Source organism: Bacillus sp. P4_E1 (genome assembly GCF_056401715.1).
In genome coordinates this window covers 57,672-110,349 of the sequence record NZ_JBFUIV010000016.1, presented here as the reverse complement: position 1 = coordinate 110,349, position 52,678 = coordinate 57,672, and the positions used below count along the sequence as shown (strand labels likewise).

Sequence of the window (52,678 nt, the reverse complement as noted above, 5' to 3'; positions counted from 1 at the left end):
GATTCAAGCAATTGAAACATACATCTATCATTATAACTACAAACGATTCCAAAAACGACTCAATCATCGAGCTCCGATTGAATATCGAATCTCAATGGCTGCTTAGTCTTTTTTTAAAGCTGTCTACTTGACGGGGATAAGACCACATTTCAATGTCTTTTCTACATAACATTTAGAAAATAAATGTTGTAATCTCATCAACTTCTTTTCGAGAAAGTTTCTTCGGCTTATCTTTCGGAAACCCGAGTGAAATTACCATATTAATTTGTTTTTGAGGCTCAATTTGTAAATATTGTCGCAGTTCATCTTGAGCTAATAATACAGGTCCKGTCATTGGACAAGTACCCAGTCCTCTCGCATGTGCAGCCAACATTAAGTTTTGTGCTGCTAAACAGCTACTCTTAATTCCTTCCTCTTCCCATACTGAATCAGGAACGAAGGCAATTGGATCAAATATCTTTTCACGAAACTTTGATTCATATGGTGTTGCCAAACATACGATTAATACTGGCGCCTCAGAGAAAGCTGTCGCATATGGACCGAAAGAACGTGTAAGTAATTTCCCTGCTTTCTCTTCTCCATTTTCTGCTGCTTTTGCCGCAAGTTTATGTAATGCATCCCATGTCATTTGTTCAATTTCTTTAATTTTCTCTCGGTTCATAATGACCAAGAACTCCCACGTTTGTGAGTTCGTATCACTCGGTGCATAACGAGCACAATCAATAATTTCTTTTATATCACTAGTGGATACTTCTTGTTCTGTAAACTTTCTAACACTTCGTCTACCGTGAATTACTTCTTTAAAATCTTCATAATTCATATATTAAATCCCCTTTTTACAGCGTTTTCAAAACTTGTCCTATGGTTGAATTATATCATGAAAAAAAGCTGGGGGAATACCAGCTTTTTCCCTCATTATTAATTTGTCACTTTAAACAAACTAATACTTTCTTCATATGCAGCTTGTAGTTTTTTCGTAATTGGTCCTCTTTCGCCGCTTCCAAACTTCTCATCACCAATTTGAACAACAGGGAACATTTCAAGTGGTGTCGCTGTAAAGAAACATTCGTCAGCCTCGTATACTTCTTGCAATGAGAATTCACGCTCTTCTACTTCAATATGTAAAGCTTTCGCTAATGTAATAACGTAGTGACGAGTAATGCCGTGTAGAATGAAATTATCGGCCGGATGTGTAATTAATTTATTATTTTTCACCATAAAGAAATTCGAATGACACCCTTCTGTTACAACTCCATCTCGTACTAATATCGCTTCTTGATACCCTTGCTCGTTTATTTTATTTTTAATCATGATATTAGGTAGAAGGTTTAAAGATTTTATATGACAGAACTTCCAGCGTATATCCTCTTCTACAGTAACCTTTATTCCTTGTTCCATAGTAGCGGTAGGTCTTGGAAACAAAACAATATTCGCAAAATATGTTGGTTGTAAATCTTTTTCATACACATGATTTCGAGCTTGAGCACCACGTGATATTTGAAGATACACATTCCCATCTTCTTGAAATTGATTTTTTTCAATCATTTGATGTAACTCTTCCACTAACTCTTCTTTAGTAAACGATGGAATTAGTTTTATTTCTTCCATAGAATTAAAAAATCGTTCCAAATGTAAATCCAATAAATGTGGCTTCCCATCATATAACCTAAACACCTCATATATACCATCACCAAATTGAAAGCCCCTCTCCTCTAATGGGACCATCGGCTGTTCTTCCTTCGTATTCACAATTCTTCCGTTAAATAAAATCCAATCTTTATGAGTAGCTTTCATTCCTTCCCACTCCTTTATTCCATAATTGATTTTATTGTACAACTTATCCACACTTAAAAGAAGGAATTTTCTGTATTTAACTAAACAAAAAAAGTACATCACCTATTTAAAGTGATGCACTCAACCATTCATTTATTTCAAAAAATATTTTTCAATATCATCTAGCATTAAGTTTGCAGCTTTAATACCGCCTGCTGTATTCCAAATTACTTCATCCACTTGGAATACTTTATTGTCTTTAGAAGCCTGCAGCTGCTTAAAGAGTGGGTCTTCTGTCCATTCTTTTGCTAACGTGGTTCCTTCGTTATTCTTATCTGCATCTTTATCAGATGTGAAGTAGAATATGTAGTCCCCATCCATATTCGGAATTTGCTCTTTTGTAATTCCTTTTATCGCAAACTCATCTTTATCTTGTAGTGGTGGTCGCTTAAATCCAATATCATTTAAAACAGCACCTGAGAATGAGTTTTTCTGATAAATACGAACGTCACCTGGTACGAAGCGAATAATAGAAACTTTAGAATTCAATTTATCTCCTAACTTCTCTTTCATTCCTTCAATACGTTTTTTATAATCTTCAAGAGCCTTTTGCCCTTCTTTTTCTTTATTTACAGCTTTTGTATAGAGTGTAAAGTTTTCTTTCCAATCCCCGCGCAATGTTTCAGCGTACACAGTTGGCGCTATTTCGTTCAATTGCTCATATATTTTTTCATGACGCATTTTATTCCCGATAATTAAATCTGGCTTAAGCTTCATAACTGCCTCTAAATTAATATCACGCTCAGTACCTACAACTTTCGTATCTTTTAAATCTTTCGCTAAATGAGGATACCATTCATCACCAGCACGTGGTTTTGTAGTTCCAACTGGTGTTACTCCGACAGCTAAAAGCGCCTCCGCACCCTCATTTGTTAAAACAACTACTTTTTTAGGTGTACCATTTACTGTTGTTTCACCCATTGCATGCTTTACAGTATACGAATCTTTTGCTTTAGCCGATGTATCATTTTCTTTTTTCTCTTCTTTGCTACACCCTGCGATTATTACCATAAGTATCATAATGCAGAACATAAATATTTTTTTACTATGTACCATATGTCCTCCCTAGATGAAATCGATTATCATTAACAATTAAAGATTAATGTATATTACATACATTGTCAATGTATATCAGAAAACTTTTTCAATATATACATTTTAGATTCTATCCGCTATTCAAATGTTTATTTTTAAAATAAAGTGTATAAGTATGAAAATAATAAACGTTCTTAAAATGCGTATCTACGTTATACATAAATACGCATTCATATTACATTATAAACTCATTTCCTAATATTGATTATATTTAATATATGATGGATCATTATACACCCATTGATTTCCACCAAGGTTCAACCAACCGTTTTGATTAATATATACTAAATAAGATTCTGGATTATTTAATTTACGAATAACTGAAGCAGATGTTGATGGACCACTTCTTAAGTTCACATTCGTTCCTTTTATATAAGCGACACCAATTGGACTTCCATCACTATTGCTCGTCTTTACAAAATTAATGTACGAAGGGTCATTATACACCCATTGTCCATTTCCTAAGTCTAACCATCCGTTACTTTCCTGATATACGACATACGATTCTGGGGCGTTTAGTTGACGAATAACTGAAGAAGACGTTGATGGGCCACTTCTTAAATTCACATTTTTCCCAAGGATATAAGCAATCCCCTTCGTTAGTGGTGTTGGCTGAGGATTTGGAGGTTGTGGATTTGGAGGATTCGGATTTGGAGCTACTCCAAAAATAGCTGCTATTCCGTTTGCATATGCTTGACTTAGATCTTCGATAAATTGTGGATTTTTCAATAAATTAGCATCAAATGTTGTATCAATAAAAGCAGTCTCAGTTAAAATTGCATCCATTGCAGTCTCCCTTAGTACCGCATAATTTGCTTTTTTTGCCCCTCGATCACGAAGACCATATTTTGTTAATACAGGATTGACTGCTGCATGCATTTTTTGTTGCTTTTCATATGCGGAACTACTATTAGATAGCGCATTGTAAATATAACTTTCAAATCCAGTGCCACCGCCACTATTAATGTGAAATGAGATAAAATAATCTGCACCAAATGAATTAGCAATATTAGCACGTTCTGATAAAGAGATAAACACATCACTATCACGTGTCATTTTAATATTGATTGGATAATTTGCAGATAAAATATCTCGTACACGTCTAGCAATTTGAAGTGTTAACTCTTTTTCCACTAACCCATTACCAACAGCACCAGAATCATATCCACCATGCCCTGCGTCTATAACAAGTTTCATATATCTTTTTCGTTCCTTTCTTTATTGTAATAAGCTTTCATTTCTACTCGTCCTATTTTATGTTAATTGTACAAGTTCCGTTACAAGTACAAATAAAAAAACCCCCTTATGTAAGGCGGTTTCTATCGCTTTGCTTTAGCCAATTTAAAATGAATATATACGATTGATAATGGATGTAACGTATGCAAAATAAAAGAAATAAAAGAAATATCCCACCGCCGCTATATAGCAACCCAAACTTCAAAAAGATGTTCAAAAGAGGTGGGAAATACGTTATGTTTTGCAATACAAATAGCATACAAAACAAAATTAAAAATACGGGAATATATTGTAATTCATATGGTCTTCTCTTCTTATACATTCTTTTCCGAATAAAAGTCTGGCATAGTTCTGCTACTATAAAACAACCTCCAACTAATACAAGACCAGAAGTTATCGTCATACGTCCACCTACCTTATATTCATATCATCACCTAATCAATATTCACTATATTTTCTTTACATATATCCCATTTTCCTCAATAAAACCAGATCCCTCTATGAAAGACTTAGCTTGTTCCGTAAACATTTCTTGCAATACTTTTATTTCTTTCACATTTCTCTGTTTCATCATTTCTTCAAATGTAAAATACGTATTTGTCCCGTATCCATAACCTTGATAATCAAAATGAATAATTAACTGTGACAAAATAGCACTCTCTTCTTGAACGCTATAATCTATTACACCAATATATGTATCATCAACTTTTACACAATGCTGAACCTTTTTCTCATCTAAGCTGTGTGAGTGAAACATTTCTTTTACAGCGCTTTTATTTTCTGTATTTACTTTCTCAAACGTAATCATATGTTGTCCATCCTTTTACTATTATTGTATCAATAATAAATGCAATTTATGAAAAAAACCTTAAGATCGAATGCGACCTTAAGGTTTTTTATTAAACTAAGCTATACGCACGCTTTGTTTCTTCGTGGAACTTATTCGTATCGTATTTATGCTCAACATAAATTTGATGCCATACCATAAACGCAAGTACAGTCCAAATTTTACGGCTATAATCGCCTTTATCTGCACAATGTGCTTCCAGTAAGTTTAATACATACTGTTTTTCGATTAAATGCTCAGTTTTGCTTTCTTTAATAATATTTACAGCCCAATCGTGCATTTCATCTTTTAACCAGTGACGAATTGGTACTGGGAATCCAAGCTTTTTACGATCTAACACGTGATCCGGAACAATTCCACGAGCAGCTTCACGTAATATAGCTTTCGTTGTTCCGTTTGCAATTTTTAATTCTGTCGGAATTTTAGATGCAACGTCAAATACTTCTTTATCTAAGAACGGTACACGAAGTTCTAATGAATTTGCCATCGTCATTTTATCAGCTTTTAATAAAATATCGCCGCGTAACCATGTGAACATATCAATGTACTGCATTTTACTTACATCATCATAATCTTTAATTTCGTTATACAATGGTTTCGTGATATCCATATAGTTAACACTTTCATCGTAATACTTCATTAATTCAGCTTTCTCTTCTTCACGGAAGATTTTCGCATTTCCATAGTAACGCTCTTCGATTGGCGTACATCCACGCTCTAAGAAGCTTTTTCCTTTAAACCCTTCTTTAAGAGCACCACTTAATGCCTTTAGAACACTCTTTCCTGGGCTAGGAATGTAAGAGAACATTTTTAACGAGTTTGGCTCACGATAAATGTTATATCCACCAAATAGCTCGTCTGCACCTTCACCAGAAAGAACAACCGTTACATGTTTACGCGCTTCTTTCGCAACGAAATACAATGGTACAGCTGCTGGATCCGCTAAAGGATCATCCATATGCCAAATGATTTTTGGGAACTCATCCATAAATTCTTGCGCTGTAATGAATACGTTATGGTTTTTAACTCCTAATTTCTCAGCAGTTTCTTTCGCAACATCAACTTCACTGAAACCGCGTTGTTCGAAACCAATAGAGAATGTTAATAGATTTGGATTCATTTCTCTTGCGATAGAAGCAATAATAGATGAATCGATACCACCAGATAAGAAAGAACCTACTGGTACATCACTACGCATATGTACTTTTACAGAATCGTATAATACATCACGAATTGCTTGGATATGCTCCTCTTTCGTTGCGCTTGAAGCGTTGAAATAAGGATTCCAGTAGCGATGGATTTCCATCTCTTTACCGATTTCTTTTACGAAGTAATGACCAGGCTCAATTTTGTTAACATCAATTGTTAATGTTTCTGGCTCTGGACCATATTGGTACGTAAAGTAGTGTTGTAGTGACTTTGGGTTTACCCCTTTGTCTTCCATTACATGCATAATACTTTTCTTCTCAGATGCGAAGAATGTAGTATCACCTTGTTGTGCGATGTATAAAGGCTTAATACCGAAGTGGTCACGTGCACCGAAAAGTGTCTTTTCTTCACGATCCCAAATCATAAATGCGAACATACCACGAAGGTAGTCTACACATTTTTCTTTCATATGTGCATACAATGCAATGATAACTTCTGTATCAGATTGTGTAGCAAAAGTTGCACCTTTTTCAAGTAACATTTCACGTAGTTCTACATAATTGTAAATTTCACCATTAAAAATAATTACATATCGATCATTTTCATAAGTTAACGGCTGATGTCCTGCCTCTAAGTCAATGATACTTAAACGGCGGAAGCCAAATTGTACATGTTCATCACGAAAATATCCTTCGTCATCTGGACCGCGGTGGAAAATCATCGTGTTCATATTTTCAAATTGATGTTTTTCTGTTTCTGAAAACTCTCTAGGGTTTTCACATAAACATCCTACAAAACCACACATACTTCTTACCCTCTTTCAGTTTTCATTCTGTCTCAATACTACTATATCAACCCTATTTATACTAGCATAATCAACTGAATATGGCGACCAAAAACTATAAAAAACTCACTCCATTTCACATTTTTAACATTTTTTTATGAAAACATGAAAACTAGGCACTCACCTTTCTCCGCTTTTGTCATATGATATTGCAAATTGATTTCTAGGAGGTAATACCATGAGTGAAGAAAAAAAAGATTCTTCTCGCCCACCAGTTCGTAATTATTTAAAACAAATTGATGATTTTTTCGAACAAACGCCTCTTCGTGGCGTAATTGCTGATTTAAATCATTTTTTCCAAAAAGGAAACCGTTTATTAACATTCCCAGTAGATTTATACGAAGTTGGTGACGAACTCGTCGTTACAGCCGAACTACCAGGTATACAAAAAGAACAAATTCAAATTGAAATACAAAGCGAATACTTAAAAGTCTCTGTAAAAGAAGATATACTTGAAGAGACGGAAGAAGAACAAACATCTCATAACTATTATCGCCGAGAACGTTCCATTTCAGAAGCGTCAAGAATTATTAAGTTACCATATTTAATTAATAAAAAAGCAACGAAAGCTTCTTATCAAAACGGTGTATTAGAAATTCGCGCACCGAAATTACCACAACAGCATGACATATTATCCATAGACTGAATACTAATAAAAGAAGGGTGCTTAGCACCCTTCTTTTTAATCAGCTAATCGCTTCATATCACGTATAATATCTTCGTATGGCGTATTGCTAATGCCACTATATTTTTTCATTACTTTTCCATTTTGATCGACTAAGAAAAATGATGTACCGTGTATTACTTGCCCATTCTCTGGTTTATCTACAAGCGACTGGAAGTTATCTTTTGAAAACTTTGTAATATCCTCCAGTGAATAACCAGTTAACAAGTTCCAGTTACTTGTATCCTCTGTAAACTTTTGAATGAATGCTTTCAAATTTTCTGGTTTATCAAGTTCAGGGTCTACACTAAACGAAACAAACTGAACGTCTAATTTCTCTTCCTTAGCCATTTTCTGTAATTTCGCCATATTAGCAGTCATTGGCGGACAAACTGTTTGACAGTTTGTAAACATGAAATCAGCTACCCAAACTTTCCCTTTTAAATCTTTTGTACCAAACGGCTTTCCTTCTTGATTTGTAAATTGGAAAGTTTCCAAATCCCAGTTTAACGGTTTACGGAGTTTTGCCCCTGAACTGCTACAACCTGCAAGTACAAAGAGACAAAATACAACCATAAGACCAATTAACTTTTGATAACGCTTCATTATTAAACCTCTTTTCTCTATCCTTAATTTATGTAAGTTATGTATATCATAACAAAAGTAAACACTATGAGAAAATTGTTTACATCATTTGTTCACGAAATCGTACGAATTTACGTATGTTACTTCTTTATTTCAAGCGAATTACTAGACAAAATATATTTTACTACTATTATTTCTCTAACCATTATTTGCGAAACGAAGTTCATTGTTAAATTTGTAAATAAATCCCCCTATTTTTTTACAATTACTTAAACATTAATCCATGTTAAACACTGTATTCCTTAACAACATTTCGGTACAATACAACTACAACGATTTTAAATGAGGTGATGTTCATGGCAAAGCGCTATGAAAATATGGATAATGCAAGTACAAAAAAATCAATTCGCTCCTTCTTACGTTGGCGTAAAGAGAGAAAGCAAAACAAAAAAGACTTTTCTTTTCTAGTAGAACAATCACCTGTTAAACAAAGTAAATTTCTACTAAATAACTTTGAAAAAACGACTGTCACATGGATTGGTCATTCAACTTTTCTCATTCAAACGAACGGCTTAAATATTTTAACAGATCCAGTATGGGCAAATAAATTAAAGTTAGTTCCACGACTTACTGAGCCAGGGCTCACTATAAAAGAACTACCTAAAATCGATATCGTTCTTATTTCACACGGTCATTACGATCATTTAGACTTTTCATCTCTTCGTCAACTAAATGATGATACCTTATACCTTGTTCCTATTGGGCTAAAAAAATTATTTACTCGTAAAAAATTCACCAATGTAGAAGAATACAACTGGTGGGAAAGTACAACAATTGATGACGTCTCTTTTCACTTCGTACCTGCCCAGCACTGGACGAGAAGAACATTATTTGATATGAACACCTCTCACTGGGGAGGATGGATCATTGATAATATGACTTCTTCAGAAACCATTTATTTTTGTGGTGATAGTGGTTATTTCCAAGGATTTAAAGAGATCGGCAAACGTTTTTCAATCGATATTGCACTTATGCCAATTGGTGCCTATGAACCAGAATGGTTTATGAAAGTGTCTCACGTTTCACCAGAAGAAGCTGTGCAAGCGTATCTAGATATAAAAGCTACACATTTCATTCCCATGCACTACGGTACTTTTGCTTTAGCAGATGAAACACCAAGGGAAGCAGTAACACGACTACGAAATAACTGGAATTTACGAATGCTACCGTGGGAACAACTACATGTTCTCTTTTTAGGTCAAACTTTCACGTATAGCCCTATTGTCCCAGATAAAAAACCAGTAAAAATCACAGAAACTTCTCATGTATAATAGTACTAATTTTTGCGAGTAATTTATCATATACTTTAAAAAATTGAAAAGGGTGTTTTTCATGAAAGATTATTTACAGACTCGCTATATAATTAGCGGTAGCGCCTGTATTGCCCTTCTCATTTCTTATTTTCTGTCCTGAAATAATAAAAAAGCTACTTGAAAATTCATTTCAAGTAGCTTTTTTATTACTCTGCTAAATACATAAAACCAATTGCTCCTGGTCCTGTATGAGTACTGATAACTGGTGTTGTATAGAAAATCTCTGATTGAGTGAATCCATTCACTTTTTCAACAGCAGCTTTTACACTTTCTGCTAAAGGAATTGCTTTAGCATGTGGAATCGCAACAGCTTTCACCACTTTTCCAGCAGTATCTTCCTCGAATAGTTTAGCCAACGTTTTTACAATCTGCCCTTGGCTACGTACTTTCGTTACCGGATTATATACGCCGCCTTCTAAACTTGCAATAGGTTTAATATTAAGTAATGAACCGATAAAAGCCTTCCCTTTACCGATACGTCCACCCTTCACTAAGTTCTCTAATGTATCTACGACAACATATAAACGAGTATTCTTTCTTACTTCATCAATACGTTTTAAAATATCTTCTAGTGAGCATTCTTCTTTTGCCATTTTTGCAGCTTCAATTACTTGATATGCTAAAGCATGTGTAATAAATTGAGAATCAACAACTGTTACTTTTGTATCTGTCATTGATGCAGCACTATTCGCTGTTGCGACAGTACCGCTCATTCCACCTGTCATATGAATAGAAAGCACTTGGCTTCCGTCTTCGCCTAGCTTGTCATACATTTCTACAAATGTACCCATAGCCGGTTGTGATGTTTTTGGTAATTCTTCTGATTTAATCATTTCTTCAATAAATTCATCCGGTTGCAAATCTACACGATCTAAGTATGTTTGTCCATTTACAGAAATAGATAATGGTAAAACATGAATATCATACTTCTCAAGTATATCTTTTGATAAATCTGCCGTTGAATCTGTTACAATTTTAATTTTTTGCATATTATATTCTTCCCTTTCCAATACGCTCTCCCTGTTATTATACTAGCATTCCCGAGGCTTTCAACAATTTCGAATGAATTTCACCAAATTAATTATATTTTTATACCTAAAATGAAAAAGACAGAGCCTATCTAACTCTGTCCCTGCTGTGTATTATGCATTCTTTTCAAGAGTATTTGTCTTATATACATTTGAATAATCATTCCACTTCAAACAACTTTGTAAATATTCACGGAAAGAGTACGAGAATCTTGGGTTTTTATGTTTTTGAATTTTTGCAATAAACAATTGAAGACGAGACTGAATTAGAAACGCTAATGGATGCTGTGTTTGTAGGACAGGGATTTCAAATATTTTAATACAATTCCCTGTTGCATGAGTGAAATAAAAACTTTTCGTAATCACAATATCAATCCTCTTTTTCGTTGGATTTTTGAACTTCCTCCACTTTATTCTTTAACACGTTTTTTAGTGTAGGTTTCCTATGAATACTAAAATATCCTTAAGCTGCCCCATTTAGAAGTTAATACTTCATTTATATCCACCTAATTCGAACCCTGTCCTATATATCCTTTGAGACGGGAGTCTTATTACCCATATATAGCTTGATAACTTCAGTATAAACTTATAAAAATGAAAAGTTTGTCTAAATTTTGGAGATTCTATAATTTTTTCCTTCTATATATTGTATACAATTATAGCTAGAGTATAACAAATAAATTAAAAAGTGCCTTTATAACGAGGCACTTTTCGACTGTATTTCTTCTTCTCTTTTCTGTTTTCGTTTACTAACTATCTTTGATAAAGCGATACTAATTTCATAAATACAAATAAGCGGTACCGCTACTAAACTATGTGATAAAAAATCTGGCGGCGATATACATGATGCAATTATAATCAACACGACATAAGCATATCTTCTTATTTTCTGAAGAAATTCTGCCGTTAGAAGACCTATACTCGTTAAAAACATAACAACTACAGGTAATTCAAATATAACAGCAAACGGAACTGTTAAATTTAATACGAAATGAAAATATTTTTCCGTTGTAAACATCGTATTAAACATCTCATTACCAATTGTAGTTAGGAAATGAAATAAAAATGGCATGACGATAAAATAACCGAAAGATAGGCCTGCTATAAATAATATAGACAATACCGGTATATACATTAATGTCATTTTTTGTTCATTGGGATGTAAACCTGGTTTTACAAATAACCAAATTTGTATCGCAGCAAAAGGAATTGTACAAACGATAGCAAATACTGTAGCAATCGAGAAAAAAATCCACAACACATCACTTGGACCGAGAACAGTTAATTTCATTGGTAAATCTTTTACAAGCCAAAAATAAATATCCTTCGTAAAAGTAAATCCAATAATTAAAAATAATACAAAGGATAATACTGTATATATTACTCGTTTGCGAAGCTCAACAATATGTTCTACTACGCTCATTTCCCGATCTTCCATCTCGTTCACCACACTTTATTTATCCATTCCGAGAAAAACTTCAGCATATTCTTTTATTTATTTTTTTTCTTTCTCTTGAAATGCCTCATCAGTCAATTCTTTTGTTGATTTTTTAAATTCTTTTAACGTTTCCCCTAAAGCTTTCCCAATTTCCGGTAACTTTTTTGGGCCAAATAAAATTAACACTGCTACTAAAATTAAAATTAACCCCGGAAAGCCGATATTTGAAAACATTTCCCCATCCCCTTCATAAGTAGATTCCTTGTCCTACTATTCCATAAGTTCATTTTGTCAAAAAATTTCGTAAACGTCAATGTATCCGTTGTCTTTTGTCAAAAAAATTCAAAAATATAATCAATTAAATATCATTTTCTATTCCTTTTGTATATGATATGGTTAAGGAAAATATAACTTATCTCAATACAGTGAAAGGGATTAACATTATGACGCAAAAAATTAAAAGAATGACCCAATTTGTAAAAGAAGAAATTGCGAATGCAATTACCCATGGTATCGGTGCCATTTTAAGCATCCCTGCCTTAATCATATTAATTATTCATGCTTCCAAACATGGCACAGCATCTGCTGTTGTTGGCTTTACCGTTTATGGCGTAAGCATGTTCTTACTATACTTATTTTCTACACTGCTACATAGCATCCATCATCCAAAAGTAGAAAAGTTATTTACCATTTTAGATCACTCCGCCATATATTTATTAATTGCCGGCACATATACACCATTTCTACTCATTACACTGCGTGGCCCGCTCGGTTGGACTTTACTCGCAATTATTTGGACCCTTGCGATTGGTGGCATTATTTTCAAAATCTTCTTTGTTCGTCGCTTTATTAAAACATCAACATTATGTTATATCATTATGGGTTGGCTCATCATCGTTGCCATTAAACCCCTTTATGAAAATTTAACCGGTCACGGCTTCTCACTACTATTAATAGGCGGCATTTTGTATTCTGTCGGAGCTATATTCTTCCTTTGGGAAAAGCTTCCGTTCAATCATGCCATTTGGCATCTCTTCGTACTAGGCGGTAGTACAATGATGTTTTTCTGCGTACTGTTTTATGTCTTACCCGCAGCATAAAAAAAGTTTCAGCTTGTTTAAGCTGAAACTTTTTTTATTACTTATGTAATTGAGATGCAATAATATCTTTTGTATGCTGGGTTAACTCTTTAGCATCCATACTTGCATATTCTTCAGGTGTAATTGGCTTAGAAATTGTTAATGTTGCATGAGCTGGTTTCATACGATTTCCATTAGCCTCAAACATCTTATATGTACCATCTAAAGTTACTGGTAATATAGATACGCCAGATTTTACAGCAAGGTGAAAACTCCCTGCTTTAAACTCACCGATTTCGCCACCCTTACTTCTCGTTCCCTCTGGAAAAATCACGATAGAATGCCCGCTCTTTAACAGTTCAATTCCATCTTTAATTGCCTTAAGAGATTGACGACGATCACTGCGGTCCATAAACACACAATTCATTAGTTCCATCCATGTTGGCACAACCGGAAACTTTTTAATTTCCGCTTTTGAAACGAATCCAATTGGCTTATTTAAGTAACCTAGTAACACAGGAATATCCATATTACTTTGATGATTACTTACAACTAGCACTGGCTTGTCTTTCGGAACATTTTCAAGTCCCTTTACTTCTACAGTCGATCCAGTTACACGCACCATTTTCTTACCAAACCAGTTTGTTGTTTTATACACAACACTATCTTTTTCTTGCGGTGACATCGCATTTGCTTTTCTTTTTATACGCCACAACCTTGGTGTAATCGCAATTACGATTAAAATTAAATAAAAGATTTTAAAAAACGTTTGAATCATACAGAACCCCCACCTATTATCATTCCGACCTTCATTATACTAGACAAACGAAGGAAAAAGAAGAAAAAATGTCCAAACAACAAGTGTTTGGACATTTTGAAGTTTTCTATATTAGAAACGTTTTGCTAATTCGCGTGCACTTGCAATTGCTGCTTCTTTAATGTCTTGTGCTTTTTCAGGATTTGCATTCATTCCTTCAACTGCAATATATTCAGTGTCTGATACACCCATGAATCCTAATACCGCATTTAAGTGATTGCGACCGAAGTCCATAGATGCGTATGCTCCTTCTGAGTAAACGCCGCCTGTAGCTTGAATATGAAGTGCTTTTTTGCCTTCTAGTAAGCCAACTGGACCATTTTCAGTATATTTGAATGTTTTACCTGCGATTGATAAGTTATCTAAGTATGCTTTCACTACTGCTGGGTAGCTGAAATTCCACATTGGAGTCACGAATACATAACGATCTGCATGCATAAATGTTTCTAAGTTATTGTTCATTGCTGCAACTTTTTGTTGCTGATTTTCACTTAAAGTTTCGAATCCTTCGCCTGCTGCAAATTTACCCCAAGCAGCGAATACGTCTGCATCGATTGCTGGTACAGTTGTATTGAATAAATCAATTGTTACAACTTCGTCTTGTGGATGTTCGTTTTTATATGCTTCGATGAAAGCTTCTCCTACTGCCATACCGAAAGAACCTTCTGCTGAATTTGGATTTGCTGTAATAAATAGTACTTTTGTCATTGTATTATCTCCCTTTTTCTAATTTATCTTTAATTCGAGATTTATTATTTTATAGTAAACAACTTACCTTATGTAAGTATAATACAAAAAGTTTTAATGGATGTCAATAAAAATAGCTACTTTTTTTTCGTAAGTTAATAAGTTATATTATTTCAGTTAGTTTTTGTATATAAATATTAAGGTTTTAATCAAATAAAAAACTATCTCCATATTTCATGGAGATAGTCTTCTTCAATTACTACTTTTGAAAAACATGTTTCACTTTTTCAGCTGGAATATTACTTCCACCTCTACCTTTTACATCTTCAATCATCATTGTAATAACCATATCAGGTGAATTTAAATCAAACGCAGCGAACCAACCTAGTTCTTTTCCTTCTGCCTCTTTTGATACTTTTAATTCTGCTGTTCCTGTTTTACCAGCAAGGGTCATACCATCAATTTTCGCAATTTTCCCCGTACCATCTGGATCGTTAATTACTTTCGTTAAAGCCGTTTTCAATATATCTTGATTTTCTTTAGAAATCACGTTCTCTTTCCAAGCTTTTGGTTGTTTATCTGTTTTAATAAGATATGGCGATGGAATCGTTCCATCATTTACAATCGGTGCATACGTTAAAGCTAAATGAAGAGGAGTCATTAAGACTTCTCCTTGTCCATATCCTGTATCTGCCATTTGAATATCATTTTTTATGCCATCATTTGCGATTTTAGAAGCTGGGAATCCGTATTCAATTGGTAATTTCTCATCAAATCCGAATTTTTTCGCCCCAGCCATAAATTTATCTTTTCCAATTTTCAAAGCTTCTTGTGCGAAATAAATATTATCCGAGTATTTCATTGCCTTATCAAAATCAATCGGATTTGCATCTTTTACACGTGTTACGTAATAATTGCCCCAAGAAGAATCTTTCGTCCATTTCAGTCCTTCAATTTTCAATTCTTCTTTTGGATCGATTGTTTTTGTTTCAAGACCAATTGCACCTGTAATTGGCTTAAATACAGAACCTGGTACCGATAATTGTGTAAATCGATTCGTCATCGGTTTTTTCGGGTCATTATTCCAAGCCTCGCGCTGTGCTTTTGATGTTCCTCGTGCAATTAAATTAGGATTATAAGCTGGACTACTTACAAGAGCAATTGTTTCTCCACTTTTCGGATTAATTGCCGCACTTGAACCAGCTTCTCCTTTCATTTCATTATACGTTTTTTCTTGAACAACACTATCGATAGTTAAAGTTACATTTTCTCCATCAACAGCATCTGTTTTCGCTAAATTTTTAATTTCTTTTCCTTGTGCATCCTCCATGAAGACACGGCCACCTTTTTTCCCGCGTAGCTGTTCTTCCAATACTTGCTCTAATCCAGCTTTACCAACTGGATCATCGGCTTGATAGCCTTTCTTTTGAAGCGTTTTTAAATCTTCTGCATTTACTTTTCCGATATAACCAGTAAGATGCGCTGCTGCTTCCCCTAACGGATATGTACGAACATTTACAGGTTTTGCTGCAACACCAGGTAAATCGATGTACGTATTTTGCGTTGCTCCCTCAGGCAAAATTCCAATTGGTACGAGATACCCTGGTTTTACCCATTTCGCAGCTAGTTTTTGATCAATCTCTTCTACAGACATATTTAACAACTTCGCTACTGCTTCTTTCGTTTGCGGAGCAGTTTCATCTAATTTTTCTGGAATAATTCCAATCTCAGAAGCTTTCCCATTCGTCGCAAGACCTTTTCCATTACGATCGTAAACTTCACCACGTTTTGGTTGTGTTGCCTGCATACGCACTTTACTATCTTTTGTCATGCCAGGGAAAATGAAATCAGGAGTCCAATCTATTTTCCAAGATTCTTTATCTCCATCTTTTTCTTTCACCATTTTTGCTTCATGGCCAAAAGAGATATTACCACCAACTGTATCCATACTTACTTTAAAAGGAACAGGACCTTCATCTTTTTTATCTTCTTTTACTTCTCCTGCTTCTACTTTTAAGTTTTTCACTTCAATGCCAGAATAAATTTTTTCATATTTCTCAGTGAACTCTTTCTTTGAAATATCTTTTTTTGCCTTTTCTGATAATTGATCATACATTTCTGCAAATTTTTGTTTATTCCATGCTTTTGTATATGTATCAAACGCTTCTTGTGGTTTTTCTTCTTTACCGCATCCAACTAACATGAACGTTAAGCAAAGAAAAAGAATCCCCCATATCTTTTTCAATCGATTCTCCTCCTCTTTCTATATGAATACTTTTGAAAATTTTAGCATTTTTACATGCTAGATTTCATTATAGCACTATTGAATATCATCTATAAACTTATATTAACGAATACAAATAAAAAGATTGATGTGAATTTCACATCAATCCTTCTTATTATTGTTGCTTCTCATATACATGATAATAGTACGTATACGGATTCTTTTCATCCGTTAAACCTTTTTCAACAAAAACTTCTTTCCAATTTGTCATATCCATTTCTGGGAAGAATGTATCTCCTTCAAATGCATGATGGATTTTTGTTATATATAACTTGTCTACGTAAGGTAAAAAGAGATCATAAATTTGTGCTCCGCCGAAAATAAAGATTTCCTCTTCATTTTTGCATAGTTCAAACACTTCTTCTACAGAATGTGCTACTTCACAACCTTCAACATGATACCCTTCATTACGTGTTACAATAATATTACGTCTTCCAGGCAGTGGTCTACCAATCGCTTCGTAGTTCTTTCTCCCCATAATAAGTGAATGGCCCATCGTTGTTTTCTTTACATACTGCAATTCACTTGGTAAACGCCAAGGTAAATTATTATCTTTGCCAATTACTCTATTCTCGTCCATTGCGACCATAAATGAAACAATCATTTTTTCATCTCCTCTACAATTATACTGCAACCGGTGCTTTAATTGCTGGGTGTGGATCATATCCTTCAATCGTTAAATCTTCCATTTCAAAATCAAACACAGATTTCACATCTGGATTTAATGTAAGTTTCGGGAATGGACGTGGTTCACGTGCCAATTGCTTTTCTACTTGTTCAAAATGATTCGTATAAATGTGTGCATCTCCAATTGTATGAACAAATTCTCCCACTTCAAGACCACATTCATGTGCGATTAAATGTGTTAGTAATGAGTAACTTGCAATGTTAAATGGAATTCCAAGGAATATGTCACCACTTCTTTGATATAACTGACAAGAAAGTTTGCCATCCGCTACATAAAACTGGAATAGCGTATGACAAGGTGGTAATGCCATACTTGGTACATCTTCAGGATTCCAAGCAGACACAATTAGACGGCGTGAATCTGGTGTTTTCTTAATCATTTCAATTACATCTTTTAATTGATCAAGCGTCTCACCAGCTGTCGTTTTCCAGGCACGCCACTGCTTTCCGTATACATCTCCTAAATAACCATATTTATTCGAGAAATCATCATCTTCTAAAACGTTCTTTTTAAACAATTCCATTTGCTCATCGTACTGCACTTTAAATTCCTCATCTTGTTGTGAGCGAAGACCGAAATCTGTCATATCAGGGCCAGTATACTCATCGCTTTCTACCCAGCTCTTAAACGCCCATTCATTCCAAATATTATTATTATGTTGCAATAAATAGCGAATGTTTGTATCACCTTTCATAAACCAAAGCAGTTCACTTGCTACTAGGCGAAATGGCACTCTCTTTGTCGTTAATAAAGGAAATCCTTTACTTAGATCGAAACGCATTTGATATCCAAATACAGATACAGTACCTGTCCCTGTACGATCTTCTTTCTTCGTACCGTGCTCCATTACATGACGGCATAAATTTAAGTATTCATATTCAGCATGTTTCATATGTAGAAAAACCTTCTTTCAATCGTATATGAGATTTATCATAACATGAAAAACAGCGAATTTAATAATCCAAATTAATAAAAATTCTTTCAATATTTCTTACAAAATTATTAACTTTCAATATTAAAAAAGGTTTTCACTTTTCTATTACAGAAAGTATAGTGCGGAACATAAAAATTATATTTGGAGGTTGGAAGCATGTCTAAAATCAAAACTCCTGTTTTAAGTACGTTACAACATAAGGTTGAGAAGATGATGAAGGATTTACACGTTCCTGGAGCGGCTGTAGCTGTTATAAAAGATGGTGAGGTCATTATTTCAGAAGGTTTCGGCTATCGTAACATAGAGAAAAAAGAGGCTGTTACTCCGCAGACACGATTCGCAATCGGTTCTGCGACGAAAGCATTCGGTACGCTTTCATTAAGCTTATTAGCACAGCAAAAAAAGTTTAATTGGGATACTCCTGTCCAAACTTACGTACCTAACTTCTCTCTATCCGATATGCTCGCTAACTCGCAAGTTACAGGACGAGATTTAGCTTCTCATCGTACTGGGGTAAGTCGTCACGATGCTCTTTGGTACAGTTCTTCCTTAACTCGAAAAGATCTTGTTGAAAAAATAAAACATTTATCACTTGATGCACCGTTCCGCACAGCATTTCTTTATAACAACTTAATGTATGCGACAATTAGTTATATTGTAGAAAACGTTACGAATCAAACGTGGGAGCAATACGTTGCAGAACATATTTTAGAACCTTTAAATATGAGGCATACAAACTTATCTGTTACAGACTCACAAAATACAGATGATTACGCATTACCTTACACTGAAGATAATGGTGAAATGAAAGAAATTCCATTCCGAAATATTGATACAGTTGGAGCGGCTGGATGTATTAATTCTACCATTGAAGATATGGCAAAATGGGTTTTGCTTCATTTAAACGAAGGAAAAACAGAAAATCATGATTTGATTTCTACTGAACTACTCCAAGAAATGTATACACCACACACTCCAATCCCGGATCAGCCAATGTTATCAACGAGTGAATCACCATTAAATAGCTATGGACTAGGTTGGTTTATTAGTGCTTACCGCGGTTATAAACTTATTCATCATGGTGGTAATATTGATGGATTTTCTGCACTTGCGTCATTTATGCCCAACGAAAATATCGGTATTATCGTATTAACAAATTCAGGGCAAACTGTACTCCCTACTTATATTACAAAACATATTTACGACGAACTTCTCGGACTAGAATATATCGACTGGCATGAACGCGCTGTAGAAGATAGTGAAAAAATGAAAGAAATGATGAAAGAGGCAACTACATCACTTCCCGAACCAATAAAAGGGACTACCCCTTCTCATGCATTAGATGACTACACTGGAACTTTTGAGCATCCCGCTTATGGAACACTGAAAGTATACAAACAAGATGATTTCCTACATGTACAATTTATGGATATGGAATTTCAGCTAAAACATCATCATTACAACATCTTCTCAGCATCAATTAGTTTGTTCCAAATGAAAATGGGGCTTTTATTCGCTTATGATATGAATGTAAATGGTGAATTCCCGACTCTTCAATTACACGTACCTGCAACTTTAAGTACTCAGCCTCTTACATTTACGAAAATTAAATAACAAATTAAATAGAGGGAAGATTACTCTTCCCTCTATTATTTCGGAATTAGAAATTCACCTTGCAACCAATCCTATTATTGAATTTAATAAATGAAATGAGGATAACCCAAATGCTAAATTATTTATCGTTTTCTGACAGAAGACTCCTTCCTCAAAAATGTGAAGGTGTGAAACACCAATTTTAGGTGGGAGATGAATGTCAGTAGGCGTAAGCCTACGTTTTTTTGTATACTGTAGATATACGATGAAAAAGTGAGGTGCAACCTATGTTAGTAAATAAAGCATATAAATTTCGTATCTACCCGAATAAGAAACAAGAAATATTAATTGCTAAAACAATCGGTTGCAGTCGCTTTGTATTTAACTATTTCCTTGCTCTTTGGAATGATACGTATAAAGAAGCAAGAAAAGGGTTAACCTACTTTTCTTGCTCTGCCAAGCTTACTCAATTAAAGAAGCAACAGGATACGATTTGGTTAAAAGAAGTAGATAGTATCGCTCTTCAATCCACATTAAAAAACCTCGCAGATGCTTTTTCACGTTTTTTCAAGAAACAGAATGATATGCCTCGATTCAAGTCTAAAAAGAATACAGTTCAATCCTACACAACTAAGCAAACAAACGGAAATATTGGAATTGTAGGCAACACAATAAAATTACCGAAACTTGGCCTTGTTCGCTTTGCTAAAAGTCGTGAAGTAGAAGGGCGTATCTTGCATGCAACGATTCGTCGTAACCCAAGTGGTAAATACTTTGTATCTATCTTTGTTCAAACAAGCGTACAAGAAATGCCTAAAACTGATTCCACTTGTGGAATTGATGTTGGATTAAAAGATTTCGCCATTCTTTCTGATGGCACAACATACAAGAACCCTAAATTCTTCCGTACATTAGAAGAGAAGTTAGCGAAAGCACAACGTATCCTTTCTAGAAGAACAAAAGGTTCTTCGAACTGGAATAAACAACGTGTGAACGTTGCACGAATCCATGAACATATTGCAAATGCAAGAGCTGATTACTTACATAAACTTTCTACTGAAATCATCAAAAACCACGATGTTATCGGTATGGAAGACTTACAAGTCAGTAACATGCTCAAAAATAGAAAGCTTGCAAAAGCGATTAGTGAAGTATCTTGGTCACAATTTCGGACTATGTTGGAATATAAAGCAAAATGGTATGGCAAACAAGTTGTTATAGTATCTAAAACATTTGCTTCTAGTCAATTATGCTCCAATTGCGAATACAAAAACAAAGACGTTAAAAATCTAACCATTCGTGAGTGGGATTGCCCTTCTTGTGGCGCACATCACGATAGAGATCGAAATGCAGCACTCAATCTTAGAAATGAAGCAATTCGTCTCTTAACCGTAGGAACTACGGGGATAGCCTAATGAATTAGAAACCGTTAGGTTTCTGTACTTAGGAAACTCCCACTTCAAACAGTCCGTGAGAATGTTAAGTGGTGAGTAGTTCAACAAAACAGCTTAATGAACAAGCCATGCATTAATTATTATATTCCCTCAAAGGAAAAGACTTTCTTATTACCGATTCAATGAATGTGGAAGAACATCATTATTATTTGTGCGTTTATTTTTCTTATCTTTCCATATAAATTTTTTCAAACACATAAAAACAGTAACTGAAATAGCGACTCCAACTGTAACATCTGAAGCAAAATGGGCTCCTACCACAATACGACTCATTGGTACTAGTATCTTATTAGTTGGTTCATATAAACTATTGGATATTTGTAAGTCTGTAAATGCAAAGATACATAGTAAAATAGCGAAGCTGGAAATTAATATCACTTTTCTATTTCCCATCATTTCTCCTACTTTCCACTATGCTTTAATATAAAATTCCCCATCTCAATTGCTAAATCTTCACTTTGAGGATAAACCCCTACATTATCTCCATAAGCGTGCCCTAAACCACGATAAAGGACCGTTTCAGTATCCACTCCTTTTTTAGTCAATTTAGCTGCATACGCTAAACATTCAATCATTAAAAAATCATGCTCTCCTACCGTAATAAATGTACTTGGATAGTCTGGGGATACATCAACATATGGACTTAAATACTTCGAATGAATTTCTTTCGTACCAAGTACTTCTGACATACCTCCAATCATTGAATGCATTATATTAAGCATTTTTTCTAATCCTTTTTTATACTTAGGAGCAATTTCATATTTATCTATACTCCAAGAATAAAATTCATCTTCATAGTCACACATATTAAGTGTAGGATACAGAAGCAACTGTCCCTTCACGTACTTCCTACCATCTTCCATATCTTTAGTTGTACAATACTGTGTTAAGTTCCCTCCTGCACTATCACCTGCCACAAAGATATTATTCTTATCACCGCCTAGTATTTCAGCATTTTCATAAATCCACTTTAAAGTAGTGTAGCAATCTGTATGCCCAGTTGGAAAAGGATTTTCCGGAGCTAATCGATAATCCACAGAAACGGCTAGTATATCTGTTTTTTCTACGATCAATTTCACAAGTTCTTCTACTACATCTGGTGATCCTGCCATAAATCCACCACCATGAATAAAGTATAAAACTGGCGCATTCTCTCGCTTAGAAACACTGTTATAAATTCTTATCGGAATATCATATCCATCTTCCGCTTTCACTGTTTTATGCGTAATATTAACGTCTTTAGTGACAATTGGAACACTCTTAATTCCATTGAATTGTTTTCGCATATTCCTTACTGATTTTTCAGAAGCGTCCATTTTCATCATATTTTTAGGCATAAACCTCATTACATTCATTTGAACCTTCGTGTCCTTGTAAAGACGTGGATCCATCGCTCCTTTTTCATCACAATCTGGTATGTTTTTTACTAAAACTTTCGCCCCCTGTACATTGATGGTTTCTTGTTTTTCTTGCATTTTTTCTAATAAGTCTAAGTCATATTTTCTAGTCATCTAATATTTCTCCCCTCTAAATTCAAACGCTTTCATTATTCAGGATTATATAACTTCCCGTTTACTAAATAAAAATACGTTCCATGTACAAAATGTACCATGGAACGTATTTTTATTGTTGTTCATATTTGATTCGATTATTGTCATTTTTTGATATGATATTTTTCCTATACTGTAATGGTGTATATCCGTATTTTTCTTTAAACTGTGAAATAAATGATTTTACATTTGGAAATCCGTGTTTTACTGCTATATCTTGTATAGAATTTGTACTATTAATAATATCTTCATACGCTTTATAGAGCCTGTATCTCGTTAAAAAAGTGGTAAAATTTGATCCGAACGATTTTTTGAACATACGGGAAAAATGTTCTTCACTTACAAAAAAATGTTTAGCTACATCTTTCAGTTTAAGTTCTTCATCATAATGTTTATAAATATACGTAATCATTTCTTTCTGTTTATTTCCAAGTTGATAATTATTGTCTATACTCTCTCCTTCTTTGCAATATCGCAATAGAATATAAACAATTTCATAAATTAAACTATTAATTTTTATGTAACTTAAATCATCAGAATTTGTGACTAACTCCTTTAATTCATAAAATATTTGCTGGAGGTTAGTTTTCTGAACAACTGATTCTTTTATATTAAATCTATATTTATCAAAATCTCCATTTACCTCTTTAAGAAATTCATAAGAAATAATTAACATCATTACTGCACAACTTGTATTTTTAACTTTTTCGAATTCATGAACATCGCCACTATTCACAAAAATAAATTCGCCAGCGGATACTTTCTTTTTTTGCCCATTCACATACAAGAAAACCTCTCCATATACGACTAGGCTAATTTCAATACTTCTATGCCAGTGAGGAGGAATATAATAGTGAAAACCAGTAGGTAACATCGTATCCTCTATATATTCAACCATTCCTAGAACTCTATCGCGTACTTTTATTTCTTCATATTTGCCTTGCCTGATTTTCAATTTCCCACCCCCTTTTTATATTATAAAGTAGACGTCAAGGTTTTCATTCCTTCATAAAAAAACTACATACATAGTATGTAAAGAGACCGTCTCATGAGTTATTTACAAATAGCAGGTGTGAGATTTCCCACCTGCTATCCTTATTTTTTATTCATCATTTCACTATCAAACCAGATTGGCTTTGATAATTCAAAGTTTTTATGATCCTCTAAAACTATAGTAAGACGTTCTAACGTATCATCTAACATATGCGGTGCTGCTCGTAAACTCCAGACAACTGAAGAAAAAACCGTCATGCCAACGTAAACCGCATATAATTTCCAAAACTCCTCTGGTATTCTCCCATTAAAGTATCCTTCTATTTGTCCGATTGAATACGGGATACTAATGTCTCTTGCAAATAATGCTATTTTTACGAAATCATGAAGTGGGTCGCCCCAGTCGTAGCCATTAAAATCAACAACACCTACATATTTCGCATCACGTACAATTATATTTTCTAAATGAAAATCATCGTGTTGAAATCGATTTGGGCGGTTCTTTAAATATTTTTCATTTTCATCTATAAACTTTATGATTTTATCATCATTTTTAATTTGTATTCCGCATGTTTTATATGCCTCTACATATTTTCGATGTTTTTTCATTGCTCTTTCATACCATGGGAGTATATCCTTAGGAGCTTCATGTGTATGCATTTTTGCTAAGTCTTTTCCTGCTGCTATACCAATATCATATTGTTCTCTTGGCGTATATGTAGGCAATAGCTTCTTAGCATCTTCTCCTTCTAAATATGAAAAAATACTATAACATAAATCTTCTTCCTCCAATATACCGAGTTCAATTGGTCTTTGAGCCTGCACGTTACGTTTTACCATTTCATTTAAAATTTGAAACTCTATTTTTTTCCTATCATACTCTTTTATATCACCTGTCCGTAATAAATATTTTTCATCATCAGTAGTCGTAATAATATATTTTTTATCAGGAGAGAAACCTTTAGAGATTTCTTCAATATTTGCAGCATCTTTTACTATTTGTATATCGTTTTTCCACGTTGTAATTATCTTCATGTCTATTCTCCTTACATTTCTGTATTCGCTGTATACGCAACCTCTACAATAAAGCCCTTCGGGTCATAAAAGTCTATTGTATAGTAACATCCGAATAATGATTCATTTCAATTGGACCACGTATAACCTTCACCTTATTGCCAGTAAGAAACTTTGCTACCCAAAATTCAATATGATAAATAACTGCTCGAAGTTTATTTATATTAAGAATGTGCCGCCTGTACTACTTGCACAATTTCCCCTGGCGTATTAACCATATAATCTGGCGCGTCTCCTTTTACTGTCTCAATTACGTCATACCCCCAAGAAACCCAAATGACATTCACACCAGCTTTTTTACAAGCTGTAATATCACGTTGTTCATCACCGACATACAACAAATCTTGTTCTGTTAGCTTTTTCGACTTTAAAAATCTTTTAATCATTTTATCTTTACCAAACAAATTTTTAGAACAATACACTTCTTGAATATTTTCTATGCCATTACTATGTAAAAATGCCCTAATATGCTCTTCTGAGTTCGAAGATATAATCGCAATCCCGTAGTCTTTTTTATGTAATTCATCTAATACATCTTTCATCCCATGGAATAAAACGAGATCTTTTATAGCAGGTTGATATAATTTATAAAACTCTAACGCCAATATAGGAAGTTTATAAAGTGGTACATCGAGTTTTTTACATCTTTCAGAAATAGTCAATTTTCGTAAAGTCTCAATTTCTTCCTCACTAACTGTCTTATATCCATGCTTTTCAGCAAGTTGATTATAAATTGGTACAAATATATTTTGTGAATCTACTAATGTGCCATCAAAGTCAAAAACGATATATTTTTGCATCCCCATACTCCCTTTTCTTTTTTCCTAAACCTATGTTATTCAACAACATAAATGTCGTATCCTTTCATAAAGAAAAAAAGAACAAGATTTTCTCTCGTTCTTTTTAAGACAACCATTTCGGCGGTACATTCGTATTCCAATAAATATTTCCTAACTCATGGTGTCCTGAATATCCATCATCAAAACGATGATAGTGGAAATTAAAATAATATCCATCTTGCGGTGGATGATCTCTCCTCACATGAAATCGCAGTAAGTCATTTCCTGATTTCGTGTCATAAACATGAAAAATCTTTTCATTATTTCCACCAGCTGGTTTTTGAGAAATCGCTAATGATTGTAACGATTCTTCTGGCACATCATTTGCAAGTTCCGCAATTGCCTCTTCAATTTTAGGTAATACAACATCTTTAAATTCATCTTCAATTACAGGCCCAATTTTAGAGCCGAATTTTTGCATAGATTGCTTCTCTGCTTCTTGCATCGCATAGTTAACAAAAGTATCGGTGGTTAACCTATCATTTGTTTCTTCATATGTATAGGACGTACTCTCCAAATTTTGTTGCCCAGCTGTGCTCGTAGGCTTGTCCGCAGCTTTGGCATTATCAAGTAATATGGAAGGAGGCGTCACTAAACCAAACGTAAATACGGTAATTAATGCGACTAAGGTTTTTCTAAACCAATTTGGCATTTATGTTCCCTCCCCTTTCACTCATTATATTTTATATAACGGTTGTTTCTTCTATTATACAAAATGATTGTAATTTTTGCACTTTACAATTTTGTTAACGTTCACATATTTTTCACTTGAATATGAAATTGTAAGATTTCATACACTATAAATACAACAACAATGAGGGGGACAATCAGATGACTTTAGATGTCGTGTACTCAGCCGCAAGCATACTCCTTTTAGTATATTTTATTTACCAGTGTGTTACAGACTAGAAAAAGAGCCGCTTCCGGCTCTTTTTCTATGGTAAAAATACAATCCAACCAATGAATACTATAAAAATAACTCCAATAATTACTGCTGGTAATAAATAAAACTGAGAAAGGATGACCGTCCCGTATATGAATACGACTGGAAGTAGCAAATAACGATCCGCCTTCCACCTTAATAATAGTAATTCTCCTTCATCACAATATAAATGTAGAAACATTTTCTTCGTAAATTCATTCCAATAATCACGCGCATAGCGAGAAATAGCAACTATAGCAAATACAAGAATAATAGCTGTTATCCACTGCGGAGTCACGATAATACCTACAGTACTTATACATACAATTTGAACATAAAACATTAAAGCACTACTTGTACGCAAAAATTCTTTTAAAAAAGCTTCTACAATACGCGAATCAGAATTTTTTCCTAATATCTTTTTAGACCGAGGGAACATCCACGGTTTTTTATTCGAACTACTTGGCTTAGCTGCATGACCACCAACTTGCATAATCCCTACAGTCCAGCGCATACTTTCTTCTTTTTCTTTCTCAACTTCTTTAAAAAAGAACTTTTTATAATTCATCTTTTCTTTTACTAAGACTACAGTAAGTACAGCTACTAGGCCGGTAAATAATATGAAATACAATGGATTTTTAAAAATGAAAAATACACTGATTCCAAAATAGACTAAACTTAAAGAGAATATAACATCTTTTATAATCAATAAAACCCATCGTTTCCCCACACGTACATTTATGAATCTCGTCAACAACGATAGCATAAATCGAAAAACAGTAAAGAACATCCAGAACAGTACGATTTGTATAATTGTTGCTCCCATACTTTTCATCAATATAGGCAGCATAATGAACACTACAATTGCGTTCGTTATTGCAATCCGAATTAACGTATATATAATGCCAAGCTTCATTAATTTTCGCATATGATTTAGGTATGAAATTAAAAATAAACTATCTGCTTGTTCAAAAAATGAGCGAACTCCTCTTGAAAATGTGACAAAATAAAACGCAAGTAAACCTAACCCAAAATAAATGGTCTCTTCCATCGATAATTCTTTCATCCATAGTGAACGATAATAGATCCCCGCAAATATAAGTGCCGGAATAATAATATATAATGCTACTGTCCAATCTGTTACAGAACGAATCGCTTTCCATTTTCTTTGCAATTCATGACGTAACCTTTTATTAAACTGTTGTTTAATCATTTTGTTCCCGCCTTACAATTGCATCGAAACAATCTAACAGTGTACTTCCTGGCATTTCTGCTAACGATTGGATCGCCTCTAAATGCCCATCTGCTACTAATGTACCTTGCGAAATGAGTAAAAACCTTTCACAAATTCTTTCAGCCGTATCCAGCACGTGCGTACAAAGTAATATACCTGCTCCTCGCTCTTTTTCTTTATATAAATAATTCAAAAAGTCTTTCGTGGCTACTGGATCTAAACCGATAAAAGGCTCATCAATAATATAAAAATCTGGCTCTGTTAAAAATGCTAATATTAACATCGATTTTTGTTTCATACCTTTTGAAAATTTTGATATGTATTCGTGTATATGTTTTTCCATTCGAAACGTATGTAATAATTCCCTTGCTTTGTCCTCCCAATTTCCCTCTTCATTTCCACGGGCAGCCATTAACAATTCAATATGCTCCCATAAAGTTAAATAATCATAATAAGTGGGATGCTCCGGTACATATGCATATGGATTTTTCTTTTCACCAAACGAGATTTCACCATCCATATTGACAAGCAAACCGAGTATCGATTTAATTGTCGTACTCTTTCCTGCGCCATTTGCACCAATAAGAGCCACTAACTCTCCTTTTTCAATTGCAAATGCAATATCATGAACTGTCTTTTCACCAATTTCATATCCGGCTGAGCGGATATTCACCTCTAACATAATACTTACCTTCTTTCCATTTACATTACAATCAAGGAAAATGATAACATATCCCTCTTAATATAGTATTATATCACTTCTGATATATTTATTTCTGTAGCAGGAAAAAGCATATTTCAAGAGAATACTTAATGTTTGTAGATTTTAATTTAAATTGAAAGGACTATAACTATGACAAACATTGAAGCAATATTCATTGATCGTGACGGAACAATTGGCGGTGATACTACAATACATTATCCAGGTTCTTTCACATTATTTCCTTTTACAAAGGAATCTTTACAAAAGTTAAAAGCTCAAAATATTAAACTACTCTCTTTTACGAATCAACCAGGTATCGCGGATGGAAAAGCAACTGCGAATGATTTTACGAGAGAATTAAAGGAGTTTGGTTTTGATGATATTTACCTTTGTCCTCATAGACATGGTGATGGATGTGAATGCCGCAAACCGAGCGCAGGTATGCTCCTGCAAGCAGCGGAAAAACATGGGCTTGATTTAACAAAATGCGCTGTAATCGGTGATCGCTGGACGGATATTGTTGCTGGGGCAAAAGTAAATGCAACGACTATATTAGTTCAAACTGGCGCTGGATATGATGCTTTACATACATTCCGAGATAAATGGGCACATATTGAACCAAACTACATCGCAGAAAACTTTGAAGATGCTACAAATTGGATTTTAAATCATCAATAAAAAAATTAAATGAGACGTCTTCACATTGAAAACGTCTCATTTAACTATATATATTTCAAAAAGTTAATTCATAATGGAAATAACGATTATCTCTCAAGTATCCATTTTCAGCGTATAATCGCTGAGCTGATAAATTATCAATCTCTGTTTGTAATTTCACACCTTTTGCGCCATTTTCTAAGGCAAATTCTTTTGCAGCTTCTAACAATTTTTTACCTGTTCCGGCTCCGCGCTTCGCCTTTTGTACAAACAGATCATTTAAAATCCATAACTCTTTCATCGAAATAGAAGAAAATGATGGATATAGTTGCGTGAATCCGATATATTCTCCATCTTCAACTGCCACGAAAATAATGGATTCTTTTCTCTCGATTCGATTTCGTAAAAACACTTTTGCTCCTTCAATATCGGAATCTTGTCGATAAAATACGCGATAGTTATTAAAAACAGATGCTAGTCCATCTAAATCTGCAATTGTTGCCTCATATATTCTCATTTTGTTTTATTCCCCTTCCAATATTGTTTCATAATATCCGTTACCCATTTAGGCTGTAGAATTTCTTCTTTCGGCATAAACTCTTTCATTATCGGCTTTATATCCAATATAGGGGTGCCATCAATAGCATCTAACCCCTCAACAATAATTGATTTACCTTCTCTTTTGATCACCTTTACAATTGTAGCTCCTATGCGATTCGGACGATTTTTCCCGCGCTGTGCAAAAATGCCTACTTTAGGATAATCATTATTATTTCTAGGATGTCTAGCAAAATATTGAATTTGTTCATCAGTTACTTTATGAAAATAAAAGACAACTTCAATATGAGAAAAATCTTCAATCCCTTGTATACTTTCCTCTGTATACATATCAGTTAAAGTAATATAGGATCTTACTTCTCCCCACTCATCATCTTTTATTTCCTTTCTTTCATTATGTACAAATGCGATTGGCTGAACTGAAAACATCCGCATTCCCCCTTAAATGTAACCACTTACATTATAAAATATTTTCTGAATGTTTTCCAGACAAATGAGTTGAGTTTACATAATATAATTACAATCTATTATCTAAAGCGAAATTGACTGCTTCAATCGCATGTATATGCGTTGTATCAAATATCGGAACTGATATGTCTTCCTGCTTTATTAATAACCCTATTTCTGTACACCCTAATATTATTCCTTGCGCCCCTTTTTGCACTAACTCTTCTATAACTCTTTTATAATACTCTCTAGATTGAGATGTTATCTTTCCTAAACATAATTCTTTGTATATTACTTCATTTATTTTTTCTCTATCTTTTCCTAATGGTACTATTACTTTTATATCATTCTCTTCTATACGTGATTTATAGAAATCTTGCTCCATCGTATATTTTGTTCCAAGCAGACCAACCGATTGAATACCTTTTCTATTTATTTCTTTTGCAGTTGCATCCGCAATATGTAATACTGGAATGTTAATATTCTCCTTTATTTTCTCAACTACTTTATGCATTGTATTTGTGCAAATGATTATAAAGTCTGCTCCTCCTTTCTGCAATGAATACGCCGTATTCCCTAATACTTCTCCTGCTCCCTCCCAATCTCCGCTAGACTGGAATCGTTCAATCTCTTCAAAATTCATACTATTAATCAGACATTTTGCTGAATGTAATCCACCTAATCTACTTTTTATTTCTTCATTTAAAATTCGATAGTATTCAGAAGTTGATTCCCAACTCATACCACCTATAAGACCTATCGTTTTCATAGTAAAACACCTACCTAAACTATTTTTATAAAACCAATAACAATATTTTATTATGTATATTATACACAATAAAACAAGACTTTAAATTTATAATATAAAGTCTTGTTTTAACTATTTCCAAGGAAATTTTATTATAATATTCTGAAATTAAAGCCCTGATGTTTTTATAGCATCTTCATATTGATAATTAAAACACTCTCGATACAACTGTTTGATTTCATCATAAGAAGGAACTCGTGGATTATTTCCTGGGCTACCACTTGCAATTGCATCTTTCGCCATTTTAGAAATAGCATTTTCAAATTCAACTTCGTCAATTCCGTATTCTCTTAAATTAGGAATACGAAGATCAAAACAAAGTTTCTTAATTTCAGCAATCGTGTAGTTCGCTACTTCTTCATCAGAATGAGAATACAAATCTTTGTTTAAGCTACGTCCTACTTCTGCTAACCTTTTTATTGCACTCATTTTTGTAAACTCTAAAACTGTAGGTAATAGTATTGCATTCGATATTCCATGTGGTACATGGAATAATGCTCCCACTGGACGGGACATACCATGCACTAATGTAACAGATGCATTTGAAAAAGCAATCCCAGCTTGTAATGAAGCAATCATCATTGCTTCCCTTGCTTCCATATTATCTCCATCTTCATATGCGATACGTAAATATTTCATAATGCTTTCAATAGCTGAAAGAGCAAGAACATCTGTAAGAGGTTGTGAAACTTTAGAAATATAAGCTTCAATTGCATGGCATAATGCATCTACTCCCGTTGCTGCAGTAATATGAGGTGGTACCGAACTTGTAAAAATCGGGTCTATTATAGCAACATGAGGGATAAAGCTTGGATGTTTTATCATCATTTTCACATCTGTTTTTTTATTTGTAATTACTGCTACACTTGTTACTTCCGATCCAGTACCAGAAGTCGTAGGGATTGCGATTAGCGGTAGTGGATTGTATTCTATTTCTATATCCTTTTGGACGTAATCTTCAATTTCTCCACCATTTGTATATAACACTGCTACTGCTTTCGCAGCATCAATACAGCTTCCTCCTCCAATACCTATGATAAAATCGCATTTTCCTTCTTTACAAATAGATAACGCTTCCAATACGTGTAAATTTGTAGGCTCAGTGTTTACTTCATTGTACGTAATAACAGTAATCCCTTTCGCATTTAAGTGATCCACACATCTTTCAACATAACCGAAACTCTCCATAATTGTATCACTGACAATAAAAGCCCTTTTCCCTAACTTTCTTGATTGATCCCCTAGTTTTTCAAACGAATTTCTTCCATATAATACAGACTTCGGCATACGAAACTCAGCAACTTCTTGCAAGTACTCCACCCCTTCTATCTATAATAAATATTTGCAACTACTCAGCCATGCATTTCATTCAGAAGTTTGATAAAGTCTATTATTCCAGTTAAAATAAGCCCCCTTATTAACTATACTTTGTTTTAAAACTTTGTGCGTGGCAGGAAAGGCCCTGACCGCTCCTATAAATAGCCGGGTCCTCTCTCGACCAACTTAAAAAACTTTTCTGCCGATTTTTCATAGAGTGACTGAGTAGTTACAATAAATATTTTATTATGTAAAATATCAATCTAATAAATATTTTCTTTTCGTATATTAACTAGTATTAATAGATCCCTGTTAAAGTATAGAATGCGATGACTGCAAATACAGCAATCGTTTTCAAAATTGTAATAGCAAATATATCTTTATATGACTGTTTATGTGTTAATCCTGTTACCGTTAGAATAGTAATAATTGCACCATTATGTGGTAATGTATCCATTCCGCCTGATGCCATTGATACAATGCGGTGCATAACTTCTAATGGAATATCATATTGATTGGCCGCTGCAATAAATTTATCCCCCATCGCACTTAACACAATTCCCATTCCGCCTGATGCTGAACCTGTAATTCCAGCTAAAATATTCGTCGTTACTGCCCCATTTACTAATGGATTCGTGAAAGTTGCAGAGATGCTATCTCTCATAATTGCAAAGCCTGGAAGTGCTGCAATAACACCACCAAATCCAAACTCCGCGCCTGTATTCATTGTTGCAAGTAGCGCTCCACCAATACTTGTATTCAATCCAGCTTGAAATCCAGTTACTACTCGTTTCCAATATAATAAAAGCGTTGATAAAATCCCTATAATAAGTGCCAATTCTACAGACCAAATCCCAACTACCGCACTTAATTCAACTTTTCCAAATGATTTCATACCAATAGCTGAGAAATCAAAACCATCTGGATACCACTTTGGTATCATGATTGTGAAAACTTTATTCATTACACCTACTAAAATAAGTGGTACAAACGCAATTACTTGCTGTACTCTTGTAATTTCAATACTGCTTAATATCGGCATATCTTTTTGTTCTAATTGCAAAGATGCTGCCATTTCAGAATTTCCATCGTTAAAACCAAAATACCCTTCTCCTGCGGCTTTTGCCTTCTTACGTCTACTCTCTAAATATAGTAAACCTAACGTTAAAACAAAAATTGCGCCTAAAATACCAAGTATCGGTGCTGCATAAATATCAGTTTTAAAAAAAGTTGTAGGTATTACATTTTGAATTTGTGGTGATCCAGGAAGCGCATCCATTGTAAATGTTACTGCTCCAAGAACGATTGTGCCGGGGATTAAACGCTTTGGAATATCCGCTTGTCGAAACAACTTAGCCGCAAACGGAAATATAGCGAACACCACTACATACACACTAACACCGCTATACGTTAAAATAGCTCCCATTAAAACAATCGCTAAAATTGTACGTTTTTCTCCAACTAACTCTACAATCGTCTTTGCGATGGAATCAGCGATTCCTGACATTTCTACTACTTTCCCAAATATTGCTCCAAGTAAAAACACAGGGAAATATAATTTAATAAATCCTACCATTTTCTCCATAAAAATATTTGAAAAGAAAGGTAATACAAAACTAGGCTCTGTCAAAAATACCGCAAATAATGCAAAAATCGGTGCGAATAATATTACAGAAAATCCTTTATATGCTACAAACATGAGTAAACTAAGTGCTAATAAAATAATAACTAGCTCCAATTATAACCCTCCTTTTAAACTGAAAATTCAATCTTTTAACAACGAACTGTTACTCGTATTTCGAACCCTTTTATTTCATGACATTCCTCCTCTTTTTATCCCGCTATTTGCGGTCAGTAAGACTCCCACCTTAAAATTCAGCAAATGTGCAGAAGCTAGGCGGGATTTCAACTGCTCGTAACAGCCCGATTGGTGAGGGCTGATAATCAGTGCCGGATGGACAAAACTTCCACTAATTAAAGTTTTACTTTATTACAAATTTTTCATGCTAAAATTGTCTAATTATAGTATTCGATTACATATGTAAAATCCCTTTAAACAAAAACGATTTCATCGTCATATGTTATAAAGGGATTTCTAGGTTCTATTTCTATAGTTTATCGTACTATTCTCTATACAAAATCTTTGTAACTCTTCGACATCTTTCACTATATGAATCGCCCCAGCATCGCTCAATTCATTCTCATTACCATATCCATACAATACACCTATTGAAGCAATTCCGTTACTGTTCGCACCGATTACGTCATGCTTTCTATCACCAATCATCACCATTTCTTCTTTTTGAAGTTCTTCATTTGTTTGTAAAATATGAGCAATTATTTCTTCCTTTTTTATTCTTGTCCCATCTAAATTACTCCCAACAATCTCTTCAAAAAAAGATGTTAACTGAAAGTGCTCTATTACTTGTTTCGCAAATACGGTAGGCTTTGAAGTTGCTACAAACAAACGATTGCCAGCATCCTTTAATTCTTGCAATAGGGCTCCAATTCCATCGTATACTTTATTCTCTAATAAACCACTTTGCTTTAAATATTCCCGAAAGTAAAACACCGCTCGTTCTACTTCTATTTCATTCATATTATATCTATCTGCAAAAGATTGTTGCATTGGTGGACCGATAAATGAATCTAACTCACTTATATTCACTTCTTCAATCCCCATTTTTTCTAACACGTATAGAACAGCATTGATTATCCCTTCTTTCGGATCAGTTAATGTTCCATCTAAATCAAATAGAAATGTTGTATACATATTTAATTCCTCCACTGATTTTATATGTACCCCATTAAGGCCATTCTCCTACTTACCCCTTTACTATACTATCACCATCTAACTTTTCAGAAAATTACTTTTTCTAACCCTTATACTTTCAGTTACAAAATCACAAAAGATATGATAAAGTAAAAAAGTTATACTTAATTTAATAGAAACTGGTGAATCACATGTCAATTACGTTAATTTTTATAATGGCTTTCACAATTGTTATCCACGCAGTTGAAACTAGCTCTTATAGTATTCGATTAGCTGGTGTCCGTTTAAAAAAGATTGTCGTTGCCTTATCTGTCGTAGGAATGGTATTACTTATTTCAAGAACGTCAAATTTACTACAAGCCTTTTTAATTGGCGGGATTGTCGATGACGCAAAACGAGATGCTTCTATTAATTTAGAGCATACTATACGACTTGTACTATTATCTGCTTCCATCGGTACATTACTTGCGATTATTCTTTATCCAACTTTGACAAAACTATTTGGATATGTCATTCAAAACTTTGAAACAGATGGTTCTTTCATTCGAATGATGAAAACAAATAACATTCAAAAATTAAAGTACACAAAAAAATATGTGCGCTTTCCAAGATTTGAAATGATTCATAGATTGCGTATCGGTGGTATCCCAAAGCGTATTATGCTTATTAACATGTTTGCTACTGCAATTTATACAGCAGGTGTTCTTTCTGCCCTTTATGCTTCTTTTCTAAATCCAGATTACGCAACAAATGCAAGTACAGCTTCTGGCCTTGTGAATGGTTTTGCTACAATTTTATTAACAGTGTTACTCGATCCACGTATAGCACTTTTGACAGAACGTGCTTTACAATCAGAAAATGGCGCTGAATCTATGAGTAAAATGTATGGTTGGCTAATGATATCTAGACTTCTCGGTACTTTACTCGCACAACTGTTGTTCGTACCAGGTGCTTACTGGATTTTATGGATTATTGAACTGATGCATTAATTTACTAGAAAGGTGAATTTATCAATGAAGATACAAACAGAGCAAGATATAATTCGCTTAATAGAAAACGACAAATGGATGATGAACGTATTACAACTAGCAAAATCACTAGAGCTACCTGATTGGTGGATTTGCGCCGGGTTTGTTCGTTCTAAACTTTGGGATACTTTGCATAACTACGAAGTAAGAACTGCTACACCGGACGTTGATGTCATCTATTTTGATCCATTACATAAAGATGAGACATATGAACAATCGGTAGAGAAAACATTGATAAATATGGATACTTCTATACCTTGGTCGGTTAAAAATCAAGCTCGTATGCATGTAGTGAATAACATGCCACCATATTCTTCTTCTGTTGATGCTATTTCTAAATTCCCTGAAACAGCAACCGCTCTTGGTGTTTCTTTGGACGAACAAAACAAAGTCATATTAACATCCCCATGCGGAATAGAAGATGTACTTTCATTACAAGTGAAACCTACACCTCATTTTCTTGAAACGAAAGAACGAATACATATGTACAACAAGAGAGTTAATCAAAAGAAATGGCAAAGTAAATGGCCTAATATTACAATCACTTATCCAGAAATTTAAAATAGAGCGCTTCGCATTATACGAAGCGCTCTTTCTTTTTTAGTTCAAAAAATGAATGACTGTTTCAGCAAATCGATCAGCTTCCTCATAATGTGGTGTATGGCCACTCTCTTCGAATATGATATGCTTCCCATTTTGAGCATCTTTATTAAATGTTTCAATTTGTTTTTCACACGTTACTACATCATGTTTTCCTACAATTAATAACATTGGATTTTGTATATCTTTTATTTTAGATAATAATGACGTATGACATGCTCCCTCTGATTTTAATCTATCAAAATGGATTTTGGAGCGATTTGAAAATACTTCCCACTCTTCATCACTATATAAACTATCGTCTGTCTCATCTTTTTTATAATTGTAAATCTCCATTCTTTTTTCTTCTAATTCAGCACTTAATCTTATATAAGCTTCTAACAACTCTTCTGAACTAGCATTATTAGATGAATAAGCAAAGCAGTCTTCTGCCACTAATTCTTTTCCATACTTTTTTAATAAAGTTCCTGTCTTTTGTAGTAAGGCCCTACTTGTTAATGCAAAATCGAAAGTCGGACCTTCAAATATTATTTTCTCTATTGAATTTGGATACATCGACGCATATAACAACGCTAAATATCCACCGAAAGAATGTCCAATTACAGACCATTTCTCAATTTGTAATACTTTTCTTAGTTCTTCACAGTCTTCAATTAAATCACATAGTCCAAAAGTTTCTTCTTCGGTAATTCCTTCTGATCGACAAACGCCTCTTTGATCTATCATAATTACATATAAGGAATCTTTTAATCGCTCTGCTTGATGAAATGAAAAATCATAACAACTTTCACCTGGACCACCGTGTAAAAATAATACTGGTTTATTTTTAGGACTTCCATGTGTTTCAACGTATAGCTTTTTTCCTCTAATGATCATATATTTCCCAACTTCAATCAAATTTGTTTTTATTATCATCACCTTCTTTTTTTACTGAATATTATAACATTTAAACTTAAATAATCCCTATTACATTTAAAAATACGATAACTATCGCAAGTGGTGCTACAAATCGAAGTAAAAATGCCCAGATAGTAAATACTATCTTTCCGTAATTTCCACCTACAAAAAATTCAGCTTCTAACACTTTCTTTTCCATCTTGAATGATACGAAAATACTAATAAATAATGCTCCCAGCGGCATTAATATATTACTAGATAAGAAGTCTACTGCATCAAAAATATTCTTCCCAAAAATCGTAATATCACTCCATACTCCAAATGATAAGGCAGATGGTATACCTGCTAGGAAAATGCAGAACCCGATGATCCATGATAGTTTAGCTCTTCTTTCTTGTTCACCATTTGCTAATGCTGAAACTACCGTCTCTAGTAGAGAAAATGCCGATGTTAATGTCGCAAATGTAAATAGCGCAAGAAATACAGTCAAGAACAATCCTCCGAATGGAATTTGACTAAATACAGATGGTAATACGATAAATAGTAAGCCTGGCCCTTCTGTCGGCTCCATGCCTAACGAAAATACTGCTGGAAAAATGGCAAGACCTGCAAATAAAGAGACGAATAAATTCAATCCAACAATTGTTATTGCTGATTTTGGTAAACTTTCTTTTTTATTTAAATACGAGCTATACGTAACCATAATCGAAATCCCTATACTAATCGCAAAGAATGATTGGCCCATTGCGAATAAAATACTTTCTGAAGTAATCTTCGAGAAATCTGGTTGTAAGAAAAACTTCACGCCTTGCATCGCATTATCCAGTGTTAATGAACGAATAATAAGAGCGACAAATAAAACGAACAATGCTGGTAGCATATATTTACTTGCTTTTTCAATTCCATTTTGTACACCTTTTGATACAACCCATATCGTAATGAACATAAAAGCGAAATGTCCAGTGATAGCCCAAACCGGATTTCCAATTGTTTCAGTAAATAACGAACCGTAATTTTGTCCCGGAGTAATAAGTTGTCCTGTTACTCCCCTGAAAAAATATATTAAAACCCATCCACCTACAACGCTATAAAATGAAAGTAATATAAAACAAGTTCCAACGCCAAGACGTCCAATCCAGTGCCATCCTGTATTTGGTGCGATACTCTTAAATGCTCCAACTGCTTGTTTTTGTGTACTGCGTCCAATCATAAATTCAGCTATAAGTAGCGGTAATCCAATTAATACAGTAAATAATATAAAGATTAAAAAGAATGCTCCTCCCCCGCTCTTTCCAGCAATATAAGGGAACTTCCATATTGCGCCAAGTCCAATTGCTGATCCTGCTGCTGCCATTATAAAACCTAATTTCGAAGTCCATTGCTCCGTCTGTTTCATCTTATTTTCCTCCTAATTAAATCCTTTTATATAAATAAACAAATTTTATATACCTATCCGAATAAACCCTCCATTTCTTTTTCTATAAAATAAAAAATGGCCCAGCATCTCTTTATATAAAGAGACGCTAAGCCATTCACTTAACGCGGTACCACTCTTATTGATTCCATTATGAATCCACCTTAGTAGTAATCGTTTGATTACAAACCTAATATCGAAGGTTAACCGTTAAGATTTACTAAGAATGTGATTCCGTTCCACCTTACTGCTCCTAGGCGAGTTCAGGATGTCATTTGACTATGTCGCACCAACCCATAGCTCTCTGCACAAATACATGACCTTACTACTCCTATTCAACACATTTTAATATTTAGAATATATTTTCTTTTGAAATTAATATGAAGTATATCGGTTATATTTATAACTGTCAAGGGATATATTATTTTTTTGTCGAAAAGGATTTTTATAAACTTTCAATGTAAAAATAAAAGAACAGTAAAAAAGCATCTTCGCGATAATCGCGAAGATGCTTTTTTATGGTATAAGACGTGTACAATCTCTCGGAAAAGCACTCGCCTCTCGGACATTTGTTAACTCTAAAAGTTTATATACAACCCTTTCTAATCCTATCCCAAAACCACCATGTGGTGGACAACCGTATCGGAATGTATTTAAATAAGATTGAAATTTCTCTGGATGTAATCCTTTTTCTTTAAAAGAAGCAAGTAACATATCATAGTTATGAATTCGCTGTGCACCTGATGTAATTTCTAATCCTTTATATAATAAATCGAATGAATCAGTAATAGTTGGATTTTCTTTATTCGGTATCGTATACATCGGTCTCGCTTCTTTCGGATAATGTGTAATGAATACAAATTCACTATTATATGTTTCTTTCACATATTTCCCTAGTAACTTTTCACCTTCTGTATCTAAATCCCCTTCAGGAGATTCTTTCCGATACTTCATTTTCAAAATTTCTTGCGCTTCTGCCAATGTGATTTTAGGAATTTCTGTAATGACAGGTACTTCTATTTGTAGTAGTTGTAATTCTTTTTCACAGTTTTTTGCTACTTGTTGAAACATATATCGTAAAACATCCGTTTCTAATTGCATTACTTCATGAAAATCATGAATAAATCCAAGTTCTACATCTAACGATATATATTCATTTAAATGTCTTGAAGAGTTATGATGTTCAGCCCGGTACACAGGAGCAATTTCAAAAACACGTTCGAGTCCTCCGGCTACCATCATTTGTTTATAAAACTGTGGTGATTGAGCTAAATATGCTTCTTTTTGGAAATATGGAAGCTTAAAAACATTCGCTCCTCCTTCTGCGCCTTGCGAGACAATTTTCGGAGTAAATATACGTGTGAAATCGTTCTCTATTAGAAACTCACTAAAACTTTGAACGAGTATAGATTTCACTTTAAATATCGCCGCGATTCGCTCATGCCTTAACGATAATACTCGCTCATTCAATAATTGATCTAGGCCAACTTGTAACTTTTTTTTATTTATTTCAAATGGAAGTGGTTCTGCACCATTTAATACTTTCACTTCACGCGCAAGTACTTCAATACCTAATTCTGTTTTCGGTGTCTCTACTATTTCTCCAATTATTTGGACGATACTTTCAACATCAACTCTATATCCAGCTAACTCGTTTTCTAATACACATTGAATAACTCCCGTTCGGTCCCTTAATAATAAAAAGCTAACATTTCCTAGATGACGAATCTTTTTTACCCATCCTTGTAGTAATACAACCTTCTCGCCATGTTTCGTACATTCTCGTGTGAGTGAACGCTTCATTATTTGATCCATTACATTTCCCTCCAATAGTTTTATTTTTATTTACATTATTGTTGTCATCGTCATCATCCACGGTCACTCACCTCCTTTCAAAGAATACAAAAATCCGCCCCTATAAATAGGGACGGATTTTTCCGCGGTACCACCCAAATTGTCATAATGACCATCTTAGCCCTGATAACGGTAGGTACCGTTTGCTTTTACTAATTATCACGTTCAAAGCAACACTCACAGGTGTCTTTCCATCATGCGGTATCGCAATCTTCCCAGCAACCGATTGCTCTCTGTAGACCCTTACATCATGTACTTTTCCTAATCATCACTTTTTATATTTACAGAGTATTCTATCTCTTTATTTTATAAAACGCAAGCTTTTTTAAAATATATTCTGATTTTTCATATCCAATTTTGCACAATCTCCTCTAAAGCCATTCCACGAGAGCCTTTCAATAATACGACATCCTTTTTCGTTATAATTTTCAATACTTCCTCTGCTATCTTAGCTTTATTATTATATGACTGCACTTGTCCTGTAGCATATGTCTTCATCGCTTCTTCCGCCACTATTTCTGCCATCTCTCCATAAGTAAACACATATGAAATATTCTCTTGATTTAACATTTTACCAATTTCTCTATGATAAGTTTCAGCTGCCTTCCCTAACTCCAACATATCCCCAATGACAATGATTTTTTTCTTATAGGCATTTAATTTCTGTAACGTTTCAATTGCAGCCTTCATTGACGAGGGACTGGCATTCCATGCATCATTAATAATCGTAAAACCTGTTTTAGCAGTTAAAAATTGAAAGCGCATATGAGTAATATTTATTTGCCTCAATGCATCCTGTATTTTTTCTGTAGGGACATTGTAAAATTGACCTACAGCGATTCCAACAATCGTATTTAAAATATTATGTTTTCCATGTAAGGGGACATCATACTGTATTTTTGAATCATTTAATTTAAAATGAACACCATATTCATCTAATTGCACGTTTGTTGGAAACAAATCATTTGTATCCTTTTCACCAAATGACTTACATTCTAGAACTAGTACATTATTTTTTTGAGAAAGTAATGTCTCATCACCATTATATAAGAGCAATCCTTCCTCTTTTAATCCGTCTATAATTTCTAATTTAGCCTTCGAAATCTCTTCTCTTGATCCAAGTGTTTCTAAGTGAGACTGTCCAATCATTGTAATTATCGCTACATCTGGCTGTGCTATTTGTGATAAATTTCGAATTTGTCCTTTCTCACTCATTCCCATTTCAAGTATTAAAAACTCTGTATCTCGTTTCATTTCTAAAATTGTTAACGGCAAACCGATTTGACTATTAAAATTGCCCTTTGTTTTATGCACACGATGAGTTGTACTTAAAATCGTGCTTATTATATCTTTTACGGTTGTCTTGCCATTACTACCAGTAATTCCGATTACTTTTACATCTAGCCCTTGTCGATAAAATTGTGCCAATTGTTGCAAAGCAAACAAAGTGTCATCTACAAATATAATTGGTATCCCTTTTGGCGGAGTACCGTAAGACTTTTTCCATAATGAAGCGACAGCTCCATTATCCATTGCTTCTTTCACATAACCATGTCCATCCTTCTCCCTAATGATTGGAACGAATAAATTTCCTTCTTTAATGTTTTTGGAATCTATGCAGACACCATGTATTTCTATATGATGAAACGATTCTTGTAATCCTTCTCCATCTACTACCTCTTCAAGTTTTTTCAAATTCATTTGAATCAAAGTATCACCTTTTTCCATTATATTACATAAAATCCGTTTCATTTACGCATATTAATAAAAATTTTGTAGCGAGGTGTTTATATGAAAAAAACAATTAGTTTCTTTCTCCTATTATTATGCTTAGTTGTAGTTAATGAAACATACGCCTATTCACCAAAATCTTTACCAATCTCTCAAAACTCTGATCAATGGCAAGTGAATATTGATGAACCGAAAAAAACAAGTGAAAATATGCTTCAAGCTAAAAAAGATAAATTTCAAACATATCAATTTTCGGTAAAGAATGTTGGAGAAAACGAAGTATATAACGTACAAGTTGAAGTCTTCCGCAATGAACCAAATATGAAAACAAAATACGAACTCTTTTCCCTAAAAGAAGGTCGTCTAGCAAGTGGAAAAACTGGATTTAGACATGCTACCTTCCCTGTTTCTACAAAATCAGATGAGGTTGACGTTATAATCACTTGGCAAGAACACCCTTTCCGCTCGATGCGAAACGGTCAAAAAGTCGAGTCTAGAAAATTTAAAGAGCATTTTGTTTTTAAAGACGCAAAAAAATAAATGGAATGCGTATAAATTCACACTATCATTGATATAGCTTAATTTACTAGTACCAGTTCTTAAGCAAATAAAAAAGTCGTGGCTTTTAAACGCCACGACGTTTTATATTAATTCGTACTAATTCCTCTCGCTGTCCAAATTCGATCAATTTCAGCTGCGTGTTGTCCGCCGTATAAAAGAGCATCTGCTTGCTTAATCGCTTTCGCTCCATCACGGAATTTCGCATTTGGCGTTAATGACCAATGTGATTGTAAAATAATTTTTGTTGCTACATCACGTCCAAAAGATTGCGCCATTTCGTATTGACCTTGAGCCCAAATTTCCCCATCATTATGCACTTCATTCGTTATATCTTTCGGGTATACTTTATTCGTATCTAATCGGCGTAAGCACGTCGGATCTGAACTAGAATAAGCAGCCGCATCCCATTCTCCAATACATGCTTTCCCGTATCCTGTTGTCGATACTGCATCTTCATAAGTAGCACCTAAGAAGTCTCCAAATCCTTCTCCCATCGCTCCACCTTCTGGTGAACTTCCGAAGCCTGGCACTTGATTATCTTGAATAGAATGACCATATTCATGCGCAATAATGCCAGCATCTTCTGCATCATCTACTCCGCCAGTACCGAAAGTTAAAGCTTTCGTTGATGGAGAATAGAATGAATTATCGTCAGTTGTACCATTTACATTCACTTTAATCGAACGTTTATTAATATTTTGAAAGCCTAATCCTTGAATGTAACGCTGTAATGTATCAATATGATAATATGACATAACATCTTCAAAACTATCATTTGCACGTGTATAGTTAAATTGTAAGTTTGTAGATTTCGTCTTCGCTTTTGAAGAAATCGTAACATACTCACCAATTAAAAATCCTGTACCATCTAAACCTTTTAACGTAACAGTTTTCAATTGATTCGTTAATGCTGTTGAATCTGCATCATTATTATCTTTTAACCCTGCTAAACTTCCACTAGATACGACAGGGTTAGGTAAAAATACTTTTCCTGTTCCTTCTGCTTTTCGGTTTATATCAACTTTTTTAATTAACTTTCCATTTTCCGCATCAATGAATGTTTCCCATGCACCGAATGGATTATTAGAATGGACTACCACTTTATATACAGGAATAGCGACTCCCTCTTCAACAATATATCCGAATTCTTTTTCTGTAGGAGCCCATAAGTTTTGCTCACTTTCTCCTCCAACATACGCCATCGATTTTTGTTCTGCATCTTTTTCACTAATTTTTTTCGTAACTTCCTTCACACCTGTAACAGGCTGATAATCAGAAACCGCAAGTAAGCCTTTTCCCTCTCCGTTAAGAGTAACTGTAATTTGTTTTGAAAATACAGGCGCACCATTGACCACTTGTTGGAACCTAACATATGAAGCTACTGATGTTTCTGTTGTAGAAATATATTGCAAGTCTGAAAGGTCTGCCTTCAATCCATATTCCGTAGCATGTCCTTTTAAATATTCAATTGCTTTTTTCTGTGGTGAATAAGCTTCTAGCTTTACTTGCTGTTGTTTTTCCAGTGCTGAAACAGTAGAAATTGTCCCCATTACTAATGGCACAGTCATTGCCATTGCCACCATTTTTTTGTTTAACATAAAACCACTCCCCCTAATAAATTGAAAACTTTACCCCATTCCTATAAGGCTATTCCTGTCCACAAGTAACGAAATAAAGTGAATCTACGAGTAATTCTATACAAACAATTCTATTACCTTTACATTTTGGGTAAGTGAAATTTTCTCAATATTTATGTGTAAAACGAGAAAAATACTGTAGAAATATATTTCTTTTGTAAATTTCTTTACCTTATGCTTTTTAAAGTAATGTGTAAAAAAATAAGTTATTTTTTACCTAACGGTAGGTTGAAAATAATATTAATGAATGATACGATTTATGTAACCTTTTTTATTAGGAGGACTTATCATGAGCAAAAGTGAAGAAACACTCTCTTCCATAGTCGAAGCAAGTTATCGACTATTTGCCGGTCACGGCATTGCCAAAACGACCTATACAATGATTGCTGAAGAAGTTGGTATTGCCAAGCCATCTATTTATTATTACTTTAAATCTAAAGATGCATTAATTGAAAGTATTTTTAATGAATTATGTGCAGCGATGCAGTTCTCCTCATTCTTTCATACAGAAGAATTTACGAAAGAGAATTTCATTGAGAAATGTGTTGAAATTGGCTTTAAAATGATAGACGAACAACAGAAAGATCCTTATTTTAATCGTGTATTACAAGAATATGTATTACTATCTTCAAGAAACGATATGTACAAAGATCGATTACTAACTGTACAAACAGAATATTTAAACGGATTTGAATCACTCCTAACAAAAGCAAATGAACTTCAACTCATTCAAAATAAAAATCTAGTTTCAAAAGCTCATATGTTAGCATTAGTTCTTGATAATATTGGGAATTTTATGATGTTACATTTAGATATGGATTATAAACAAATATGGATTGAAGCTGTAAATAGCATTTTTGAAAGCAGGGATTGAAGTGAATACAAAAAAGCGCATTATCGGCTTAGATTTTGCTAGAGCGTGGGCAATGTTTGGAATGTTACTAGTTAATTTCATGGTGATAACAGGGGCGGAAGGAAATGGACCTCCTCTGTTAAAAACCTTTATAACACTTTTTGAAGGTAGAGCTTCTGCCTTGTTTGTTATACTTGCTGGGATTGGCATAACTTTAATGACTAAATCATCTGTTGCTAGCCAAGAGAAAATAAAAATCAATACCAGCCGAATATTGATTTGGAAACGATCACTATTCTTATTTATTTTAGGATTATTATTGTATGTAATGGAATGGACGGGTGATATTTTACACTACTACGGCGTTTATCTTTTCATCGCTGCATTACTAATTACTGTACGAAGAACTATACTAATATGGCTTTCTATCATTATTTTACTTGCTGCACAATATCTCCAACTTACTTTCAACGCCTTCGAAGGATGGGGAGGCACAATCCCATTTATAAACTATATAGACTTTTGGACCTTAACAGGTTTTCTCCGCAACTTATTTTTTAATGGCTATCACCCTATTTTCCCATGGTTTTCTTTCTTCTTAATTGGTATGATAATTGGCAGATTAGATCTTCATAATAAAAATATTAGAGAAAGATTACTCTTACTCAGTATTACAATCACAATACTGACAGAACTTTTATCAAAAGGACTTACACACTTCTTTATTCCATACATCGGCAAAGAGGCAGCTACATTTTTGTTTAACACAGGACCCATTTTGCCCAATATATTATACGTCGCATCCGCTACAGGATCTGCTATTGCTATATTAATAATTTGCCTCTACATTGCTGAAAAATATGAAAATAATTGGTTTGTTACTTCCATTATACAAACAGGACAATTAACATTAACGCATTATGTAAGTCATGTATTTATCGGTATTGGCGCATTGATTGTATTAAATCGTATGGAACATCAAACACTACTTTTCGTTTTATTATTTGCTACTGCATTTTTCATTTTCAGTATTTTATTTAGCGTATTATGGCGAAGGAACTTTTCTAGAGGACCTATCGAATGGATTATGCGGAAAATAACTGATTAATTTATCTTCATACAAAAAAGGAAGTTGGAATGATTCCAACTTCCTTTTTTCTTTAATTAGCCGCGTTTAATTTAATTCGGATCTTTGTCTCACCTAAAGAAAGTTCATCGTCCTCATTCGTTAAGTGACCAAATGTAAATTGCTTGACGAGTAAGTTTTCTTCCAATAAATCTTTATGATTCGTTAACGTTTGCTGTAGTTCTTCTTCTGTATCAAGAATTACATCCACTCGTAAATTAACCGGTAAATTCAACTGCTTACGATATTCTTGAACTGCACGAATAAATTCACGTGCTACTCCTTCTTGTAACAATTCTTCCGTTACATTCGTATCTAACATTACCGTATATTGACCGTTAGTCGTATTTGAAAATCCTGATTTCGCAACTTTCTCTACTAATACATCTTCAGCTGTTACAACTACTTCTTCTCCTGGTGCTACTTCGTAAACTGCTCTTTCTGTAGATACAAAGTGTTGTACTTCTTCTTTTGATAATTGTTTTAGCCAGCCATTTACTGCATTCACACTTTTACCAAACTTCGGCCCAGCCGTTTTAAAATTCAGCTTTAATTGATAGGACGTGTATTTCGTTTCATCGAGTTCAACATGGAACGCTTTTACATTTAGCTCATCCATGATGATATCACGATAAGATTCCCAATCCATATCATTTTCATTATGCGCTAGTAATACAAGTTCTGCTAACGGCTGTTTTACTTTTAATGAATGTTGATTACGGTTACTTCTTCCAAGTTCAACAACTTGTAAAACAGCATCCATTTCTGCTTCTAACTCAGGCTGGATAAGTGATTCGTTTACAAACGGATAATCTGCTAAATGAACGCTTCTTCCTTCTAAATTCAGATGAATATCCTCAGCTACAAACGGTGTAAATGGTGCGATTAATTTACTAATTGTTACAAGCACTTCATGAAGCGTTTCATACGCAGCTGCTTTTTCAGGATTCATACCAGATTCCCAGAAACGATTACGTGATCGTCTTACGTACCAGTTACTGACTTCATCTACAAGCGCCGCGATTTCACGAGCTGCATTCGTAAATTGATAATCATCAAGTGCTGTTCTCACTTTTTTCGTTGTGCTATGCAATCTTGATAATACCCATTCATCTAATTTCGTACGTTTAACTTCATACTTTTCTTTCGGATTATACTCATCTAAATTTGCATATAAAACGTAGAAGCTATATACATTGACTAACGTATCTACAAATTTAGATTTTGCTTCCAGTACTGTTCTTTCAGAAAAACGCTTTGCATTCCACGGAGCACTGTCAACAAGTAGAGCCCATCTTAAAGCATCTGCACCAAACTGATTTACTAAATCAACTGGATCTAGTGCATTTCCTTTACTTTTAGACATTTTCTGTCCTTCCTCGTCTAGAACATGCCCTAGTGATAACACTCGTTTATATGGTACTTTTCCTGTATATAGCGCTGATACTGCTAATAAACTATAAAACCAGCCGCGTGTTTGATCAATTCCCTCTGCAATTACATCTGCTGGAAACTGTTCTTCAAACAACTCTTTATTTTCAAATGGATAATGATATTGCGCAAACGGCATGGAACCACTATCAAACCAAACATCGATTACTTCTGGTGTACGATTCATTGTACTTCCGCATTTTTCACAGCACACTTTTACTTCATCTACATACGGCTTATGCAATTCTAAATCTTCAGGCGTTTCTTTCGTACTATGCTTTCTTAATTCGGCAATGCTTTTCGGTGAGAATTGATGATCGCAGCTTTCACATTCCCATACGTTTAACGGTGTTCCCCAATATCTATTCCGGCTAATATTCCAGTCCACCATGTTTTCTAAAAACTTACCAAACCGTCCATGCTTCATATGGTCTGGATACCACTTAACAGAATCATTATTTCGTAAAAATGTTTCTTTAATCTCAGTTGTTCGGATTAACCAGCTTTCTCCTGCATAATAAAGTAATGGTGAATCACAGCGCCAACAGTGCGGATAGCTATGCTCATATTTTTCTTTATGATATAGTAACCCTTCTTTCGCTAAATAACGAACGATATCAACGTCACATTCTTTTACAAACTTTCCTTTTAAGAACGGTACTGCTTCTGTATACTCACCTTTCTCATCTACAACATGTAAAAATGATAACCCTTCACTTTGAACGACTTTATAATCGTCCTCCCCATATGCTGGAGCGATATGAACGAGTCCTGTACCACTATCTGCTGTTACAAAATCTGCTGCAATTACGTGGTACCCATTTGTAACTTCCTTCATCGGAAACGGTGCTGTATAAGATGTGTTTACTAATTCTTCGCCTTTGTGAACAGATAATACTTCATAGTTTTCTTTTAATACTTCTTGTACACGCTCTTTCGCAACAATGTATACATACCCTTCTTGTTTCGCTTTAACGTATTCCATATTTGGATGTACGGCAAGTGCAACATTCGCTGGAAGTGTCCACGGCGTTGTCGTCCATCCAAGGAAATATTCATTTTCACTATCTTTTACTTTAAACTTAACCGTTGCGCTTAAATCTTTCACTGTTTTATATCCTTGTGCAACTTCATGTGAACTAAGCGATGTTTGACAGCTTGGACAGTATGGAGAAACTCTATGTCCTTTATATAACAAACCTTTTTCATGAATCGTCCCTAAAATATTCCATACACTTTCGATATATGGATTCTCTAGAGTAACGTATGGATCATCCATATCTACCCAATATCCAATGCTCTCCGTAAATTCACGCCACTGCTTCTCATACGTGAATACACTCTCTTTACACTTTTGAATAAATGGCTCAATGCCGTACTCTTCAATCTCATGCTTACCTGAAATACCAAGTTGTTTTTCGACGCCTAATTCTACAGGTAATCCATGTGTATCCCAGCCAGCTTTTCTTAACACTTTATATCCAACCATCGTTTTATATCTTGCTACTAAATCTTTAATTGCCCGACCAAGTGCATGGCCGACGTGTGGTAAACCGTTCGCCGTTGGTGGTCCTTCATAAAACACAAACGATTGTGCGCCTTCTCTATTCTGAATTGATTGTTCAAAAATGCCCTGTTCGTTCCACTGCTTACGAATACGTGTTTCTCTCCCTACAGCCGACTCTTTTACATCTACTTTCTTCATCTACAATCACTCCTTTGAATGTTTTAAAAGCACACAAAAAACCCGCCCCTATGAAGTAGGGACGGGTTTACCCGCGTTACCACCCTAATTCTATTAGCTTTTCACTAATAGCACTTAGCAACGTACTAATATACGCGTTCTTTGTAACGGTAGACATCCGTCCGAGCTTACTTTATTCAGCCACGGCTCCTCGGAGATGATTTTCAAATAACGTCTGCACACCGGCTTTCAGCAATACACCGGCTCTCTGGAGAACAGCTCACTATTTTACTCTTTCTCGTCTTCAGATTTGTATACTTTATTAAAAGTTATTTTATGCCATTAAACAATTAATTGTCAACTAATTCGAAATATATTTTTATTTATAACCTTTTTCTCTATTCTTATACAATTACTTTTCAAATTCTCGCAATCCTGCTAAATCTTCATCTTCCTCTGCAAGTTCAGCGAAAAATCCTGTTTCATCTTCACGAAGCACAATTTCAAGTTCATCTCTTGCCTCTTCATTTCTGTTTAATGATGTTAAATAACAAGCATGATCGTATCTTGCTAACAAGTCAGTAGCATCAATTACTAATATTTCACTTGTTATTTTTTCTGCCTTTGTCGTTTGCCCAGCTCTATGATACGAAGATGCTAAAGCAAGAAGAATTGCCGTTTCATTCGGATGATATACAGAAGCGTCTTCTAATAACTGAATCGCGTCCTCAATTCTCTCTTGACTTTGATATATTTCTGCTAAAGCAAGGAATCCTCTACTTACAAATGGTGTTTTCTCAATTAATTGCAAGTAAATTTTTTCGGCTTTTCTTTCTTCGCCTAGCTTACATAATACATTCGCTTGTAAAAGAAGAGTATCATAATCATCCGGTAGCTCGCGAACCATTTGTTTCGTTAATTCAAAAGCGTCTCGTAACATATCTTCTTCTTCACACTCAATGAAAAGATTTACAAGTTGCTTCGCTACATCATAATCCCACTTATTTTCTAACGATGTTTGTAAAACCTCTATAGCTTCTTTATTCATCGCCGCATTCTCATAAAATATTGCGAAACGCTGCGCTGCCATACTATTTTTCGGATTTAACTTTAAGGAGATTTCAAATAAATCGATAACAACTGTAATCATTGAAATTTCCTTCGCACGATTTTTCATGCGATAAAATGCTCTTGTAAATATAGATTTTTTCGGTTGCTCATTTTGCTGTCTTTCTACTAATCTTTCGGCAACCGCAGTAGCTGCATACATAAACGCTGTACTTCTTTCTGCTTTTTTCACCTTTAACGTATGAAGTACGTCTCGTATTTGGGATAATTTTTTATGTTGCTCCATTGCTTTTACGTACACACCAAAAATACGTTCACTTTCCAAATCTTTATGCATTACTTTCAGCGCAACTTCGATTGCTTCTGCACTCTGCTTTTTAACTAGCATTTTCGCATAATGATATAGTACTTCCACATGCGCTTCATCTATTTTCATTGCGCATTCGATATATTCTTTTTCTTTATTTACCTCATTCATCGCACCATATACATATGCAATTGCATCTAAACGCCATATTTCTGGTACCTCTTCTGCTAATTGTTCTAGTTCAACTAGCAATTCTTCATGAAGATTCAAATCTACTGAAAGCTGTGCCAAATATTCCATATTAATTTGCAAAGGCTCTTCTTTCATTGCCTGGACCATATGACTTTGTTCTTTAGAACTATTTTCTTCTTTTTCATATATTTCTGCTAGTTGCACATGTACACCTGTGAAATTCTTATCCATTTCTAAACATGTTTCATACGCATGCTTTGCTTCTTGAAATTGCCCTAACGCCATGAATGTTTCACCGATTCGAAAATACGGCAATGAATCTTGTTTTTTCTTAAGTGCATCATTATACCGTTTTATCGCCTGATCATACTGTCCAATAGATTCATATAAAACACCAGCGTAACAACCGTATTCAATTACTTCCGTTTTCTCTTTTTCTAACGTTCTTAAAAACGCTATACCTCGTTGCACAAAAGCTGTGTCTTTTATTCGATTTACATACTCATCCAACACGCTCGCTATATTAGCGTATACGCTTCGTATACCGTTCTCTAATTTAGAAAGTGCAAGTTTTAACTCTTTTTCATCCTCACCTAATGCCATTTCAGCATCCCATAGCACCATACCAGCATTCATAAGGAAATCTTGATTGTCTTCAAATTGCTTATTAATACTGACAATATAGTTTTTTGCATCCTTATATTGTTCCTTTGCCATATAAACTTGAATTAAACCGAAATGAGAATATACATCTTCATTATTTTCTTCTAAAGAACGCTTATATATAGTTTC

General features: G+C 34.3%; 50 protein-coding genes, 1 pseudogene and 3 other annotated features (1 of these 54 running past the window's edge). Of the genes and pseudogenes, 12 read left to right on the top strand and 39 right to left on the bottom strand.

All coding sequences use genetic code 11. The annotated features are described in order from the left end of the window. Position 1: 1 nt before the first annotated feature. Complete coding sequence (locus AC1DS7_RS21040; RefSeq protein ID WP_216101133.1) at positions 2–106, top strand: IS3 family transposase; 105 nt, start codon at positions 2–4, stop codon at positions 104–106. Between the two features lie 66 nt (positions 107–172). Here the strand turns inward: AC1DS7_RS21040 and AC1DS7_RS21035 are convergent, their stop codons facing one another. The 7 genes from AC1DS7_RS21035 to asnB form a co-directional block, all read right to left on the bottom strand. Beyond that, positions 173–820, bottom strand: a complete 648-nt coding sequence (locus AC1DS7_RS21035) for a nitroreductase family protein (protein ID WP_002012699.1) — start codon at positions 818–820, stop codon at positions 173–175. Positions 821–918: 98 nt separating this feature from the next. Beyond that, positions 919–1,794: a D-amino-acid transaminase gene (gene dat, locus AC1DS7_RS21030; RefSeq protein ID WP_476999183.1), complete on the bottom strand. Its 876-nt coding sequence runs from the start codon at positions 1,792–1,794 to the stop codon at positions 919–921. 132 nt (positions 1,795–1,926) lie between these two features. Then, positions 1,927–2,889: an ABC transporter substrate-binding protein gene (locus AC1DS7_RS21025; protein ID WP_002127211.1), complete on the bottom strand. Its 963-nt coding sequence runs from the start codon at positions 2,887–2,889 to the stop codon at positions 1,927–1,929. Between the two features lie 234 nt (positions 2,890–3,123). Beyond that, on the bottom strand, positions 3,124–4,125 hold the full coding sequence (locus tag AC1DS7_RS21020; RefSeq protein WP_476999182.1) for an N-acetylmuramoyl-L-alanine amidase: 1,002 nt from the start codon (positions 4,123–4,125) through the stop codon (positions 3,124–3,126). A gap of 106 nt (positions 4,126–4,231) precedes the next feature. Beyond that, a complete protein-coding gene (locus AC1DS7_RS21015) occupies positions 4,232–4,567 on the bottom strand; it encodes a hypothetical protein (protein ID WP_012260872.1) in 336 nt (111 codons plus the stop codon). 45 nt (positions 4,568–4,612) lie between these two features. After that, on the bottom strand, positions 4,613–4,972 hold the full coding sequence (locus AC1DS7_RS21010; protein ID WP_476999181.1) for a GNAT family N-acetyltransferase: 360 nt from the start codon (positions 4,970–4,972) through the stop codon (positions 4,613–4,615). Between the two features lie 91 nt (positions 4,973–5,063). After that, positions 5,064–6,965, bottom strand: coding sequence for an asparagine synthase (glutamine-hydrolyzing) (asnB, locus tag AC1DS7_RS21005; RefSeq protein ID WP_088039315.1), 1,902 nt, complete (start codon positions 6,963–6,965; stop codon positions 5,064–5,066). 217 nt (positions 6,966–7,182) lie between these two features. Here asnB and AC1DS7_RS21000 point away from each other — a divergent pair, with 217 nt between their 5' ends. Further along, positions 7,183–7,650: an Hsp20/alpha crystallin family protein gene (locus tag AC1DS7_RS21000; protein ID WP_002012708.1), complete on the top strand. Its 468-nt coding sequence runs from the start codon at positions 7,183–7,185 to the stop codon at positions 7,648–7,650. 36 nt (positions 7,651–7,686) lie between these two features. On the opposite strand, the gene AC1DS7_RS20995 is transcribed toward AC1DS7_RS21000, so the two are convergent. Next, entirely contained in the window at positions 7,687–8,274 is a 588-nt protein-coding gene (locus AC1DS7_RS20995) for an SCO family protein (protein WP_002141632.1), read from the bottom strand. Between the two features lie 335 nt (positions 8,275–8,609). Here AC1DS7_RS20995 and AC1DS7_RS20990 point away from each other — a divergent pair, with 335 nt between their 5' ends. After that, the gene (locus tag AC1DS7_RS20990; protein ID WP_016102087.1) at positions 8,610–9,584 is read left to right on the top strand and encodes an MBL fold metallo-hydrolase; all 975 of its coding nucleotides are present in this window, start codon (positions 8,610–8,612) and stop codon (positions 9,582–9,584) included. A 188-nt stretch (positions 9,585–9,772) separates the two neighbouring features. Here AC1DS7_RS20990 and AC1DS7_RS20985 read toward each other — a convergent pair whose 3' ends face one another. The 4 genes from AC1DS7_RS20985 to AC1DS7_RS20970 form a co-directional block, all read right to left on the bottom strand. Beyond that, positions 9,773–10,615, bottom strand: coding sequence for a DegV family protein (locus tag AC1DS7_RS20985; RefSeq protein ID WP_012260869.1), 843 nt, complete (start codon positions 10,613–10,615; stop codon positions 9,773–9,775). 153 nt (positions 10,616–10,768) lie between these two features. Next, positions 10,769–11,020: a DUF2535 family protein gene (locus AC1DS7_RS20980; RefSeq protein ID WP_002012715.1), complete on the bottom strand. Its 252-nt coding sequence runs from the start codon at positions 11,018–11,020 to the stop codon at positions 10,769–10,771. Between the two features lie 328 nt (positions 11,021–11,348). Continuing rightward, positions 11,349–12,092: a twin-arginine translocase subunit TatC gene (gene tatC, locus AC1DS7_RS20975; protein ID WP_012260868.1), complete on the bottom strand. Its 744-nt coding sequence runs from the start codon at positions 12,090–12,092 to the stop codon at positions 11,349–11,351. Between the two features lie 57 nt (positions 12,093–12,149). Beyond that, positions 12,150–12,326 carry a twin-arginine translocase TatA/TatE family subunit gene (locus tag AC1DS7_RS20970; protein ID WP_002141629.1) on the bottom strand — a complete coding sequence of 59 codons (177 nt, stop codon included), beginning with the start codon at positions 12,324–12,326 and terminating at the stop codon, positions 12,150–12,152. 209 nt (positions 12,327–12,535) lie between these two features. Between AC1DS7_RS20970 and trhA the strand changes: the two genes are divergently transcribed. Continuing rightward, a complete protein-coding gene (gene trhA / locus AC1DS7_RS20965; protein ID WP_002085872.1) occupies positions 12,536–13,192 on the top strand; it encodes a PAQR family membrane homeostasis protein TrhA in 657 nt (218 codons plus the stop codon). A 37-nt stretch (positions 13,193–13,229) separates the two neighbouring features. Here trhA and AC1DS7_RS20960 read toward each other — a convergent pair whose 3' ends face one another. The 5 genes from AC1DS7_RS20960 to AC1DS7_RS20940 form a co-directional block, all read right to left on the bottom strand. After that, a complete protein-coding gene (locus AC1DS7_RS20960) occupies positions 13,230–13,949 on the bottom strand; it encodes a lysophospholipid acyltransferase family protein (RefSeq protein WP_002141628.1) in 720 nt (239 codons plus the stop codon). 111 nt (positions 13,950–14,060) lie between these two features. Then, positions 14,061–14,696 carry an FMN-dependent NADH-azoreductase gene (locus tag AC1DS7_RS20955; RefSeq protein ID WP_002141626.1) on the bottom strand — a complete coding sequence of 212 codons (636 nt, stop codon included), beginning with the start codon at positions 14,694–14,696 and terminating at the stop codon, positions 14,061–14,063. Positions 14,697–14,934: 238 nt separating this feature from the next. Then, positions 14,935–16,920: a penicillin-binding protein 3 gene (gene pbpC, locus AC1DS7_RS20950; protein ID WP_002141624.1), complete on the bottom strand. Its 1,986-nt coding sequence runs from the start codon at positions 16,918–16,920 to the stop codon at positions 14,935–14,937. A 154-nt stretch (positions 16,921–17,074) separates the two neighbouring features. Then, entirely contained in the window at positions 17,075–17,563 is a 489-nt protein-coding gene (locus AC1DS7_RS20945; RefSeq protein ID WP_000637214.1) for a dihydrofolate reductase, read from the bottom strand. Between the two features lie 19 nt (positions 17,564–17,582). Next, positions 17,583–18,539: a thymidylate synthase gene (locus tag AC1DS7_RS20940; RefSeq protein ID WP_002085878.1), complete on the bottom strand. Its 957-nt coding sequence runs from the start codon at positions 18,537–18,539 to the stop codon at positions 17,583–17,585. Positions 18,540–18,737: 198 nt separating this feature from the next. Between AC1DS7_RS20940 and AC1DS7_RS20935 the strand changes: the two genes are divergently transcribed. Both AC1DS7_RS20935 and tnpB read left to right on the top strand, forming a co-directional pair. Next, positions 18,738–20,195, top strand: a complete 1,458-nt coding sequence (locus AC1DS7_RS20935) for a serine hydrolase (RefSeq protein WP_016102090.1) — start codon at positions 18,738–18,740, stop codon at positions 20,193–20,195. Between the two features lie 266 nt (positions 20,196–20,461). Next, complete coding sequence (gene tnpB / locus AC1DS7_RS20930) at positions 20,462–21,589, top strand: IS200/IS605 family element RNA-guided endonuclease TnpB (RefSeq protein ID WP_002085885.1); 1,128 nt, start codon at positions 20,462–20,464, stop codon at positions 21,587–21,589. Positions 21,590–21,739: 150 nt separating this feature from the next. Here the strand turns inward: tnpB and AC1DS7_RS20925 are convergent, their stop codons facing one another. The 9 genes and pseudogenes from AC1DS7_RS20925 to AC1DS7_RS20885 form a co-directional block, all read right to left on the bottom strand. Continuing rightward, positions 21,740–22,021: a phosphatase PAP2 family protein gene (locus AC1DS7_RS20925; RefSeq protein ID WP_002085886.1), complete on the bottom strand. Its 282-nt coding sequence runs from the start codon at positions 22,019–22,021 to the stop codon at positions 21,740–21,742. An 8-nt stretch (positions 22,022–22,029) separates the two neighbouring features. Beyond that, the gene (locus AC1DS7_RS20920) at positions 22,030–23,139 is read right to left on the bottom strand and encodes an alpha/beta hydrolase (RefSeq protein WP_476999180.1); all 1,110 of its coding nucleotides are present in this window, start codon (positions 23,137–23,139) and stop codon (positions 22,030–22,032) included. 112 nt (positions 23,140–23,251) lie between these two features. Further along, positions 23,252–24,133 (bottom strand): AraC family transcriptional regulator, encoded by an 882-nt coding sequence (locus tag AC1DS7_RS20915; RefSeq protein ID WP_016102091.1) that lies wholly within the window; start codon positions 24,131–24,133, stop codon positions 23,252–23,254. Positions 24,134–24,273: 140 nt separating this feature from the next. Next, on the bottom strand, positions 24,274–25,206 hold the full coding sequence (locus AC1DS7_RS20910) for an aminoglycoside phosphotransferase family protein (protein WP_012260859.1): 933 nt from the start codon (positions 25,204–25,206) through the stop codon (positions 24,274–24,276). 11 nt (positions 25,207–25,217) lie between these two features. Continuing rightward, positions 25,218–25,366: pseudogene (locus tag AC1DS7_RS20905) on the bottom strand (VOC family protein); the annotation flags it as partial. A 43-nt stretch (positions 25,367–25,409) separates the two neighbouring features. Next, positions 25,410–26,045, bottom strand: a complete 636-nt coding sequence (locus AC1DS7_RS20900) for an HAD family hydrolase (protein WP_016102092.1) — start codon at positions 26,043–26,045, stop codon at positions 25,410–25,412. A gap of 103 nt (positions 26,046–26,148) precedes the next feature. After that, on the bottom strand, positions 26,149–26,736 hold the full coding sequence (locus tag AC1DS7_RS20895) for a YpjP family protein (protein ID WP_002012605.1): 588 nt from the start codon (positions 26,734–26,736) through the stop codon (positions 26,149–26,151). 283 nt (positions 26,737–27,019) lie between these two features. Then, positions 27,020–28,219, bottom strand: coding sequence for an ABC transporter permease (locus tag AC1DS7_RS20890; RefSeq protein WP_476999179.1), 1,200 nt, complete (start codon positions 28,217–28,219; stop codon positions 27,020–27,022). Further along, positions 28,212–28,922 (bottom strand): ABC transporter ATP-binding protein, encoded by a 711-nt coding sequence (locus tag AC1DS7_RS20885; RefSeq protein WP_002012603.1) that lies wholly within the window; start codon positions 28,920–28,922, stop codon positions 28,212–28,214. The genes AC1DS7_RS20890 and AC1DS7_RS20885 overlap by 8 nt, the downstream gene beginning before the upstream one ends. 171 nt (positions 28,923–29,093) lie before the next feature. Here AC1DS7_RS20885 and AC1DS7_RS20880 point away from each other — a divergent pair, with 171 nt between their 5' ends. After that, positions 29,094–29,621 (top strand): HAD-IIIA family hydrolase, encoded by a 528-nt coding sequence (locus AC1DS7_RS20880; RefSeq protein WP_159146516.1) that lies wholly within the window; start codon positions 29,094–29,096, stop codon positions 29,619–29,621. 55 nt (positions 29,622–29,676) lie between these two features. On the opposite strand, the gene AC1DS7_RS20875 is transcribed toward AC1DS7_RS20880, so the two are convergent. From AC1DS7_RS20875 to AC1DS7_RS20850, 6 genes are all read right to left on the bottom strand, one after another. Further along, a complete protein-coding gene (locus AC1DS7_RS20875) occupies positions 29,677–30,117 on the bottom strand; it encodes a GNAT family N-acetyltransferase (protein ID WP_002085894.1) in 441 nt (146 codons plus the stop codon). Beyond that, positions 30,114–30,587: an SAM-dependent methyltransferase gene (locus AC1DS7_RS20870; RefSeq protein ID WP_002085895.1), complete on the bottom strand. Its 474-nt coding sequence runs from the start codon at positions 30,585–30,587 to the stop codon at positions 30,114–30,116. Before AC1DS7_RS20870 ends, AC1DS7_RS20875 begins: the two co-directional genes overlap by 4 nt. A gap of 88 nt (positions 30,588–30,675) precedes the next feature. Then, the gene (locus tag AC1DS7_RS20865; RefSeq protein ID WP_476999178.1) at positions 30,676–31,374 is read right to left on the bottom strand and encodes an aspartate/glutamate racemase family protein; all 699 of its coding nucleotides are present in this window, start codon (positions 31,372–31,374) and stop codon (positions 30,676–30,678) included. 147 nt (positions 31,375–31,521) lie between these two features. Continuing rightward, complete coding sequence (locus tag AC1DS7_RS20860) at positions 31,522–32,724, bottom strand: iron-containing alcohol dehydrogenase (RefSeq protein ID WP_002141613.1); 1,203 nt, start codon at positions 32,722–32,724, stop codon at positions 31,522–31,524. A gap of 304 nt (positions 32,725–33,028) precedes the next feature. Next, a complete protein-coding gene (locus tag AC1DS7_RS20855; protein WP_016102097.1) occupies positions 33,029–34,468 on the bottom strand; it encodes a GntP family permease in 1,440 nt (479 codons plus the stop codon). 357 nt (positions 34,469–34,825) lie between these two features. Beyond that, positions 34,826–35,503, bottom strand: coding sequence for an HAD family hydrolase (locus tag AC1DS7_RS20850; protein WP_012260851.1), 678 nt, complete (start codon positions 35,501–35,503; stop codon positions 34,826–34,828). A gap of 191 nt (positions 35,504–35,694) precedes the next feature. Between AC1DS7_RS20850 and AC1DS7_RS20845 the strand changes: the two genes are divergently transcribed. Both AC1DS7_RS20845 and AC1DS7_RS20840 read left to right on the top strand, forming a co-directional pair. Further along, the gene (locus tag AC1DS7_RS20845; protein ID WP_016102098.1) at positions 35,695–36,492 is read left to right on the top strand and encodes a lipid II flippase family protein; all 798 of its coding nucleotides are present in this window, start codon (positions 35,695–35,697) and stop codon (positions 36,490–36,492) included. Positions 36,493–36,516: 24 nt separating this feature from the next. Continuing rightward, a complete protein-coding gene (locus tag AC1DS7_RS20840; RefSeq protein ID WP_016102099.1) occupies positions 36,517–37,092 on the top strand; it encodes a nucleotidyltransferase family protein in 576 nt (191 codons plus the stop codon). 39 nt (positions 37,093–37,131) lie between these two features. On the opposite strand, the gene AC1DS7_RS20835 is transcribed toward AC1DS7_RS20840, so the two are convergent. From AC1DS7_RS20835 to AC1DS7_RS20820, 4 genes are all read right to left on the bottom strand, one after another. Then, on the bottom strand, positions 37,132–38,046 hold the full coding sequence (locus AC1DS7_RS20835; RefSeq protein WP_033715157.1) for an alpha/beta fold hydrolase: 915 nt from the start codon (positions 38,044–38,046) through the stop codon (positions 37,132–37,134). A 37-nt stretch (positions 38,047–38,083) separates the two neighbouring features. Further along, on the bottom strand, positions 38,084–39,424 hold the full coding sequence (locus AC1DS7_RS20830) for a sodium-dependent transporter (RefSeq protein WP_016102101.1): 1,341 nt from the start codon (positions 39,422–39,424) through the stop codon (positions 38,084–38,086). 117 nt (positions 39,425–39,541) lie between these two features. Next, positions 39,542–39,790: a binding site (T-box leader), on the bottom strand. Positions 39,791–39,958: 168 nt separating this feature from the next. Then, complete coding sequence (gene aspS, locus AC1DS7_RS20825) at positions 39,959–41,257, bottom strand: aspartate--tRNA(Asn) ligase (RefSeq protein WP_016102102.1); 1,299 nt, start codon at positions 41,255–41,257, stop codon at positions 39,959–39,961. Between the two features lie 105 nt (positions 41,258–41,362). Further along, positions 41,363–41,574, bottom strand: a binding site (T-box leader). Between the two features lie 67 nt (positions 41,575–41,641). Then, on the bottom strand, positions 41,642–43,024 hold the full coding sequence (locus tag AC1DS7_RS20820) for a UDP-N-acetylmuramoyl-tripeptide--D-alanyl-D-alanine ligase (RefSeq protein WP_016102103.1): 1,383 nt from the start codon (positions 43,022–43,024) through the stop codon (positions 41,642–41,644). A gap of 63 nt (positions 43,025–43,087) precedes the next feature. Here AC1DS7_RS20820 and AC1DS7_RS20815 point away from each other — a divergent pair, with 63 nt between their 5' ends. Next, positions 43,088–43,567, top strand: coding sequence for a hypothetical protein (locus tag AC1DS7_RS20815; RefSeq protein ID WP_016102104.1), 480 nt, complete (start codon positions 43,088–43,090; stop codon positions 43,565–43,567). 107 nt (positions 43,568–43,674) lie between these two features. On the opposite strand, the gene AC1DS7_RS20810 is transcribed toward AC1DS7_RS20815, so the two are convergent. Continuing rightward, complete coding sequence (locus AC1DS7_RS20810) at positions 43,675–45,186, bottom strand: M36 family metallopeptidase (protein WP_002189466.1); 1,512 nt, start codon at positions 45,184–45,186, stop codon at positions 43,675–43,677. 328 nt (positions 45,187–45,514) lie between these two features. On the opposite strand from AC1DS7_RS20810, the gene AC1DS7_RS20805 reads away from it, so the two are divergent. Then, positions 45,515–46,099, top strand: a complete 585-nt coding sequence (locus AC1DS7_RS20805; RefSeq protein ID WP_002136053.1) for a TetR/AcrR family transcriptional regulator — start codon at positions 45,515–45,517, stop codon at positions 46,097–46,099. A 1-nt stretch (position 46,100) separates the two neighbouring features. Further along, on the top strand, positions 46,101–47,186 hold the full coding sequence (locus AC1DS7_RS20800; protein ID WP_002189456.1) for a DUF418 domain-containing protein: 1,086 nt from the start codon (positions 46,101–46,103) through the stop codon (positions 47,184–47,186). A gap of 52 nt (positions 47,187–47,238) precedes the next feature. Here AC1DS7_RS20800 and ileS read toward each other — a convergent pair whose 3' ends face one another. Together ileS and AC1DS7_RS20790 are read right to left on the bottom strand one after the other, a co-directional pair. Beyond that, positions 47,239–50,340, bottom strand: coding sequence for an isoleucine--tRNA ligase (gene ileS / locus AC1DS7_RS20795; protein WP_016102105.1), 3,102 nt, complete (start codon positions 50,338–50,340; stop codon positions 47,239–47,241). A 54-nt stretch (positions 50,341–50,394) separates the two neighbouring features. Next, positions 50,395–50,633, bottom strand: a binding site (T-box leader). Positions 50,634–50,731: 98 nt separating this feature from the next. Next, positions 50,732–52,678, bottom strand: the final stretch of a protein-coding gene (locus AC1DS7_RS20790) for a tetratricopeptide repeat protein (RefSeq protein WP_476999177.1). Its footprint extends 2,256 nt past the window's final position; the window shows 1,947 of its 4,203 coding nt (coding positions 2,257–4,203); its start codon lies off the right edge, out of view; it ends in the stop codon at positions 50,732–50,734.

Bases quoted from the DNA above. Each gene is read 5' to 3' on its own strand.
- dat (WP_476999183.1), bottom strand. From the start codon at position 1,794: ATGAAAGCTACTCATAAAGATTGGATTTTATTTAACGGAAGAATTGTG.
- AC1DS7_RS21025 (WP_002127211.1), bottom strand. From the start codon at position 2,889: ATGGTACATAGTAAAAAAATATTTATGTTCTGCATTATGATACTTATG.
- AC1DS7_RS21020 (WP_476999182.1), bottom strand. From the start codon at position 4,125: ATGAAACTTGTTATAGACGCAGGGCATGGTGGATATGATTCTGGTGCT.
- AC1DS7_RS21015 (WP_012260872.1), bottom strand. From the start codon at position 4,567: ATGACGATAACTTCTGGTCTTGTATTAGTTGGAGGTTGTTTTATAGTA.
- AC1DS7_RS21010 (WP_476999181.1), bottom strand. From the start codon at position 4,972: ATGATTACGTTTGAGAAAGTAAATACAGAAAATAAAAGCGCTGTAAAA.
- asnB (WP_088039315.1), bottom strand. From the start codon at position 6,965: ATGTGTGGTTTTGTAGGATGTTTATGTGAAAACCCTAGAGAGTTTTCA.
- AC1DS7_RS21000 (WP_002012708.1), top strand. From the start codon at position 7,183: ATGAGTGAAGAAAAAAAAGATTCTTCTCGCCCACCAGTTCGTAATTAT.
- AC1DS7_RS20995 (WP_002141632.1), bottom strand. From the start codon at position 8,274: ATGAAGCGTTATCAAAAGTTAATTGGTCTTATGGTTGTATTTTGTCTC.
- AC1DS7_RS20990 (WP_016102087.1), top strand. From the start codon at position 8,610: ATGGCAAAGCGCTATGAAAATATGGATAATGCAAGTACAAAAAAATCA.
- AC1DS7_RS20985 (WP_012260869.1), bottom strand. From the start codon at position 10,615: ATGCAAAAAATTAAAATTGTAACAGATTCAACGGCAGATTTATCAAAA.
- tatC (WP_012260868.1), bottom strand. From the start codon at position 12,092: ATGGAAGATCGGGAAATGAGCGTAGTAGAACATATTGTTGAGCTTCGC.
- AC1DS7_RS20970 (WP_002141629.1), bottom strand. From the start codon at position 12,326: ATGTTTTCAAATATCGGCTTTCCGGGGTTAATTTTAATTTTAGTAGCA.
- trhA (WP_002085872.1), top strand. From the start codon at position 12,536: ATGACGCAAAAAATTAAAAGAATGACCCAATTTGTAAAAGAAGAAATT.
- AC1DS7_RS20960 (WP_002141628.1), bottom strand. From the start codon at position 13,949: ATGATTCAAACGTTTTTTAAAATCTTTTATTTAATTTTAATCGTAATT.
- AC1DS7_RS20955 (WP_002141626.1), bottom strand. From the start codon at position 14,696: ATGACAAAAGTACTATTTATTACAGCAAATCCAAATTCAGCAGAAGGT.
- AC1DS7_RS20945 (WP_000637214.1), bottom strand. From the start codon at position 17,563: ATGATTGTTTCATTTATGGTCGCAATGGACGAGAATAGAGTAATTGGC.
- AC1DS7_RS20940 (WP_002085878.1), bottom strand. From the start codon at position 18,539: ATGAAACATGCTGAATATGAATACTTAAATTTATGCCGTCATGTAATG.
- AC1DS7_RS20935 (WP_016102090.1), top strand. From the start codon at position 18,738: ATGTCTAAAATCAAAACTCCTGTTTTAAGTACGTTACAACATAAGGTT.
- tnpB (WP_002085885.1), top strand. From the start codon at position 20,462: ATGTTAGTAAATAAAGCATATAAATTTCGTATCTACCCGAATAAGAAA.
- AC1DS7_RS20925 (WP_002085886.1), bottom strand. From the start codon at position 22,021: ATGGGAAATAGAAAAGTGATATTAATTTCCAGCTTCGCTATTTTACTA.
- AC1DS7_RS20920 (WP_476999180.1), bottom strand. From the start codon at position 23,139: ATGACTAGAAAATATGACTTAGACTTATTAGAAAAAATGCAAGAAAAA.
- AC1DS7_RS20910 (WP_012260859.1), bottom strand. From the start codon at position 25,206: ATGAAGATAATTACAACGTGGAAAAACGATATACAAATAGTAAAAGAT.
- AC1DS7_RS20900 (WP_016102092.1), bottom strand. From the start codon at position 26,045: ATGCAAAAATATATCGTTTTTGACTTTGATGGCACATTAGTAGATTCA.
- AC1DS7_RS20895 (WP_002012605.1), bottom strand. From the start codon at position 26,736: ATGCCAAATTGGTTTAGAAAAACCTTAGTCGCATTAATTACCGTATTT.
- AC1DS7_RS20890 (WP_476999179.1), bottom strand. From the start codon at position 28,219: ATGATTAAACAACAGTTTAATAAAAGGTTACGTCATGAATTGCAAAGA.
- AC1DS7_RS20885 (WP_002012603.1), bottom strand. From the start codon at position 28,922: ATGTTAGAGGTGAATATCCGCTCAGCCGGATATGAAATTGGTGAAAAG.
- AC1DS7_RS20880 (WP_159146516.1), top strand. From the start codon at position 29,094: ATGACAAACATTGAAGCAATATTCATTGATCGTGACGGAACAATTGGC.
- AC1DS7_RS20875 (WP_002085894.1), bottom strand. From the start codon at position 30,117: ATGAGAATATATGAGGCAACAATTGCAGATTTAGATGGACTAGCATCT.
- AC1DS7_RS20870 (WP_002085895.1), bottom strand. From the start codon at position 30,587: ATGTTTTCAGTTCAGCCAATCGCATTTGTACATAATGAAAGAAAGGAA.
- AC1DS7_RS20865 (WP_476999178.1), bottom strand. From the start codon at position 31,374: ATGAAAACGATAGGTCTTATAGGTGGTATGAGTTGGGAATCAACTTCT.
- AC1DS7_RS20850 (WP_012260851.1), bottom strand. From the start codon at position 35,503: ATGTATACAACATTTCTATTTGATTTAGATGGAACATTAACTGATCCG.
- AC1DS7_RS20845 (WP_016102098.1), top strand. From the start codon at position 35,695: ATGTCAATTACGTTAATTTTTATAATGGCTTTCACAATTGTTATCCAC.
- AC1DS7_RS20840 (WP_016102099.1), top strand. From the start codon at position 36,517: ATGAAGATACAAACAGAGCAAGATATAATTCGCTTAATAGAAAACGAC.
- AC1DS7_RS20835 (WP_033715157.1), bottom strand. From the start codon at position 38,046: ATGATAATAAAAACAAATTTGATTGAAGTTGGGAAATATATGATCATT.
- AC1DS7_RS20830 (WP_016102101.1), bottom strand. From the start codon at position 39,424: ATGAAACAGACGGAGCAATGGACTTCGAAATTAGGTTTTATAATGGCA.
- aspS (WP_016102102.1), bottom strand. From the start codon at position 41,257: ATGGATCAAATAATGAAGCGTTCACTCACACGAGAATGTACGAAACAT.
- AC1DS7_RS20820 (WP_016102103.1), bottom strand. From the start codon at position 43,024: ATGGAAAAAGGTGATACTTTGATTCAAATGAATTTGAAAAAACTTGAA.
- AC1DS7_RS20815 (WP_016102104.1), top strand. From the start codon at position 43,088: ATGAAAAAAACAATTAGTTTCTTTCTCCTATTATTATGCTTAGTTGTA.
- AC1DS7_RS20810 (WP_002189466.1), bottom strand. From the start codon at position 45,186: ATGTTAAACAAAAAAATGGTGGCAATGGCAATGACTGTGCCATTAGTA.
- AC1DS7_RS20805 (WP_002136053.1), top strand. From the start codon at position 45,515: ATGAGCAAAAGTGAAGAAACACTCTCTTCCATAGTCGAAGCAAGTTAT.
- ileS (WP_016102105.1), bottom strand. From the start codon at position 50,340: ATGAAGAAAGTAGATGTAAAAGAGTCGGCTGTAGGGAGAGAAACACGT.